General features: G+C 67.9%; 56 protein-coding genes and 1 pseudogene (2 of these 57 running past the window's edge). 16 read left to right on the forward strand and 41 right to left on the reverse strand.

Annotated features, from left to right (window positions below; all coding sequences use genetic code 11):
• The 7 genes in view from IE069_RS05950 to IE069_RS05980 are tightly spaced (at most 38 nt apart) and all read left to right on the forward strand, a layout consistent with a single transcriptional unit that may run on beyond the window.
• A protein-coding gene (locus IE069_RS05950; RefSeq protein WP_189349199.1) for an ABC transporter permease crosses the window boundary here: on the forward strand, positions 1 to 889 show its 3' portion. 65 nt of this gene lie to the left of the window's left edge; only the last 889 of its 954 coding nucleotides appear in the window; the start codon falls outside the window, past its left edge; its stop codon occupies positions 887 to 889.
• Between the two features lie 3 nt (positions 890 to 892).
• On the forward strand, positions 893 to 2983 hold the full coding sequence (locus IE069_RS05955) for a dipeptide/oligopeptide/nickel ABC transporter permease/ATP-binding protein (protein WP_189349200.1): 2091 nt from the start codon (positions 893 to 895) through the stop codon (positions 2981 to 2983).
• Positions 2983 to 3837 (forward strand): ABC transporter ATP-binding protein, encoded by an 855-nt coding sequence (locus IE069_RS05960; RefSeq protein ID WP_189349201.1) that lies wholly within the window; start codon positions 2983 to 2985, stop codon positions 3835 to 3837. The genes IE069_RS05955 and IE069_RS05960 overlap by 1 nt, the downstream gene beginning before the upstream one ends.
• Entirely contained in the window at positions 3834 to 4763 is a 930-nt protein-coding gene (locus IE069_RS05965) for a dihydrodipicolinate synthase family protein (protein WP_189349202.1), read from the forward strand. The genes IE069_RS05960 and IE069_RS05965 overlap by 4 nt, the downstream gene beginning before the upstream one ends.
• The gene (locus IE069_RS05970; RefSeq protein ID WP_189349203.1) at positions 4764 to 5705 is read left to right on the forward strand and encodes an ROK family protein; all 942 of its coding nucleotides are present in this window, start codon (positions 4764 to 4766) and stop codon (positions 5703 to 5705) included.
• Between the two features lie 38 nt (positions 5706 to 5743).
• The gene (locus IE069_RS05975; RefSeq protein WP_189349204.1) at positions 5744 to 6430 is read left to right on the forward strand and encodes an N-acetylmannosamine-6-phosphate 2-epimerase; all 687 of its coding nucleotides are present in this window, start codon (positions 5744 to 5746) and stop codon (positions 6428 to 6430) included.
• Positions 6431 to 8038 carry an exo-alpha-sialidase gene (locus tag IE069_RS05980; RefSeq protein WP_189349205.1) on the forward strand — a complete coding sequence of 536 codons (1608 nt, stop codon included), beginning with the start codon at positions 6431 to 6433 and terminating at the stop codon, positions 8036 to 8038.
• A 95-nt stretch (positions 8039 to 8133) separates the two neighbouring features.
• Here IE069_RS05980 and rpsI read toward each other — a convergent pair whose 3' ends face one another.
• The 3 genes from rpsI to IE069_RS05995 all read right to left on the reverse strand — a co-directional run bounded on the left by rpsI (position 8134) and on the right by IE069_RS05995 (position 12378).
• Entirely contained in the window at positions 8134 to 8634 is a 501-nt protein-coding gene (gene rpsI, locus IE069_RS05985) for a 30S ribosomal protein S9 (protein WP_189349206.1), read from the reverse strand.
• A 41-nt stretch (positions 8635 to 8675) separates the two neighbouring features.
• The gene (gene rplM / locus IE069_RS05990; RefSeq protein ID WP_189349207.1) at positions 8676 to 9119 is read right to left on the reverse strand and encodes a 50S ribosomal protein L13; all 444 of its coding nucleotides are present in this window, start codon (positions 9117 to 9119) and stop codon (positions 8676 to 8678) included.
• Positions 9120 to 9414: 295 nt separating this feature from the next.
• Complete coding sequence (locus IE069_RS05995; protein ID WP_189349208.1) at positions 9415 to 12378, reverse strand: helix-turn-helix transcriptional regulator; 2964 nt, start codon at positions 12376 to 12378, stop codon at positions 9415 to 9417.
• Positions 12379 to 12993: 615 nt separating this feature from the next.
• On the opposite strand from IE069_RS05995, the gene IE069_RS06000 reads away from it, so the two are divergent.
• The 8 genes from IE069_RS06000 (at position 12994) to IE069_RS06035 (ending at position 20104) form a co-directional block, all read left to right on the forward strand.
• Positions 12994 to 13245, forward strand: a complete 252-nt coding sequence (locus tag IE069_RS06000; protein ID WP_229790975.1) for a Flp family type IVb pilin — start codon at positions 12994 to 12996, stop codon at positions 13243 to 13245.
• A 78-nt stretch (positions 13246 to 13323) separates the two neighbouring features.
• On the forward strand, positions 13324 to 13716 hold the full coding sequence (locus tag IE069_RS06005; RefSeq protein WP_189349209.1) for a TadE/TadG family type IV pilus assembly protein: 393 nt from the start codon (positions 13324 to 13326) through the stop codon (positions 13714 to 13716).
• Positions 13713 to 14735 (forward strand): TadE/TadG family type IV pilus assembly protein, encoded by a 1023-nt coding sequence (locus IE069_RS06010; RefSeq protein WP_189349210.1) that lies wholly within the window; start codon positions 13713 to 13715, stop codon positions 14733 to 14735. Before IE069_RS06005 ends, IE069_RS06010 begins: the two co-directional genes overlap by 4 nt.
• A 57-nt stretch (positions 14736 to 14792) precedes the next feature.
• Positions 14793 to 15548 (forward strand): Flp pilus assembly protein CpaB, encoded by a 756-nt coding sequence (gene cpaB, locus IE069_RS06015; RefSeq protein ID WP_189349211.1) that lies wholly within the window; start codon positions 14793 to 14795, stop codon positions 15546 to 15548.
• Positions 15545 to 16741: a CpaE/TadZ family protein gene (locus IE069_RS06020; protein ID WP_189349212.1), complete on the forward strand. Its 1197-nt coding sequence runs from the start codon at positions 15545 to 15547 to the stop codon at positions 16739 to 16741. Before cpaB ends, IE069_RS06020 begins: the two co-directional genes overlap by 4 nt.
• Positions 16738 to 18258, forward strand: coding sequence for a TadA family conjugal transfer-associated ATPase (locus tag IE069_RS06025; RefSeq protein ID WP_189349213.1), 1521 nt, complete (start codon positions 16738 to 16740; stop codon positions 18256 to 18258). Before IE069_RS06020 ends, IE069_RS06025 begins: the two co-directional genes overlap by 4 nt.
• Positions 18255 to 19205: a type II secretion system F family protein gene (locus IE069_RS06030; RefSeq protein ID WP_189349214.1), complete on the forward strand. Its 951-nt coding sequence runs from the start codon at positions 18255 to 18257 to the stop codon at positions 19203 to 19205. The genes IE069_RS06025 and IE069_RS06030 overlap by 4 nt, the downstream gene beginning before the upstream one ends.
• Positions 19206 to 19213: 8 nt before the next feature.
• Positions 19214 to 20104 (forward strand): type II secretion system F family protein, encoded by an 891-nt coding sequence (locus IE069_RS06035; RefSeq protein WP_189349215.1) that lies wholly within the window; start codon positions 19214 to 19216, stop codon positions 20102 to 20104.
• Positions 20105 to 20111: 7 nt separating this feature from the next.
• Here IE069_RS06035 and truA read toward each other — a convergent pair whose 3' ends face one another.
• Positions 20112 to 21086 carry a tRNA pseudouridine(38-40) synthase TruA gene (truA, locus tag IE069_RS06040; protein WP_189349216.1) on the reverse strand — a complete coding sequence of 325 codons (975 nt, stop codon included), beginning with the start codon at positions 21084 to 21086 and terminating at the stop codon, positions 20112 to 20114.
• Between the two features lie 80 nt (positions 21087 to 21166).
• Here truA and IE069_RS06045 point away from each other — a divergent pair, with 80 nt between their 5' ends.
• Entirely contained in the window at positions 21167 to 22813 is a 1647-nt protein-coding gene (locus IE069_RS06045) for an integrase (protein WP_189349217.1), read from the forward strand.
• Positions 22814 to 22902: 89 nt separating this feature from the next.
• On the opposite strand, the gene rplQ is transcribed toward IE069_RS06045, so the two are convergent.
• From rplQ to IE069_RS06230, 37 genes and pseudogenes are all read right to left on the reverse strand, one after another.
• A complete protein-coding gene (rplQ, locus tag IE069_RS06050; protein WP_189349218.1) occupies positions 22903 to 23436 on the reverse strand; it encodes a 50S ribosomal protein L17 in 534 nt (177 codons plus the stop codon).
• 85 nt (positions 23437 to 23521) lie between these two features.
• Entirely contained in the window at positions 23522 to 24532 is a 1011-nt protein-coding gene (locus IE069_RS06055) for a DNA-directed RNA polymerase subunit alpha (RefSeq protein WP_189349219.1), read from the reverse strand.
• A gap of 176 nt (positions 24533 to 24708) precedes the next feature.
• Positions 24709 to 25110, reverse strand: coding sequence for a 30S ribosomal protein S11 (gene rpsK, locus IE069_RS06060; protein WP_189349220.1), 402 nt, complete (start codon positions 25108 to 25110; stop codon positions 24709 to 24711).
• Positions 25111 to 25158: 48 nt separating this feature from the next.
• Positions 25159 to 25527, reverse strand: a complete 369-nt coding sequence (gene rpsM, locus IE069_RS06065) for a 30S ribosomal protein S13 (protein ID WP_189349221.1) — start codon at positions 25525 to 25527, stop codon at positions 25159 to 25161.
• A gap of 152 nt (positions 25528 to 25679) precedes the next feature.
• The gene (gene rpmJ / locus IE069_RS06070) at positions 25680 to 25793 is read right to left on the reverse strand and encodes a 50S ribosomal protein L36 (protein ID WP_102159552.1); all 114 of its coding nucleotides are present in this window, start codon (positions 25791 to 25793) and stop codon (positions 25680 to 25682) included.
• A gap of 106 nt (positions 25794 to 25899) precedes the next feature.
• Positions 25900 to 26121 (reverse strand): translation initiation factor IF-1, encoded by a 222-nt coding sequence (infA, locus tag IE069_RS06075; RefSeq protein WP_102159551.1) that lies wholly within the window; start codon positions 26119 to 26121, stop codon positions 25900 to 25902.
• A gap of 318 nt (positions 26122 to 26439) precedes the next feature.
• The gene (gene map / locus IE069_RS06080; RefSeq protein ID WP_189349222.1) at positions 26440 to 27270 is read right to left on the reverse strand and encodes a type I methionyl aminopeptidase; all 831 of its coding nucleotides are present in this window, start codon (positions 27268 to 27270) and stop codon (positions 26440 to 26442) included.
• A 145-nt stretch (positions 27271 to 27415) separates the two neighbouring features.
• Positions 27416 to 27988, reverse strand: a complete 573-nt coding sequence (locus tag IE069_RS06085; RefSeq protein ID WP_189349223.1) for an adenylate kinase — start codon at positions 27986 to 27988, stop codon at positions 27416 to 27418.
• Positions 27985 to 29289: a preprotein translocase subunit SecY gene (secY, locus tag IE069_RS06090; protein WP_189349224.1), complete on the reverse strand. Its 1305-nt coding sequence runs from the start codon at positions 29287 to 29289 to the stop codon at positions 27985 to 27987. The genes IE069_RS06085 and secY overlap by 4 nt, the downstream gene beginning before the upstream one ends.
• A 200-nt stretch (positions 29290 to 29489) precedes the next feature.
• Positions 29490 to 29945 (reverse strand): 50S ribosomal protein L15, encoded by a 456-nt coding sequence (gene rplO / locus IE069_RS06095; RefSeq protein ID WP_189349225.1) that lies wholly within the window; start codon positions 29943 to 29945, stop codon positions 29490 to 29492.
• A 2-nt stretch (positions 29946 to 29947) separates the two neighbouring features.
• Positions 29948 to 30154 carry a 50S ribosomal protein L30 gene (gene rpmD, locus IE069_RS06100; protein ID WP_189349226.1) on the reverse strand — a complete coding sequence of 69 codons (207 nt, stop codon included), beginning with the start codon at positions 30152 to 30154 and terminating at the stop codon, positions 29948 to 29950.
• A 4-nt stretch (positions 30155 to 30158) separates the two neighbouring features.
• Positions 30159 to 30851 carry a 30S ribosomal protein S5 gene (gene rpsE / locus IE069_RS06105; RefSeq protein WP_373287798.1) on the reverse strand — a complete coding sequence of 231 codons (693 nt, stop codon included), beginning with the start codon at positions 30849 to 30851 and terminating at the stop codon, positions 30159 to 30161.
• A complete protein-coding gene (rplR, locus tag IE069_RS06110; RefSeq protein WP_189349227.1) occupies positions 30848 to 31219 on the reverse strand; it encodes a 50S ribosomal protein L18 in 372 nt (123 codons plus the stop codon). The genes rpsE and rplR overlap by 4 nt, the downstream gene beginning before the upstream one ends.
• A gap of 2 nt (positions 31220 to 31221) precedes the next feature.
• Entirely contained in the window at positions 31222 to 31758 is a 537-nt protein-coding gene (gene rplF / locus IE069_RS06115; RefSeq protein WP_189349228.1) for a 50S ribosomal protein L6, read from the reverse strand.
• Between the two features lie 20 nt (positions 31759 to 31778).
• Positions 31779 to 32177 carry a 30S ribosomal protein S8 gene (gene rpsH, locus IE069_RS06120; RefSeq protein ID WP_189349229.1) on the reverse strand — a complete coding sequence of 133 codons (399 nt, stop codon included), beginning with the start codon at positions 32175 to 32177 and terminating at the stop codon, positions 31779 to 31781.
• 58 nt (positions 32178 to 32235) lie between these two features.
• Positions 32236 to 32805: a 50S ribosomal protein L5 gene (gene rplE, locus IE069_RS06125; protein ID WP_189349230.1), complete on the reverse strand. Its 570-nt coding sequence runs from the start codon at positions 32803 to 32805 to the stop codon at positions 32236 to 32238.
• Positions 32805 to 33167 (reverse strand): 50S ribosomal protein L24, encoded by a 363-nt coding sequence (gene rplX, locus IE069_RS06130; RefSeq protein ID WP_189349231.1) that lies wholly within the window; start codon positions 33165 to 33167, stop codon positions 32805 to 32807. Before rplX ends, rplE begins: the two co-directional genes overlap by 1 nt.
• Before the next feature lie 2 nt (positions 33168 to 33169).
• A complete protein-coding gene (gene rplN / locus IE069_RS06135) occupies positions 33170 to 33538 on the reverse strand; it encodes a 50S ribosomal protein L14 (protein WP_189349232.1) in 369 nt (122 codons plus the stop codon).
• A gap of 361 nt (positions 33539 to 33899) precedes the next feature.
• Entirely contained in the window at positions 33900 to 34190 is a 291-nt protein-coding gene (gene rpsQ / locus IE069_RS06140) for a 30S ribosomal protein S17 (RefSeq protein ID WP_189349233.1), read from the reverse strand.
• 2 nt (positions 34191 to 34192) lie between these two features.
• Positions 34193 to 34441: pseudogene (gene rpmC, locus IE069_RS06145) on the reverse strand (50S ribosomal protein L29); the annotation flags it as partial.
• 2 nt (positions 34442 to 34443) lie between these two features.
• A complete protein-coding gene (gene rplP / locus IE069_RS06150) occupies positions 34444 to 34860 on the reverse strand; it encodes a 50S ribosomal protein L16 (RefSeq protein WP_102159533.1) in 417 nt (138 codons plus the stop codon).
• Positions 34860 to 35663 carry a 30S ribosomal protein S3 gene (gene rpsC, locus IE069_RS06155; protein ID WP_189349235.1) on the reverse strand — a complete coding sequence of 268 codons (804 nt, stop codon included), beginning with the start codon at positions 35661 to 35663 and terminating at the stop codon, positions 34860 to 34862. The genes rplP and rpsC overlap by 1 nt, the downstream gene beginning before the upstream one ends.
• A complete protein-coding gene (rplV, locus tag IE069_RS06160; protein ID WP_189349236.1) occupies positions 35664 to 36029 on the reverse strand; it encodes a 50S ribosomal protein L22 in 366 nt (121 codons plus the stop codon).
• Between the two features lie 56 nt (positions 36030 to 36085).
• The gene (gene rpsS, locus IE069_RS06165; protein ID WP_102159530.1) at positions 36086 to 36367 is read right to left on the reverse strand and encodes a 30S ribosomal protein S19; all 282 of its coding nucleotides are present in this window, start codon (positions 36365 to 36367) and stop codon (positions 36086 to 36088) included.
• Positions 36368 to 36379: 12 nt separating this feature from the next.
• On the reverse strand, positions 36380 to 37219 hold the full coding sequence (gene rplB / locus IE069_RS06170) for a 50S ribosomal protein L2 (protein ID WP_189349237.1): 840 nt from the start codon (positions 37217 to 37219) through the stop codon (positions 36380 to 36382).
• 28 nt (positions 37220 to 37247) lie between these two features.
• Complete coding sequence (rplW, locus tag IE069_RS06175; RefSeq protein WP_189349238.1) at positions 37248 to 37553, reverse strand: 50S ribosomal protein L23; 306 nt, start codon at positions 37551 to 37553, stop codon at positions 37248 to 37250.
• Complete coding sequence (rplD, locus tag IE069_RS06180) at positions 37550 to 38155, reverse strand: 50S ribosomal protein L4 (RefSeq protein WP_189349239.1); 606 nt, start codon at positions 38153 to 38155, stop codon at positions 37550 to 37552. The genes rplW and rplD overlap by 4 nt, the downstream gene beginning before the upstream one ends.
• Before the next feature lie 4 nt (positions 38156 to 38159).
• Positions 38160 to 38810 (reverse strand): 50S ribosomal protein L3, encoded by a 651-nt coding sequence (rplC, locus tag IE069_RS06185; protein ID WP_189349240.1) that lies wholly within the window; start codon positions 38808 to 38810, stop codon positions 38160 to 38162.
• A gap of 19 nt (positions 38811 to 38829) precedes the next feature.
• Entirely contained in the window at positions 38830 to 39138 is a 309-nt protein-coding gene (gene rpsJ / locus IE069_RS06190) for a 30S ribosomal protein S10 (protein ID WP_013349689.1), read from the reverse strand.
• Between the two features lie 414 nt (positions 39139 to 39552).
• On the reverse strand, positions 39553 to 43233 hold the full coding sequence (locus tag IE069_RS06195; protein ID WP_189349241.1) for a hypothetical protein: 3681 nt from the start codon (positions 43231 to 43233) through the stop codon (positions 39553 to 39555).
• Positions 43234 to 43385: 152 nt separating this feature from the next.
• Positions 43386 to 44576: an elongation factor Tu gene (gene tuf, locus IE069_RS06200; protein WP_189349242.1), complete on the reverse strand. Its 1191-nt coding sequence runs from the start codon at positions 44574 to 44576 to the stop codon at positions 43386 to 43388.
• Between the two features lie 233 nt (positions 44577 to 44809).
• Positions 44810 to 46930: an elongation factor G gene (fusA, locus tag IE069_RS06205; RefSeq protein WP_189349243.1), complete on the reverse strand. Its 2121-nt coding sequence runs from the start codon at positions 46928 to 46930 to the stop codon at positions 44810 to 44812.
• Between the two features lie 84 nt (positions 46931 to 47014).
• Entirely contained in the window at positions 47015 to 47485 is a 471-nt protein-coding gene (gene rpsG, locus IE069_RS06210; protein WP_189349244.1) for a 30S ribosomal protein S7, read from the reverse strand.
• Positions 47485 to 47859: a 30S ribosomal protein S12 gene (gene rpsL / locus IE069_RS06215; protein WP_189349245.1), complete on the reverse strand. Its 375-nt coding sequence runs from the start codon at positions 47857 to 47859 to the stop codon at positions 47485 to 47487. The genes rpsG and rpsL overlap by 1 nt, the downstream gene beginning before the upstream one ends.
• A gap of 335 nt (positions 47860 to 48194) precedes the next feature.
• Positions 48195 to 52085 (reverse strand): DNA-directed RNA polymerase subunit beta', encoded by a 3891-nt coding sequence (locus IE069_RS06220; protein WP_189349246.1) that lies wholly within the window; start codon positions 52083 to 52085, stop codon positions 48195 to 48197.
• Positions 52086 to 52204: 119 nt separating this feature from the next.
• The gene (gene rpoB, locus IE069_RS06225; RefSeq protein ID WP_189349247.1) at positions 52205 to 55711 is read right to left on the reverse strand and encodes a DNA-directed RNA polymerase subunit beta; all 3507 of its coding nucleotides are present in this window, start codon (positions 55709 to 55711) and stop codon (positions 52205 to 52207) included.
• 266 nt (positions 55712 to 55977) lie between these two features.
• Positions 55978 to 57279, reverse strand: partial view of an FAD-binding monooxygenase gene (locus IE069_RS06230; RefSeq protein WP_189349248.1) — the 3' portion only. 582 nt of this gene lie beyond the right edge of the window; the window shows 1302 of its 1884 coding nt (coding positions 583-1884); its start codon lies beyond the right edge, outside the window; it ends in the stop codon at positions 55978 to 55980.

The following is a 57279-nucleotide window of genomic DNA, read 5'->3' on the forward strand; positions in this document are numbered from 1 at the left end:
GAGCCTCCTGGTCTTCCTCGTGCTCCAGTTCGCCCCCGGCGACCAGGCCACGACCGCCCTCGGCGAGGGCGCCAGCGAGGACGCCAAGGAGCAGTACCGCGAGGAGCGCGGGCTCAACGACCCGCTGCCCCTGCAGTACCTGTCCTTCCTGGCCCGGCTCATCGTGCTGGACTTCGGGGACACGACGCCGCCCGCCCAGCCCATCTCGGGCATCATCGCCGGCGCCTTCCCGCTCACCCTGCAGCTGACCTTCTGGGGCGTGGTCATCGCCGTCGTCCTCTCGCTGGCCTTCGGCGTCTCCGCGGCCCTGTACCGCGACCGCTGGCCGGACCAGGCCATCCGCGTGTTCTCGATCGCCGCGATCGCGACCCCTAGCTTCTGGCTCGGCATCCTCCTGATCCAGTGGCTCGCGCTCGGCGTGCCGCTCTTCCCGTCGGGCGGATTCACGCCCTTCGCCGAGGACCCCGCCGGCTACTTCCGCTCCCTGGCGCTGCCCGCCCTGGCCCTCGCCATCCCGGTCTCGGCCTCGCTGATCCGCGTGGTGCGCACGTCGATGGTCGAGGAGATGGACAAGGACTACGTCCGCACCGCCATCGGCAACGGCGTCCCCCGGCCGGAGGTCATCCGCAGGAACGTGCTGCGGAACGCCCTCATCACGCCCGTCACCGTCCTCGGCCTGCGCATCGGCTACCTGCTCGGCGGCGCGGTCGTCATCGAGATGATCTTCTCCCTGCCCGGCATGGGCCAGCTGATCCTCAACGGCATCACGAACAACGACATCGGCCTGGTCCAGGGCGTCACGCTGACGATCGCGCTGACGTTCGTCCTCGTCAACATCGTCGTCGACCTCCTCTACGTACTCATCAACCCACGAATCAGGACGGTGTGACCCATGCGGTACGGACTCGCTGACCGCCTCAGCCGCCCCGGGGTCGCCCTCCGCGCGCTGCCCACCGGCTCGAAGCTCGCCCTCGCGTTCCTCGTGCTCATCTCCCTGGCCGCCGTCTTCGCGCCGGTGCTGGCCCCGCACGACCCCCTGGCCACCGGCACGCCCGCCCAGGGGCCGAGCGCCGAGAACCCCTTCGGCACCGACCGGCTGGGGCGTGACATCCTCTCGCGCATCCTGCACGGCGCGCAGACCTCCCTGGTCATCGGGCTCGGCGCCGTCGGCCTGGCCGTGGCCGTGGGCGCCCTGCTCGGCTCGATCGCGGCCACCAGCCGCAAGTGGGTCGACGAGGGCACCATGCGCGTCATGGACGTCATCATGGCCTTCCCCGGGATCGCCCTCGCCGCCGTCCTGCTCGCGACGCTCGGCAACACGGTCCCGGTGATCATCGTCGCCATCGCCGTCATCTACATCCCGCAGATCGCCCGCGTCGTGCGCGCCAACGTGATCGCCCAGTGGGGCGAGGACTACGTCCGCGCCGAACGCGTCCTTGGCGCCGGCCGCTTCCACATCCTGCTCAAGCACATCGTCCGCAACACGGCCGCGCCCATCCTGGTCTTCGCGACCGTGATGGTCGCCGACGCCATCATCTTCGAGGCGTCGCTGTCCTTCCTCGGCGCCGGCGTCCAGGACCCGCAGCCATCGTGGGGCAACGTGATCTCCTACGGCCGGACCCTGGTGCTCAACGGCGCCTGGTGGGCCACGACCTTCGCCGGCGCCTTCATCCTCGCCACCGTGCTCGCCCTGAACATCCTGGCCGAGGGCCTCACCGACGCCATGGTCAACCCCCGTCTGCGCAAGTCCGTCAAGCTGCGTGAGGAGGAGCGCGCGGCCGAGGCGCCGTCGCACTCCGTCGGCACCACCGTGGCGCAGCCCTCGGTCGCCGAACGCGACGAGCTGCACCCGGCAGCAGACGCGCAGGAGCCGGACACCGAGATCGCCGAGACGCCGCCCGCCGCATCCGGGGCGCCGACGTCGCCCGAACTGGCCGAGCACCTCAGCCGGCTGCTGGCCGTCGAGACCTCGCGCAGCGACCGGCTGCACCCTGACGCGGACGCCGCCCCCATCCTCGAGGTCCGGGACCTCACCATCCGCTTCCCCGACCGCTACGGCCGCACGCCGATCGTCGACCGCGTCTCCTTCTCGGTCGGCGAAGGCGAGACGATGGGCCTGGTCGGCGAGTCCGGCTGCGGCAAGTCGATCACCTCACTGGCGATCCTCGGCCTGCTGGCCCCCAACGCCGAGGTCTCCGGGTCCATCAAGTTCAACGGCAAGGAGCTGGTAGCCGGCGCGGGAGACCCCCGCGTCCGCGAGAAGCTCTACGCCGGCCTGCGCGGCCAGCAGATCTCGATGATCTACCAGGACGCGCTGAGCTCGCTGAACCCGTCGATGCTGATCAGGGACCAGCTCCTCCAGCTGACAAAGCGCGGCGGCCGCAGGACCCCGGAGGAGCTCTTGACGCTGGTCAAGCTCGACCCGGGGCGCACGCTGAAGTCCTACCCGCACGAGCTCTCCGGCGGCCAGCGCCAGCGCGTGCTGATCGCCATGGCGCTCTCGCGCTCGCCCAAGCTCGTGATCGCCGACGAGCCGACGACCGCCCTGGACGTCACCGTGCAGAAGCAGGTCGTCGACCTGCTCAACGAACTGCGCGAACAGCTCGGGTTCGCCATGGTGTTCGTCAGCCACGACCTGGCGCTCGTCGCCTCGCTCGCGCACCGGATCACGGTCATGTACGCGGGACAGGTCGTCGAGTCCGGCGCGGCGTCCGTCCTGCTGGAGGATCCGCGGCACGAGTACACGCGCGGCCTGCTGGGCGCGGTCCTCTCGATCGAGTCCGGCGCCGGGCGCCTGCACCAGATCCGCGGGACCGTCCCGAGCCCCGGCGACTTCGCCACCGGGGACCGGTTCGCCCCGCGCTCCCTGGCTCCGGACGCAGACCCCGAGCGCACCGTCTCGCTGGTGCGTGTCGGCGACGACGACCACTACTACGCCCGGCCCGACGGCCAGTTGGCCGGGTCCGAAGGAGGACGGTCCTGATGACCGCGCAGGCAACCGAAAGTGCAGCAACCGCGGAGCAGACCGCCCCCGTGATCGAGCTCCGCGATCTCCACGTCCACCACCGCGCCCGCACCGGCAAGCTGTTCAAGCCCACGACCATCCGGGCCGTCAACGGCGTCGACTTCACCGTCCGGCGCGGCGAGACCGTCGGGATCGTCGGCGAATCCGGCTGCGGCAAGTCGACCCTGGCCTCCGTGCTGGTCGGCCTTCAGGAACCGACCAGCGGGACCCGGCTGTTCCACGGCCGGGAACTGGCCAACCGGGGCGCACCGCGCAAGGAGTTCGGCAAGGCGGTGTCCATCGTCTTCCAGGACCCGGCCACCGCCCTCAACCCCCGCATGACCGTGCACGACATCCTCACCGATCCGCTGCAGGTCCACGGCATCGGGACCAAAGAGTCCCGCACGCGGACGGTGTACGAACTCCTCGAGCTCGTCGGGCTCCCGCGCTCAGCCGCCGAGGTGTCGCCGACGCAGATCTCCGGCGGCCAGCGCCAGCGCGTCGCGATCGCCCGCGCCCTCGCCCTGGACCCGGAGGTCATCGTCGCCGACGAGCCCACCTCGGCCCTCGACGTGTCCGTCCGGGCCCAGGTCCTGAACCTCCTCTCGGACCTGAAGTCCCGGCTGAACCTCGGCATGGTCTTCATCTCCCACGACATCCAGACCGTCCGCTACGTCTCCGACCGCATCTGCGTCATGAACTTCGGCGAGATCGTGGAAGAGGGCGAAGCGGCCCGCGTCTTCGACAACCCCACCAACGGCTACACGCGCACCCTGCTGGGTGCGGCCCCGAGCCTGCTCGCGGCCCCCACCACTTCTTCGGAGGAAGCATGACCAACACCACCCCCCAGTTCTCCGGCGTCATCCCGCCGGTCGTCACCCCGCGCACCGCCGACGGCGGGCTCGACCTCGCCGGGCTCGAGGCCGTCGTCGAACATCTGGTCTCCGGGGGCGTGCACGGCCTGTTCCCGCTCGGCTCCTCGGGCGAGACGCCCTACCTGACCGACCGCGAACGCGGCGAGGTCCTCGGCGCCGTCGTCTCCGCCACGTCGGGCCGGGTCCCGCTCCTGGTCGGAGCCAACGAGCAGACGACGCCGCGCGTCATCGAGGAGGCGCTGCGCGTGCAGCGCGCGGGGGCCGACGCCGTCGTCGTCACCAGCCCCTACTACGCCCTCTCCGACCACCACGAGGTGCTGCGCCACTTCCGCGCCGTCCGCGCCGCCGTCGACGTGCCCGTGTTCGCCTACGACGTCCCGGTGCGCACCCACTACAAGCTCGAGCCGGCGCTGCTCGCCGAGCTCGCCGCCGAGGGGACCATCGCCGGCGTCAAGGACTCCTCCGGCAACGACATCGCCTTCCGGCAGCTGCGCCTGCTGACCCGGGACCTGGAGGGCTTCGCCCTGTTCACCGGCCACGAGGTCGTCTGCGACCAGGCCATGCTCGGCGGGGCCGACGGCCTCGTCCCCGGCCTCGCCAACGTCGACCCGGCCGGCTACCGCCGCCTCTACGACGCCGGGCTCGCCGGCGACTGGGCCGCGGCCCGCGCCGAGCAGGACCGCCTGATCGATCTCTTCACGATCGTGACGACGCCGGACGCCGGGCGCGTCTCCGGCGGCGCCGGCGGGCTGGGCGCCTTCAAGACGGCCCTCGTCGAACTCGGCGTCATCGGCTCGAACCGGATGAGCGCTCCGATGGAGTCGCTGAACGCGTCCGAGTCCGGGCGCATCCGCTCGATCCTCGCCGGCGCGGGCCTGGTGTAGATGTCGCACCGGGACAACGCCGCCGCGCGGCGCCCCGCCGTCGGCGTCGACCTGGGCGGGACCAAGATCGCGGCGGCCCTGGTGGCCGCGGACGGTTCCGTCCTCGCGCGCGCCTCCGCGCCCACCCCGGCCGCCGCCGGTCCTGCGGCGATCCTCGACGCGATCGCGGCGCTGGCCGCGCGCGTGGCCGGCGGCGCGGACGTCCGCGGCCTGGGGCTCGGAGCGGCCGGCGTGATCGACCCCGGCTCCTGCCGCGTCGTCGACGCGACCGATGTGCTGCCCGGCTGGCCGGGAACCGACCTGCGCTCCGGGCTGCTGCGCCGCCTGTCCGGCCTCGTCCCCCGGGTCGAGGCGGTCAACGACGTCCACGCGCACGCCCTCGGCGAAGCGTGGCTCGGCGCGGGCCGCCACGCCCGCACCGCCCTGCTCGTCGCCTTCGGCACGGGCATCGGCGGCTCCTACATCGTCGGCGGCCGCCCCGCCGTCGGCGCCCACGCCGTGGCCGGGCACGTCGGCCACGTCCCCTCCGCCGAGGCCGCGGGCCTGGAGTGCACGTGCGGCGGGAGCGGGCACCTGGAGGCCGTCGCCTCCGGGCCGGCCGTGCACCGGCGGTACCTGGCCGCCGGCGGCGACCCGGCGGCGGAGGACACCCGCGCGGTCTTCGACCGGGCCGCCGGCGGCGACGCTCTCGCCGCCTCCGCCATCGCGACCGCCGCCCGGGCCGCCGGCGGCGCCCTCGGCGGATTCGCCAACGCGCTCGACCCGCACGCGATCGTCGTCTCGGGCGGCCTCGCGGCCGCCGGGCGCCTCTGGTGGGACCCGCTGCTGGCCGCCTACGCGGCGAACGTCGTCGGCGCCCTGTCCGCCACGGTCCCGACGCGGGCGTTGCTCGGCGCGGACGCCGCCGTCGTCGGAGGGGCCTCCCTCATCCTGCGCGACTGACCCCGGACGCACCCCGCTTCCCCGAACGAAGGATTCCGATGCTGCTCTCCCCCACCGCCCTCGAATCGATGCGCGGCCGCCTGATCGTCTCCGCCCAGGCCTATCCCGGCGAACCCATGCGCGATCCGCGGACGATGGGCCAGGTCGCCGCCTCGGCCGTCATCGGCGGCGCCGCCGCGGTCCGCGTCCAGGGCCTGGCCGACGTCCAGGCGGCGCGCTCGGCCGTGGAGGTCCCCGTGATCGGCCTCTTCAAGGACGGGCACGACAGCGTCTTCATCACCCCCACGATCCGGCACGCCCTGGCCGTCGCCTCGGCGGGCGCGCACATCGTCGCGCTCGACGGCACCCGCCGGAAGCGCCCGGACGGGGCGAGCCTGGCCGAGACCGTCGCCGCTGTGCAGTCCGATTCGCTCGCGAGCGTCATGGCCGACTGCGGTTCGCTCGCCGACGCCGACGCCGCCGCAGAGGCGGGCGCCGATCTGATCGGCACCACCCTGGCCGGCTACACCGGCGAACGCGGCAGGACCGAGGGGCCGGACCTGGAGCTGATCGAGCAGCTCGCGGCCGCCGATCTGGGCCGGCCCGTCATCGCCGAGGGGCGCATCCACACGCCGGCGCAGGCCCGCGCGGCCCTCGACGCCGGCGCCTACGCCGTCGTGGTCGGCACGGCCATCACGCACCCGGCCTCCATCACGGGCTGGTTCGTCGACGCGCTGGGGGCGTAGGTGCCCGCGGATCCCGGGCCGGGCCCGGCTGCCGTCGAGGAGGTCGTCCTGGCCTCGCGCGGACTCGGCGGCTACCGGCAGTACCGGATCCCCGCGCTGGCCCGCACGGGCACCGGCGCGCTGCTCGCCGTCTACGACGGCCGGCCCACGCTCGACGACCTCCCGAGCCCCTGCGACCTCCTGATGCGCCGCAGCGACGACGGCGGCCGCACCTGGGGCGCGCAGCAGGTTCTGCGCACGGGCACCGGCCTCGAGGGGTTCGGCGATGCGTCGCTGATCGCCGACCCCGGCTCCGGCTCCGGCTCCGGCTCCGGCTCCGGGCGGATCCTCTGCTTCCACGCGGCCACCACAAGATGGGGGTTCTTCGAGTCGGAGGAGGGCCTCGACGCCACCCAGCACGTCGACGTGTCGGTCTCCGACGACGACGGCCGCACCTGGTCCCACCGGCGGCTGACCTCCCAGCTGAAGTCCCCCGGCATCCGGTCGATCTTCGCCGCGTCAGGCACCGGAACCCGGATCGACGCCGGACCGCACCGGGGCCGGCTGCTCCAGGCCTGCGTCGTGCTCCTGTCCACGGGACGCATCGCGGCGGCCGTCGCCCGCAGCGACGACCACGGCGACACGTGGGCGCTCGGCGAGCCCCTGCGGCCCTCGGCCGCCGGCGCGCACACCAACGAGTCCTCGGTCGCCGCCCTCGCGGACGGCACCGTGCTCCTGCAATCGCGCTGCACCCCGCACCGGCTCGCGGCCGTCTCCCACGACGGCGGGGCCTCGTTCTCCGTCCCGGAACCGGAGGCCGGCCTGCCCGACCCCAGCGACAACGGCTCGGTCCTGGCGCTCGACGGCGGCGGGCTCGCAGCCACGCACAACGCCCACTCGCACCTGCGCCGGAGGACGGCGATCAGCCACCGGGCGACCGGCGGCCCGTGGGAGGAGGCCGTGGTGCTCTGCCCCGGGGCGTCCGGATATTCGACGGCGGTGGCTCTGGACGGCGGTCGGCTCGGCGTCTTCTACGAGCGCGGTGCCTACGAGGAACTGGTGTTCGCGGCCGTGCCCCTCGGCGTGGTGACCGCCCCGGCCGCCCCGTCCGAGGAGCCGGCCGCCCGCCCGGTCCCGGGCTGGCCCCGGCTGTTCGCGGAGGTCGTGCCGCGGTCGATCACCAGCGCCCCGCCGGCGCGCTGGTCCTTAGTCCAAGAGCACGCCGTGCTGGGCCGTGCTGACGGCGGGTACGGGCCGGCGGGCAAAGAGGTGGGCCAGGTCGGGGCCCAGGTGCTGGCCTCCCGGGCGGACCTGCTCGCGAACTACGGTCCCCCGGAACCGGGCGTCCAGCCCGGCGACACCGTGACCTACTCGGCGGCCGTGCGCAACCGCGGGCCCGCGACCGTCGCGGTGCGCCCCGCCGGGGATCTGGCCGGAGAGTCCCGGATCGTGCCGCCGGGCGGCTCCGCCGTCTGGATGCACTTGAACCACGTCTTCCCCGTGCCCGGCCCGACCTCGCCGGCACCGGGCGCCGACGGCTGGCCCGTTCCGGCGCCGGAGACACTCGACATCGAGTGGCTGGTCGAGCCCGTTCCCGCGTGCCGCGCACCCGCGCAGGATGCGCCCTGAGACGCCGAAAGCCCGGCACGTGGAATTCCACGTGCCGGGCTTTCGAGTTCGGGGGAAGCTTCCGACGAGGTCGGAGGCTCCGCGTCCGACGGGTTTTAGCGCTTCGAGAACTGCGAGGCCTTGCGTGCCTTCTTGAGGCCGGCCTTCTTGCGCTCGATGACGCGGGCGTCGCGAGTCAGGTAGCCGGCCTTCTTGAGGGCCGGGCGGTTGTTCTCGCGGTCGATCTCGTTCAGCGAGCGGGCGATGCCCAGGCGCAGCGCGCCGGCCTGGCCGGAATCGCCGCCGCCGGAGATGTTGGCCGCCACGTCGTAGGCACCCTCGAGGCCGAGGAGCTTGAACGGCTCGTTGACGTCCTGCTGGTGCAGCTTGTTCGGGAAGTACTCCTCGAGCGAGCGGCCGTTGATGGTCCACTTGCCGGTGCCGGGAACCAGGCGCACGCGGGCGATGGCCTCCTTGCGGCGGCCGACGGCGGAGCCGCCGATGGTCAGGGCCGGACGCTCTGCAGCGGCGGTCTCCTCGACAGCGGTGGACTCGGTGGTGTAGGTCGACGGCGTCTCAGCCTCGACCTCGTTCAGCTCTTCAGTGTTCTGAGCCACGATTCTCCTTGAAAACTAGTTCTCTTGTTCGGGGCCCAGCGCTACTGCGCGACCTGGGTGATTTCGAATGCCTTGGGCTCCTGCGCGGCGTGCGGGTGCTCCGCGCCACGGTAGACCTTCAGCTTGGCCATCTGCTGGGCGGCCAGCTTGTTCTTGGGAAGCATGCCGGCGATTGCCTTCTCCACGGCGCGAACCGGGTTCGTCTCGAGAAGTTCCGCATAGGTCTGGGACTTCAGGCCGCCCGGGTAACCGGAGTGGCGGTAGGCACGCTTCTGCTCGAGCTTGGCGCCGGTGAGGGCGACCTTCTCGGCGTTGATGATGATCACGAAGTCGCCCATGTCCTGATGCGGAGCAAAGGTCGGCTTGTGCTTGCCGCGCAGCAGAGTTGCGGTCTGGCTGGCGAGGCGGCCCAGAACGACGTCAGTGGCGTCGATGACGTGCCACTTGCGATCTGCGTCGCCGGGCTTCGGGGTGTACGTACGCACGGTAATTGCCTTCGTTTCCTTGGATGCTGGTCAAGTGCGCCTGCCGCGACGGCTGTGAGATCCATCAGCAGCATGCGCACTGTGTTACGAGTAGCGCTCTACCAGTTCATCAGGTGAGGACTGATTCCAACCGGTTCCCTTGTAACGCCTGCACAATCCACCGACCAGGGCCCTGCAACGAAGCCGTCACGTGGATTGCGGGATGTCAGGCACGGGTATGCACAACAGCTACAAATTCTAGCAGAGTTGCACTGCCGCCCCAACTTGGGACGCGCCTCACAGCCGGCGGCCCCGCCTACTCCCCCGCGAAGACCTCGCGGACCTCCGCACGCGATCCGAGCCGCAGGTTCCGCGCGATGTTCGCCGCGTGGTACTCCGCCGTGCGCACGGAGATCACGAGCCGGTCGGCGACCTCCTTGTTGGTCAGCCCCCGGCCGATCAGCACGGCGATCTCCCGCTCCCGCGCCGTCAGCTTCTCCAGCGCCTGCGTCGCGGCCCGCTCCGACTGCCGGGGGCGCGGCGGGGCGGGGCGGCGCGGGACATCCGGGTCCGGCGGGCGCTTGCTCCGGCCGTCGAGTACGGCCCGCAGGTCCCGCACGACGACGTCCGTCGCCCGCCGCAGCCCGCCCGCCTGGGAGGTGATCCACAGCTGCTGGGCGGACAGGGCCGCACGGTAGGCCTCCGGCATGTACTCGCGCAGTTCGTCGGGGCACCGGGCGACGAGCCGCCCGAAGTCGTGCGCGGCCAGTGCCCGGTAGAGACGGAAGCCGCCGCCGCGTCCGTCGGGGGCGCCGGTGCCCAGGCCGGGGATCTTGTCCGCGACCTCCAGAGCCGCGGCGAACTCGCCGGCCGCCCGGCGCGGTTCCGCCTCGGCGGAGGCCAGCGCGCGGAGGTAGCCGGTGACGAATTCCGCGACCGGCTCCATGGCCCCGATCCCGTGCTCGTCGACCAGCGCCAGCCCCTCGCCGGCGAGCACGGCGCTGCCGGAGTAGTACTGGGCGCGCGCGAGCAGCGCGACGGACACCATGCCGAGGGGCTGCCACCCGAGGACGTTGTCGGAGACCGGCGACAACGCGGAGACGACGTCGTCGTAGTCCTCGTCGGCCATCGCCGCCCACGCGCGGACGTAGGCGGCGGCGAGGCGCACGAACGGGAGCCAGACGACGTCGGAGGACTCCGCCAGCTCGTCCAGCAGCGGCGCCACGGCCTCGCGGCCGCCGCGGGCGCCGTCGACGAGCACGCCCACGGCCTCCGCGGTGAGCAGCAGCTCGGCGTTGTGGCTGCCGAAGGCCTGAGCCCGGGCCAGACCGCCGAACTCCGCGGCGCGCGCGAACTGCCCGGCGTCGAAGTACGTCAGGGCGAGGTGGCAGTAGGCGTCGGCCGCGAGGTCGTCGCTGCCGGCCTCGACGACGGTCCGATGCCCGAGGATCCGGATCACGGAGGCCCGGTCGCCGAAGTCGCGCGCTCGGGCGGCGGCGTGGACGCGGACGGCGAGCGCGTCCTCCTCGGAATCCGGCAGGCCCTCCAGCACGCCCGCCTGGCGCCGGGACAGCTCGGCGAACATGCCCGGGCGCACGTCCTGGAGCGCGGGTGCGAGATCTGCGAGCTCCTCCCACAACGCGAAGCTGGCGCGCAGGGTCGCGAGCCGCTCGCGCAGCGCGAACCCCTCGAGGGGGATGTCCTCCGGGGCAGGGTCCTCGAGCTCCGCTGCAAGCCGCTCCAGGTGGCGAGCCGCGACCCGGCGCAGGTCGCGGCTCTGGTGGAGCGTCCCGCGCACGGCGTCGGTGCGTCCGACACGGTCCACGGCCTGGAGGAAGACGTACGCCGCGGCGGGACTCTCCACCTCGACGGAGCCGGCCCGGGTGAGCTCGGCGACGGCCGCCTCGTAGTGCGCCTCGGTGAAGTGCTGCACGGCCCGCGCCACGGCGAGCAGGAGCGGGCACCGGGCGCCTCGCATCGCGAGGCGGATCGGCCCCCAGAGGTTCTCGCGGGGTTCGCGCCACCGGGCCAGGAGCGCCAGCGCGAGCGTGTCGTCCCCCGGGCTCACCCGTGCCAGCGCGTTCAGGTACGCGACGACCCGGGCGTGCTCGCGCCGGTCCAGCAGCCGCAGGATGTCCTCGGCGATCTCCGCGGGGACCCGGATGTCTCCGGCGCCGGGTGCCACCCGCCCGCCGAGGGCCTCCGGGTGCTGCCCCAGGAAGCGGTGCAGCGGTGCCGCGGCGAGGTCCCCGGCCTCCCCCAGAGCACGATGGCACTCCGCGATCTCGTCGGGCATCATCATGTGCCGGACCGCCTGCCCGATCGGCACCAGGGACACGTGGTAGCCGTAGTCGACCGGGTCCCACCGGATGAAGTCGGAGTCCTGCAGCGGCAGGAGGTCGGCGGCCCGCAGGTCGGTCAGGGCGCAGGCCTGCTGCAGTTGCGCGGCGGTCAGCGAATCGGGGCTGAGCGAGAGCAGGCGCAGCACCTGCCGGGCGGTCGGCGTCAGGTAGGACAGGCTGTCGGCGACGGACGCGTCGAAGTCGCGGACCCGGCGCGCCGTGCGCGATTCGAAGACGTCGAGCGCCTCCGCGACGGCGTGGGCGTCGTGGCGGCCGGGGTGCAGCGCGCGGGCCGCCTCCTCGAGCAGCAGCGGCAGCCCGCCGGTCGCCTCGTGGAAGCGCCGGGCGATATCCCGCCCGACGGGCACTCCCAGCATCGACTCGAGCGACTCCCGCGTCTGGTCCGCTTCCAGCGGGGGCAGCGCGATGTACGACGACGTCGCCGGCGCCAGCGCGGCCCGGACCAGCTGCTGCGCCGACTCGTCCATGCAGGGGCGCACCGTGCCGATGAAGAGGACCGGGTAGTTGCCCAGGTACGGGAGGATGCCGGACATGACGGCCGTAGAAACGGGATCGGTCCACTGGGCGTTCTCGAGGATGATGATCGTCGGCTCCTCGAAGGTGTCCAGAACGGACAGCGAGTAGGCGACGGCGCCGGCAACGTCTTCGGTCATCTCCGGAGTCAGCCCCGGGACCAGTTGGCAGACGGCCGAACCGGGGACGGACCTGTCCGTCGACTCGAGCGACGCGAACTTGCGCGGCCAGTCCAAGTAGTCGCGGAGCGCCGACCACATGACCGCCGACTTGCCGGTTCCTGCATGCCCCTCGACTATCACGAATCGGTGGTGTCCCGCAGCGACGTCCTCGGCTGCTGCGCGGAGACGCGTCAGTTCATCCCCGCGGCCGATGATTTCTCCTTCGGACCGCCTTCTCCCCATGCACACCAGTGTAAGGGTTGACACCCGCAGAAAGCCCGATCGCAGGCACGCCCCGGAGCCATCGGGGGGGGTGAAATAAACTCCGGGGTGTGCAAGCGATCTGCCGCCGTCGAGACGACGACAAGTCCAATAGTTGGCCTGTCCCCAGGCGCCAACAAGGGGTAATTGAAGGTTCACGTACCCGTATCCGGAAGACTCGTACCACCCCGTATCCACCCCTGTGATCCACGTATGGTCCATACAGTCACCCCGGATCGCGGCACGCACTACGGGGAAAACTACGAGGTTTTCAACGACCATTTCTCCAGCGCAGACCAGGAATTGAATCGCGGCCGGTATTTACGATCTCTGCACGTCAGAACCCTCTTTTCGGCATCCGGCACGAATTCGCCATTTCTTCACCCTTGGAAATGGGCGCGATTCGCCTCGGGGAAATGTCGCGGATATCGGGTCCCGGCCGGGCCCCGTACCCGTGGACACCCCGCTCTGACCAGTCCTAAGCTCCAGAAACGACGCTGCGGTTGGGGGACCGTTTCGAGGAGCCGGCAACGGCGCGCGTCGACCCGGACAGAGGGCACGCTCGAGAATCCCCTGGGACTACGCACAGACAAGAAGGTGGCGACCGACGCCGCCCTGGAAACGATGGGGATTCTCGACATGAACACGTTCTTCGCCAACATCTACCTCGCCCTCGAGACGCTCGGCGGACGCCTGCGCCGCGAAGAGAAGGGCGCCACCGCCGTCGAATACGGCCTGACCATCGGCATCATCTCGCTCGTCGTCCTGATCGGCGCCGGCCTGATGACCGGAGCCCTCAACAACCTCTGGGGCAGGATCGGGACCTACCTCGACGGCCTTGTGATCTAAAGAGGGATCCACCAGTCCGTGGTGGGGCGGCTCCGGCCGCCCCACCACGGATCCGCCGTCGAACCAGCGAGGAGTGCCATGGCCCGGACCCGAATGCCCGCCCCGTTCCGCCAGGAACACGGGGGCTCCGCGGTCGAGTTCGCCCTGATCGTCCCGATCCTGCTCGGCCTGATCTTCGGCATCCTCGAATACGCCTGGTTCTTCAACCAGCAGATCTCCGCGACGCAGGGGGCCCGCGCAGCCGCGCGCGCCTACGTCCTGCACCACGAGGACCCCGCGTTCGATCTGCTCGCCGTCGCCGACGCCGGGTCGCCGACCGTCGACATCACCAGCGCCGCGGCGTCGCAGGCCGGCTGCCCCGAGGGGGCCACGATCTCCGTCGTGATCGCCGGGCCCAACGACCCGCTCCTCGGACTCTTCCCGCTGCCCGCCGAAATCAAAGCCAAAGGGGCCATGCAATGCGAAGCGTGACACGGCACCGGATGGCCGACGAACGCGGCGGCTCCTCCGTCATGGTGGCCGGCCTCATGGTCGTGCTGCTGTTGTTCACCGCGATCGCCGTCGACTTCGGCAAGCTCTTCTGGGAGCGGGCCGAGCTCCAGAACAGCGCGGACGCAGCCGCCCTCGGCGTCGCCAACGAGTGCGCCAAGGATGCCGCCTCCGCCGCCTGCGCCAATGACTCCGCGCTCGGCGAATCGCTGGCGGACGCCAACGCCGCCGACGCCGCGTCCGCGGCGAACACCGGCGTCGACCTCTCCGCGAGGAAGGTCACCGTCATCACCGAGGCCCGCGAACCCGGCGGGCCAGATGTCAACGGCTCCGCCGTCTGGTTCGGCCAGCTCTTCGGCACCGACACGGTCGGCGTCCGCGCCCGCGCCGTCGCCGCCTGGGGAGGCCCGACGATCGGCGACTTCACGTTCCCCCTCGCGTTCTCCGAGTGCGCGCTCGAAGAATTCCTCGCCGGCGGTGGCGGAGTCGCGGAGTGGCTGACCTATGCCGCCAGCCCCTGCAACCCCCACGGCAGCGACATCCCCGGCAACTGGGGGTGGCTGGACCCCGACGGCAGCTGCGAGGTCCACATCGACGTCGACGAGGGAACCCTCTACCCGGGCGACACGGGCAACTCGATGCCGGCCTCGGGCGGCGTCAAAGCCATCTGCCAGGAGACCCTCGAAGACTGGATCGCCACCATCACCGCCGACGGGGCGGCCACCGTCTACTTCCCGGTCATCTCCGATTCCAACGGTCTGAGCGGGTCCAACGTGGAATGGGAGATCACCGGCGTCGCCGCCTTCGAGATCGAGGCCTGGAAATTCTCCGGCGGCGGCTCCCCCGACCAGCACCCCGACAACGCGTCGCTGCCGCCCGGCTGCGAAGGCAACTGCCGCGGCGTCTACGGGAAGTTCGTCGAGATGTACGAACCGGACGAACTGGGAGGCGGCGGCGGGATCGACTACGGCGTCACCGTCCCTCCCTCTCTCGTCGAATAGCACCAACCACCACCGCACCTGAACGGCGCCCCAGGCGCCGACAACCCAAGGAGAGCAATGAACAGCAGGCTCATCGGCGGCATCGTCGCACTCGTGCTGGCCGTGGTAGGCGCCATCCTGCTCCTGAACTACGTCCGCGGCGCGGACGAGCGCGCGCAGGCCGGGCTGGATCCGCAGGAGGTCCTCGTCGCGTCCTCGGATATCGAGGCCGGCACCAGTGTCGCCGAGCTGGGCGACCACCTCGAGCCGGCCACCCTGCCGGCCAACGCCGTCGCCGACGGCGCGGTGTCCGAGCTCGACACCGCTGACGGTCGGGTCCTCGCGCAGCCGCTGCTGGCCGGCGAGCAGCTGCTGGACGACAAGCTGGTCGACCCCGCCGACCAGCTCGAAGCCGGGACGGTCCCCGTCCCCGAGGGGCTCCAGGAGGTGACCGTCGCCCTCGACCCCGCGCGCGTCGTCGGCGGCAAGATCCGGGCCGGGGACCGGGTTGCGGTGTTCGGCAACTACGAACTCCTCATCGAGGGCGGCGAGACCACCAGTTCCAGGGACCAGCGGACCAAGCTGCTGATGGAGCAGGTCCTCGTCACCGCCATCCAGATCGCCCCGGCGGAACAGCAGGAGCAGACCGTCGACGGCGTCTCCGCGCTGCCCACGGGATCGGCCTTCGTGACCTTCGCCGTCTCCACGGACCAGGCCGGGCAGATCATCTTCACCCAGGACTTCGGGTTGACGTGGCTCGCCAAACAGCACGAGGACGCCCCGCCGAGCGACTCGGAGACCGACGTCTGGGGCATCGAGGAGATCCTGCAATGAGCCGCTTCCTGCTGATCACCGACTCCCACCCGTTGGAGTCCCGCCTCCAGGCCTGCATCGACAGTGCCGTCCCGGGGTCCCTGTACCGCGTCGGGGCCGGCGCGGCCTCCCAGCCGCCCGGCGACGTGCTGCGGCGCAGCCTCGGCGAGCCGACCGACGTCGTCGTCATCGGGCCCGACGTCGCCACCGACACGGCGCTGCGCCTGGCCTCCGGCCTCGCCGCGTCGGCGCCGGACGTCGCCGTGGTCCTCATCGCCGAGTCGGACGAGGACCCGGAGCTCATGCGCTCCGCGATGCGGGCCGGGATCCGCGACGTCGCGCCCGCCGACGCCGATCCCGCCGCGCTGCGGCTCGCCATCGAGCGCGCATGCGCCGCCGTCGACCGCCGCAGGCACCCGGCCGACGCCGACTCCGCGCGTCCACGCGCCGAGGTCATCACCGTCCTCTCGCCCAAGGGCGGGGTCGGGAAGACGACGATCGCGACGAATCTGGCCGTCGGGCTCGCCCGCGTCGCCCCGCAGCGGGTCGTCGTCGTGGATCTCGACCTCCAGTTCGGCGACGTCGCCAGCGCGCTGAACCTGGAGCCCGAGCACGTCATCACGGACGCCGCCCACAACGCGGCCGCCCAGGACTCCGTGGTGCTCAAGGCCTACCTGGCCCGGACCGAGCACGGGGTCTACGCCCTGTGCGGGCCCCGGACGCCGGCCGAGGCCGACCACCTCTCCCCCGAGCAGATCGGATTCGTGATCGACCAGCTCGCCGTCGAGTTCGACTACGTCGTCATCGACTCGGCCCCCGGCCTCGGTGAACACCTGCTCGCGGCACTCGAGCGCACCACCGCCGCGGTCTGGATCTGCGGCATGGACGTGCCCAGCGTCCGAGGCACCAACAACGCGCTCGCGGTGCTCAGCGAACTGCAGCTCGTCCCGCGCGGCCGCCACACGGTCGTGAACCTCGCCGACAAGCGCAGCGGCCTGACGATCGGCGACATCGAGTCGACGCTCGGCGCGCCCGTCGACGTCGTCATCCCCCGTTCGCGGACGGTCCCCCTCAGCACCAACCGGGGCATCCCGCACCTCGCCGACGGCCGGCACGACAGCGCCTTCCGCGGCCTGTCGAAACTCGTCGACAGGTTCGGCGCCGAGGAACAGCAGCGACTGCGGCAGCTGCACCGGCGGGAGGTCGTGGCATGAGACTCTCCGACCGCCTGAAGGCCAACCGCGGCAACGGGGGCGGCGGCGCCCCGGCCGCAGCCCCCGCGCACCCGGCTCCCCCGGAGCCGACCGGCGATCCGGCCGTAGCCGGCGCCGACACGGCGCCGCGGGAGGCGGACGCGCCCACCGCCGGCTCCGCGCACACGCCGGAACCAGCCGTCGGGGTGCCGGAGCCGGCGCGGAACCGCGAGCCGGCCGAACGGACGACCGGCTCCCGGAACCGGGACGCCCTCGCCGGCCTCAAGGCCCGCGCCGCCGATACGCTGTTCCAACGGCTGGGCTCGCGGATCAGCGACCCGAACATGACCGAGGACGCCCTCCGCCGGCTGGCCCGCGACGAGCTGAGCCGTGCAATCGACGCCGAGCAGGTCCCCCTGACCCCGGAGGAGCGCCTGCGCCTCATCCGCGACATCGGCGACGAGGTCCTCGGGCTCGGGCCGCTGCAAAGGCTCCTCGACGACGATTCCGTCACCGAGATCATGGTCAACGACCACCGGCAGATCTTCGTCGAGCGCCACGGGCGGCTCGCGGAGGTCGACGCCGGCTTCAGCACCGACGAGCACCTGCGCCGCGTCATCGAACGGATCGTCTCCCGGGTGGGGCGGCGGATCGACGAGTCCTCGCCGCTCGTGGACGCGCGCCTCGAGGACGGCTCCCGCGTGAACGCCATCATCCCGCCGCTGGCGGTGAACGGGCCCAGCCTGACGATCCGCAAGTTCGGCGCCGTCCCGCTGACCGTACGGAACCTGACCGACTACGGCACCCTCACCCCGGAGATGGCCCACCTGCTGCGCGCGTGCGTCGAGGCCCGGCTCAACATCGTCATCTCCGGGGGCACGGGCACCGGCAAGACCACCCTGCTCAACGTCCTGTCCTCCTTCATCCCCAACGACGAGCGGATCATCACCATCGAGGACGCCGTCGAGCTGCAACTCCAGCAGGACCACGTGGTGCGCCTCGAATCCCGTCCGGCCAACATCGAGGGCAGCGGCGCCGTCACCATCCGGGACCTCGTGCGGAACTCGCTGCGCATGCGGCCGGACCGCATCATCGTCGGCGAGGTCCGCGGCGGGGAGACCCTCGACATGCTCCAGGCCATGAACACCGGCCACGACGGCTCCATCTCCACAGTCCACGCCAACGCTCCCCGCGACGCGATCGCCCGTCTGGAGACCCTCGTCCTCATGGCGGGCATGGACCTGCCCCTGCGCGCCATCCGCGAGCAGATCTCCTCCGCCGTCGACCTGATCGTGCACCTGACCCGCCTGCGCGACGGCACCCGGCGCGTCACCCACGTCACCGAGGTCCAGGGCATGGAAGGCGACATCATCACGCTCCAGGACGCGTTCGCGTTCGACTACGCCGCCGGCGTCGACGCGCACGGCCGGTTCCTCGGCCGCCCCGTCCCCACCGGCGTCCGCCCCCGGTTCGTGGACCACTTCCACGACGTGGGCGTCAGCCTCCCGGCGGGCCTCTTCGACGGCGGCCCGCGATGACCCCGGAAGGCTGGCTCCTCGCCGGCGGCCTCGTCGCGTCCCTGGCGGCGCTCGGCCTCGTCGTCCTGGTTCTCTTCCGCCCCGCGACATCCCGCGTCTCCCGGCTGCGACGGCGGCCGGTCGGCGCCGTCGAGGACTCGTCGGCTCTCGCACGCGTCGGCGGAGCCGCCGTCACGGCGGTCGAGGCCCGCCTCGGCGCCGGCGGCCGGGGCTGGCTCAGCGCCGACGCCCTCGAGCAGTCCGGCGTGCGCCAGTCGCCGGCCGAGGTCGTCGTCCTCACCGCCATCGGGACCTTCGTCGCGGGCGCCTTCGGCGGGGCCCTGTCCGGGCCGGGCCTGGCCGTTCTGTTCGCGCTGGCCGTGCCGGTCGCCGTCGTCGTCGCGCTGCGCGTGCGCGCCGACCGGCGGCGGGCGGCCTTCGAGGAGCAGCTGCCGGACCTGCTGATGACACTCGCCGGCAGCCTGCGTGCCGGGCACTCGGTGCTGCGGGCGTTCGACGCGGCGGCCACCGAGTTCGAGGCGCCGATGAGCGAGGTCCTCAGCCGGGTCGTCAACGAGGCCCGGGTCGGCCGCAAGCTGGAGAGCACCATGCTCCAGGCGTCCGATCGCATGCGCTCCGACGACTTCGCCTGGGTCGCCGAGGCCATCCGAATCAACCAGGAGGTCGGCGGCGACCTCGCCCGCGTGCTGGACCAGGTGGGCGCCACGATCCGCGAACGGGCACAGATCAAGGGCCAGGTGCGGGCGCTGTCCGCCGAGGGCCGGATCTCCGCCTACATCCTGATCGCGCTGCCGTTCGCCCTCGCCGCCTTCATGTCCGTCGCGAATCCGGGCTACGTGGGACAGCTCGTCACGCACCCCCTCGGCATCGTCATGCTGGTCGTGGGCGTCCTGATGCTGGGCATCGGGTCGCTGGTGCTCTTCCGCATGACCCGGATCGAATTCTAGGAGCCCGGATGACCATCACCTGGTTCGGCTGGACGGCCATCGCGCTGACGGTGTTCCCCGTGGCCGTGCTCGCCTACGGCCTGTTCTCCGTCGACCGGCGGCAGTTCGCCCTCGTGAAGCAGAACCTGGCCCGCGCGGCGGTCGACGACGCCGGACCGGTCCACGGCCCCCGGAGCTTCGCCGAGCTGGCCCGGCGCATCACCCCGGGGACCTACGAGGCCCGGCTCGACCGCCTGCTCGCCTATGCCGGCCGGCCGACGTCGTGGCCCCTGGACCGGCTGATCACCGCGAAGCCGCTGGCGGCGTTCAGCGGATTCCTCCTCGGCGGTCTGGTGGTGCTGGTCTCCCCCGGGCCGTCGACGGTCGCGGCCTGGATCCTGCTCACGGCATTCGGCTACTTCCTGCCCGACCTGCTGGTGTGGAACGCATCGATCAAGCGCCAGGAGGCCATCCTGATGGAGCTTCCGAACGTCCTCGACCAGCTGCTCATCGCCGTCGAAGCGGGCCTGGGGCTCGAGCAAGCCATGTCCCGGGTCGCAGCGCGCGGCAGCAGCCCCATGGCGCAGGAGATGGGCAGGACCCTGCAGGAGATGCAGGTGGGCCGGTCCCGGCGCGAGGCGTACGAGGCGATGGCCGAGCGGTCGACCGTCTCCGACCTGCGGTCCTTCGTCCGCGCCGTCACGCAGGCGGACCGCTACGGGATCGGCATCTCCCGCGTGCTCGCGACCCAGGCGGCCCAGATGCGCGTGAAGCGCCGGCAGCGGGCCGAGGAGAAGGCCATGAAACTGCCGGTGAAGATCCTCTTCCCGCTGCTGTTCTTCATCTTCCCCACGATCTTCATCGTGGTCATGGGTCCGGCCGTGATCAACATCCTCGAGAGTCCGCTCTTTGACCGCTGACCCGACCTCAGGCTCCGGGGGAACCCCGCGGACCGTCCGCAGGACCACCCGCATCCGCCGGCACCCTGCGGGCTCTGGTCAGCTCGGCGCGGGCGGCCAGCTCCGCGGCCTCGTCCGGGTAGGCGACCTCCTCGAGCACGAGCGGGTGGGGCGCCGCCAGGATCGACTTCGCGTCGCGCACGCGGGCGGCCAGGCGCTCGCCCATCCACCCCGCGTGCTCGCGGCCGTCGCCGATGCGCAGCGCCGCGCCGATGACGGCCCGCACCATGTTGTGGCAGAACGCGTCCGCCCGCAGGTGGGCCGTGATCACCCCGTCCGCCCCGCGCTCGAAGCGGCAGTCGGTGAGGGTGCGGATCGTCGTCGCCCTCTCGCGGGGCTTGCAGAAGCTCAGGAAGTCGTGCTGGCCCAGCAGGGCGCCGACGTCTGCGTTCATCGCGGCGACGTCGACGGGGTCGGCGTGCCAGAGGGTCGTGCGGCGTTCGAGCGGATCCCAGCGGTCGGGGCCGTCGGCGATGCGGTACGAGTACCGGCGCCAGAGCGCGGAGAAGCGGGCGTCGAAGCCTTCGGATGCGACCTCGACGGAACGGATCAGGATCGCCTGCCCGTGCCGGGTGAGGACACCGCGCAGGCGGCGCAGCAGAGAGCGCAACGGGTCGATGTCGCGGCCGCGGGAGAGCCCCGCCACCTCGTCCCCTGTCAGGTCGAAGTGTGCGACCTGGCCGCGGGCGTGCACGCCGGCGTCGGTGCGGCCGGCCACCGTGGTGCGCACGCGGCGGCGGACCAGCAGCTCGAGCCCCTCCTCGAGCCGGCCCTGCACCGTGGTCCGGCCGGGCTGGACGGCCCAGCCGGAGAACTCGGCGCCGTCGTAGGCGAGCAGCACCTTGATGCGGACGAGTGCCGGAGCGGACGCGCCGCCGTCGTGCCCGTCCGCGGTGGACGGGACGACGAGACCGGCTGCGGCAAGAGGATCGTTCGGACACATGACGACCATTCTATGGGGACGTACCCCGGCCGCGCCGCGGACCGGGACACCCCGACCACTGGATACGGAGTCAGGAAGCCATGGCAGATACCGGCAAATCCAGCAAGCCGCGGACCTCGCGGATCATCGGCCAGGACATCTACGCGACCCACATCGCCACCCGGCTGCAGGACTTCTTCCTCGCGTCGGCGCCCTGGCAGCGCCGGCTCTGGGAGGCCGGCACGCTCTCGACGCTCACCGAGCTCCTCGACGCCTCGCGCTGGCAGAGCGAAGGTGTCCTGCACCCGGCTGCGATCAAGAATCTGGCCGCAGACCTCGGCACCCTGATGGCCACGGACCCCGGCATCGGCGGACCGAAGAAGACAGAACTCATCAACGCCGAGCTGTCGACGAATGTCCCGTACGGCTCCGAGCACTGGCAATCGCTCGAACAGCTCACGAAGCAGACGAAGCGCCAATATCTGAAGTTCTGGCGGGACGCGATTGACTCGAATTCTCCACCTGGAGCCGAACGGGCCGCTCGGGCCGTCGCGGCCACCCTCCTCGACACCGGCTACAGCATGACGATGCTCCACGGCTGGATCACCGATCACATACAGAATTGCGTGCCGCTGGGGGAAATGCTCGAATCCGCCGACGCCCTGCGACGGCAGAAGCCGACGAATTTCACCGTCGCAATCCCGTTCACCTCGATGCCGCGGGCAAACGTCGCTCGTTCGAATCCGGCCTGGCAGGACGCCCCGGCGATCAAACTCTGGCTCGGCGACTCCCGGAAGGCCCTGACGAAGGGCGTCTACTTCATGGGCGGCTTCCGGTACGTGCTGAGCGCCATGGACGAGCACTCCGCCCTCCAGGAAGCTTCCGCGATTCGCGGGCGGATTCTCGCACGCAGCAGCTTCGTTCCCGGGTACCGGAACATCGCGTCAGCTGGGATCGTCTGGATCCTCAACCATGCCACCGGTGCGACTCGACAGTTCCCGTTGGAGGAAGTCCATCGGGGCATCTTCCTGCACTCTCTGGGAGCGGGCGACCGAGTGCACGCCGTCGGATCCACCGTCAGCCGTCTGGACGACGCCCTCGAGCTGGCCTCGTCCCTCAACAACAGCAGCTCGCCCGGGCAGCCCATTGTCAATGGATGGTCCGCCCTCGAAGGGCTGCTGTTCACTTCCGAGAATCCCCTAGACGTCAAGAAAGGACGCGGATTCGTCGCAACTTCACGGGCCGCCCTGCTCGCGACCTGTTCGTGGCCGCGAGCCGAGTTGACGAGCCTCTCGTACTCCAAACGGCAGGACGTCACCGCTCTGGACTTGCGTCTCGAAGGTGCAGCGAGCAACCACGAACGGTGTGGGCACCTGCTCCAACAGCTCCGGGCGACGGGGAATCTGAGTCTGTCGGATCCGCGCGATCGGGCGGCGCAGGAGCGGATGCTCCAGCTGATCAAGGACAAGTCCGGGACTCTCACGGCAGTGAAGCTCCAGATGGAGCTGGCGTTCCGCCGCCTCTACCGGAACAGGAACATCGTGGTCCACGGCGGAGCGGCCTCGGCCCAGACCCTCGCGGTCGCCGTACGCACCACCGCTCCCCTGGTGGGCGCAGTGCTCGACCGCCTCGTGCACGCCCAGTTGACGGACGGCGTCGAACCGCTGAGCCTCGCCGCGCGAGCGGAACTGAGCCTGAAGAAGGTCGGCCTCGGCGCGGGGCCGCCCGTGCACAGCCTCCTGGAGTAGAGCCCGTCCTTAAAAGGCGCAGGGCCCGCACCCCCGGAAGGGTGCGGGCCCTGCAGCGCGGAAGACGCGCGGAGGTCAGCTCAGCGAGCTCAGGCCTCCTTGGTCTCCTCGGCCTTGGCCTCGTCGGCCTGAACCTCGGCGGTCTCCTCGACCTGTGCCTCGGCGGTTTCCTCGGCCGGAGCCTCGGTTGCCGGAGCAGCCTTCTCAGCGGCCTTCTCGGCCTCGGCCACGACGGCCTGCTTCGGCGAGACGGGCTCCATCACCAGGGAGATGACGGCCATGGGGGCGTTGTCGCCCTTGCGGTTGCCGATCTTGGTGATGCGGGTGTAGCCGCCGTCGCGGTTGGCCATCACCGGAGCGATGTTCTCGAACAGCTCGAAAACAATGCTCTTGTTGGTGCGGCTGCGCGAAGCGATCGCGGCCTGGACGCGGCGACGCGAAGCCAGGTCGCCACGCTTGGCGAAGGTCACGAGGCGCTCGGCGTACGGGCGCAGGCGCTTGGCCTTGTGAACCGTGGTGGTGATCTGCTTGTGCTCGAACAGCTGGGCAGCCAGGTTTGCGAGCATCAGGCGCTCGTGGGCGGCACCGCCTCCGAGACGCGGGCCCTTAGCGGGGGTAGGCATGGTATTTCTCCTCAAGTGGAGTCCGGGCTTCCGCGCCTCGCGGCGGGAAAGTCGGACTGAAAACTACTGATGTGGGGGAAGGGCCTCAGGCCTCTTCGTCACCGAACTCGGCGTCGTCATCTTCGATCGAGGCAGCGTGCGCGGCCAGATCGTAGCCTGGAGGGGAATCCTTCAGGTTCAGACCCAGGTCGATCAGCTTGGCCTTGACCTCGTCGATGGACTTCGCACCGAAGTTGCGGATGTCCATCAGGTCTGCCTCTGAACGGGCCACGAGCTCACCCACGGAGTGGATGCCCTCGCGCTTGAGGCAGTTGTACGAGCGGACCGTCAGGTCCAGGTCCTCGATCGGCAGCGCCATGTCGGCGGCCAGGGCCTGGTCCGTCGGCGACGGGCCGATCTCGATGCCCTCGGCAGCCGAGTTCAGCTCGCGCGCGAGGCCGAAGAGCTCGACCAGCGTGGTGCCGGCGGAAGCCACAGCATCACGCGGGACGATCGATTCCTTGGTCTCGACGTCGACGATCAGCTTGTCGAAGTCGGTGCGCTGCTCGACACGGGTTGCCTCGACGCGGAAGGTGACCTTCAGAACAGGCGAGTAGATGGAGTCGACCGGGATACGGCCGATTTCCTGATCTGCACTCTTGTTCTGCGATGCGGAGACGTAGCCGCGACCGCGTTCGATGGTCAGCTCCATGTCGAACTTGCCATCGGCGTTCAGCGTCGCGATGTGCAGGTCCGGGTTGTGGAACTCCACACCGGCGGGCGGGGTGATGTCAGCCGCGGTCACGACGCCCGGGCCCTGCTTGCGCAGGTAGGCCACAACCGGCTCGTCGTGCTCGGAGGACACAGCAAGGTTCTTGATGTTCAGGACGAGCTCGGTGACGTCTTCCTTCACACCCTGAACGGTGGTGAACTCGTGCAGGACACCGTCGATGCGAACGCTGGTGACAGCAGCACCAGGGATCGAGGAGAGCAGCGTGCGGCGGATCGAGTTACCGAGGGTGTAGCCGAAGCCCGGCTCCAGCGGTTCGATGGTGAACCGGGAGCGGTTGTCCGAGACCACTTCTTCAGTGAGGGTGGGGCGCTGTGCAATAAGCACTTACATTTCCTTTCAGCGAGCGTCCGCTATATGACGCAACACATGTGGGTGGAAACGACGTTGGCCGTGAGTGGCGTCCGTCTTTGAAGTGAGTTGACACACCGGCGGGCACCGGCCGCCGTCGTCCTGCCTGGGCAGTGACGACGGCGGCGCGGTGCCTGCCGCTGAGAGGCAACTTAGACGCGGCGACGCTTCGGCGGGCGGCAGCCGTTGTGAGCGCTCGGGGACACGTCCGCGATGGAACCGACCTCGAGGCCTGCGGCCTGCAGCGAGCGAATCGCCGTCTCGCGGCCCGAGCCCGGGCCCTTCACGAAGACGTCGACCTTCTTCATGCCGTGCTCCTGAGCGCGCTTTGCAGCGGACTCGGCAGCCATCTGAGCGGCGTACGGGGTCGACTTGCGCGAACCCTTGAAGCCGACCTCTCCGGCCGAAGCCCACGAGATAACAGCACCGGTCGGGTCCGTGATGGACACGATGGTGTTGTTGAACGTGGACTTGATGTGGGCCTGGCCCAGCGTGATGTTCTTCTTGTCCTTGCGACGCGGCTTACGTACCGCTCCACGAGTCTTTGGGGGCATTGATGTACTCCTACGAAATTTTTGGCTTGAGGGCCGCTAAAAGCGGTCTTACTTCTTCTTACCGGCGACGGTGCGCTTCGGACCCTTGCGGGTGCGCGCGTTGGTCTTGGTGCGCTGACCGCGAACCGGCAGGCCCTTGCGGTGGCGGATGCCCTCGTAGGAGCCGATCTCGACCTTGCGGCGGATGTCGGCTGCCACTTCGCGGCGGAGGTCGCCTTCGACCGAGAAGTTGCCTTCGATGTAGTCGCGCAGCTGCAGCAGCTGATCGTCGTTGAGGTCCTTGACGCGCGTGTTCGGGTCGATGCCCGTGTCAGCGATCGTCTGTTCTGCACGGGTCTTGCCCACGCCGTAGATGTAAGTGAGCGCGATGATCACGCGCTTCTCGCGCGGGATGTCTACGCCAGCGAGACGAGCCATAGTGGTTGTCTTCCTGTTCTTCATTCGGAGGTCTGGAGCAGTACGACCCGGTTGCCCGGTCCCCGGCCTCCGTGCCGGGGGTGTGCGTCCCGCGTAGTGGACGCTGTACTGCCGAAATTACTAACTACGCGCAGGGGTTCCCGTGCGGGGAATTAGCCCTGGCGCTGCTTGTGGCGTGGGTTGTCGCAGATCACCATGACCACGCCACGACGGCGGATCACTTTGCACTTTTCGCAGATCGGCTTCACGCTAGGGTTGACCTTCAAGGCATCTTCCTTTGCGATGTGTTTTTGAGTGGAGCAGTAAACACCTCAGCGCCTGCGGAACGCGCGCCCCCGTGTGGGGCCGTGCACTTCGCAAGCGCAGTTGTCTCTACTTGTAGCGGTATGTGATTCGGCCGCGGTTCAGGTCGTAGGGGCTGAGCTCCACCACGACCCGGTCCTCGGGAAGGATTCGAATGTAGTGCTGACGCATCTTGCCCGAAATAGTGGCAAGCACGACGTGACCGTTCGGCAGCTCAACGCGGAACATCGCGTTGGGCAGAGCTTCCGATACGGTGCCCTCTACCTCGATGACACCCTCTTTCTTGGCCATATCCTCCGCTAACTTTTGTGCCGGTTGCTTGCGCTCCCGGCGTTGATAGTTTCTGATTGCCTCCGCGTTCCCGCCCTGCCAGCTCGCAAGGAGCTGTTTTTTGGGCACGCGCGTAGAGACAACCAACAATCAAGGTTACCGGCTCCGCTGCTGAAACTGAAATCGACTTCATGCGACGTCGGACACATGGTCTCCGTCGGGCGGTCGCGAGCCGGCGGCTCCGAGCACCCCGCGTAGACGCAAAGACCCCGCGGCCGAACGGCTGCTCCCCCGCCGAAGCGGGCAGCCGATCGGCCCCGGGGCCTTCCGGGGGTCCTGCTACGGCACCACCGGCGACGGAGTGACGCCGTACTTGGCGAGTCGCTCCGCCCCGCCGTCGTGCGCGGTGAGGACCCAGATGCCGCCCATCGTGACGGCGACCGAGTGCTCCCATTGCGAGGCGCGGGACCGGTCGGTGGTGGAGATCGTCCAGTCGTCCTCGAGGACCGCCGTCTCGATGTTGCCGCGCACGAGCATCGGTTCGATCGCCAGGCACATGCCCGGCTTCACGCGCGGACCGCGGTGGCCGGAGCGGTAGTTCAGCACGTCCGGCGGCATGTGCATCTCGGAGCCGATGCCGTGGCCGACGTAGTCCTCAAGGATGCCGAGCCGCTTACCCTCGCGGCCGGAGACGAAGTCGTCGATGGCCTCGCCGATCTGGCCGACGAACCGGGCCTCCGCGAGCGCGGCGATGCCGGCCCACATGGCCTCCTCGGTGACGTCGGAGAGCCGCTGGTCCTCCGGGTCGGCCGTGCCGACGATGACCGTGCGGGCCGAGTCCGCGTGCCAGCCGTCGACGATGCAGCCGCCGTCGATCTTGAGGACGTCGCCGTCCTCGAGGACGCGGTCGCCCGGAATCCCGTGGACGACCTCCTCGTTGACCGAGGCGCAGATCGTCGCGGGGAAGCCGTGGTAGCCCTTGAAGTTGCTGGTCGTGCCGTGCTTGGTGATGACGGACTCGAAGACCTCGTCGAGCTCCTTCGTCGTCATGCCGACCTTCGCAGCGGCGACCGTCGTGTCGAGCGCTTCGGCCAGCACCAGGCCGGCCTCGCGCATCTTCAGGATCTGCGAGTTCGTCTTGTATTCGATCTTCGACGAGCGGAAGCTCATTGCGTCAAGTCCTTCTTCTCTGTTCCCCGGCCCTGCCGGAGTGTGGTCCCGTCGCCTGCGACGGTCTGCGGGTGCCGTCGCGAACGACGGCGGCAGCCCCCGCACGCGGGTGCGGGGGCTGCCGTGGTCTTCATGCGGGAGAACGCTATGCGTTGCCGCCCAGGCCGTCGAGAAGGCGGGCGGTGACGTCCTCGACGTCGCCCAGTCCATCGACCTCGCGGACGATGCCGCGCTCGCGGTAGCGGTCCACGACGATCGCCGTCTGCTCGTGGTAGAGCGCCAGGCGGTGGCGGATCACGTCCTCGGTGTCATCGGCGCGGCCCTCGATCTCGGCGCGCTTGAGGAGTCGGGTGACGAGCTCCTCGTCGTCGACCGTCAGCATCAGCACGGCGTCGAGCTCCTGCTCGTTGTCTCCGAGGATCGAATCGAGCTCGTCGACCTGCGCGGACGTGCGCGGGTAGCCGTCCAGGAGGAAGCCCTCTTCGACGTCGGCCTGGGCCAGACGGTCGCGCACCATGTTGTTGGTCACCGAGTCCGGGACGAAGTCGCCGGCGTCGATGTACTTCTTGGCTTCGAGGCCCAGCGGGGTCCCGCCCTTGACGTTCGCACGGAAGATGTCGCCGGTGGAGATGGCGACCACGCCCAGCTTCTCGCAGATTCGTTCAGCCTGGGTGCCCTTGCCCGAGCCCGGAGGGCCGACAATGAGGAGTCGAGTCATCGCAGAAGTCCTTCGTAGTGTCGCTGCTGCATCTGAGCATTGATTTGCTTGACGGTCTCAAGACCAACACCGACCATGATGAGGATCGCGATGCCGCCAAAGGGGAAGTTCTGGTCTGCATTGATCAGCACGATCGCGAGCAACGGGGTGAGCGCGATCAGCCCCAGGTAGATGGAACCCGGGAACGTGATGCGGCTGAGCACGTACTGCAGATAATCCGCCGTCGGCTTGCCGGCGCGGATACCAGGGATGAATCCACCGTACTTCTTCATGTTCTCCGCGACCTCGGTCGGGTTGAACGTGATCGAAACATAGAAGTAGGTGAACCCGATGACCATGAGCACATAGACCGCCATGTACAGCGGGCTGGTCGTGCTCAGGTACGTCGAAACCCACATGGCCCAGCCCGGCAGGGTGCCGTCGTCGTTCGTGTTGAACTGGACGAGCATGCTCGGCAGAGCGAGCATCGACGACGCGAAGATCACGGGGATCACGCCGGCCATGTTGACCTTGATGGGGATGTAGGTGGAGGAGCCTCCGACGGAGCGGCGGCCGACCATGCGCTTGGCGTACTGGACCGGCACCCGGCGCTGCGACTGCTCGACGAAGACGACCAGGCCGATGGTGACCAGACCGATCAGGATGACGGCCAGGAAGATGGTCCAGCCCTGGGCGCGGAAGATGCTGCCCATGGAGGCCGGGAAGCCGGCGGCGATCGACACGAAGATCATCATGGACATGCCGTTGCCGATGCCCTTCTCCGTGACCATCTCGCCCATCCACATGATGCAGACGGTGCCGGCGGTCAGCGTGAGGATCATCAGCAGGATGACCAGGATGCTGTCGTTCGGGATGACCGGGACCTGGCAGCCGGGGAACAGAACCCCGCTGCGGGCCAGAGAGACCAGCGTGGTCGCCTGCAGGACGCCGAGGGCGATCGTCAGGTACCGCGTGTACTGCGTCATCTTGGCCTGGCCGCTGGAGCCCTCCTTGTGGAGTTCCTCGAAGCGGGGGATGACGACGCGCAGCAGCTGCACGATGATCGCCGCGGTGATGTAGGGCATGATGCCCATCGCGAAGATCGAGACCTGGAGGAGGGCGCCACCACTGAACAGGTTGACGAACTCGTAGACGCCCCCCGTGGTGTTCCCCAACGCGAGGCACTGCTGAACGTTTCCATAATCCACGCCGGGTGTCGGAATGAAGACACCGATGCGGTAGATCACGATGATCCCTAGTGTGAACAACAACTTGCGTCGCAAGTCAGGCGTCCGGAATACCCGGGCAATGGCGCTAAACAAGCGTCCTCCTGAAGACAGTGAATCGGCGGTGGCCGAAGTGACTCGATGAGTCTACCGGTAACAGTGACATGGCACTCACCCGGTCGGCGTCATGCATGAAAATTCTTCTTGACAATATCCGGGGACGAGAAAAGGGCCCCCGGCGGCACGGACCATGTCCGCGCCGCCGAGGACCCTCCCCTAGCTGAGATACAAGACCTTTAGAGCTCGGTCACTGATCCGCCGGCAGCGGCGATCTTCTCAGCGGCGGACTTCGAGAAGGCGTTGACCTTCACGTCCACCTTGACGGTGATGTCGCCCGTGCCCAGGACCTTGACGGGCTGGTTCTTGCGAACGGCGCCCTTCTCGACCAGAGCGTCGACGGTGACGTCGCCACCTTCCGGGAACAGCTCCGAGATCTTCTCCAGGTTCACAACCTGGAACTCGACACGGAACGGGTTCTTGAAGCCGCGCAGCTTCGGCAGGCGCATGTGCAGCGGCAGCTGGCCGCCTGCGAATCCTGCCTTCACCTGGTAACGGGCCTTGGTGCCCTTGGTACCACGGCCTGCGGTCTTGCCCTTGGATGCCTCACCACGACCCACACGGGTCTTGGCGGTCTTGGCACCCTCAGCGGGACGCAGGTGGTGAATCTTGAGTGCGTTTTCCTTGTTTGCCATGATTACTTCGCCTCCTCAACCTTCACGAGGTGCGGAACCGTGTTGATCATACCCACGGTCACGGAATCAGCTTCACGGACCACGGTGTGGCCGATCCGCTTGAGACCGAGCGAACGCAGGGTATCGCGCTGGTTCTGCTTGCCACCAATGGTGGACTTGGTCTGGGTGATAGCCAGCTTTGCGTCGCTGGGGACCAGGTTCTTCGCCATGAGCTTAAGCACCTGCCTTCTCGTTGAGGATGCGCAGCATCGGGGCCGGCACGACCTCGTCCATGGCCAGACCACGGCGAGCGGCCACAGCGGCCGGCTCTTCAAGGCCCTTCAGAGCAGCGATGGCGCCGTGCACCATGTTGATCTGGTTGGCCGAGCCCATGGACTTGGACAGGACGTCGTGGATACCCGCGCACTCGAGCACGGCGCGGATCGGGCCACCGGCGATAACGCCGGTACCCGGAGCGGCCGGGCGGAGCAGCACGACGCCGGCAGCGGCCTCGCCCTGCACCAGGTGCGGGATGGTGGTGCCGACGCGGGGGACGCGGAAGAAGTTCTTCTTCGCTTCCTCGACGCCCTTGGCGATGGCGGCCGGAACTTCCTTGGCCTTGCCGTAGCCAACGCCGACGAGACCGTTGCCGTCGCCAACCACCACGAGGGCGGTGAAGCTGAAGCGACGGCCGCCCTTGACGACCTTGGAAACGCGGTTGATGGTCACAACGCGCTCAAGGAACTTGTCCTTGTCCTCGTTGCGGCTGTCCTTGGAGTCGCGGCCACGGCCACGACCCTCGCCACGGCCACGGCCTTCGCCACGACCGCGGCCCTCGCCGCGACGGCCACCGGTGTTCTCCGCCTGGGCGGTCTGCTCAGTAGCTTCAGACACCTTGGTTTCCTTCTCGTTAGTAGCTTCGCTCACAGTGCCAGCCCACCTTCCCGTGCGCCGTCGGCAACCGCGGCCACGCGGCCGTGGTACTTGTTGCCGCCACGGTCGAAGACGACGGTCTCGACGCCGGCAGCCTTGGCACGCTCGGCGACGAGCTCGCCGACGCGCTTGGCCTTGGCCGACTTGTCGCCGTCGAAGGCGCGCAGATCGGCTTCCATGGTGGAGGCCGATGCCACGGTGATGCCCTTGCTGTCATCGACAACCTGGACGAACATGTGGCGGGCCGAACGGTTCACGACGAGGCGCGGACGAACGGCGGTACCCGTAACCTTCTTGCGGAGGCGCAGGTGGCGGCGGCCGCGAGCGGCCGACTTGCTCTTGCCCTTAATTCCGAGAGCCATGATTACTTACCAGCCTTTCCGACCTTGCGGCGGATCTGTTCGCCTTCGTAGCGGATGCCCTTGCCCTTGTAGGGGTCCGGGCGGCGCAGCTTACGAATGTTGGCAGCAACCTCGCCAACCCGCTGCTTGCTGATACCCGAGACAACCACCTTGTTGGCGCCCTCGGCGGCAAGCGTGATGCCCTCCGGAGCCTTGATGGTGATCGGGTGCGAGTAGCCGAGGGCGAACTCGAGGTCCGTGCCCTTGGCGACAACGCGGTAACCGGTGCCGTGGATTTCCAGCTTCTTGCTGTAGCCCTCGGTCACACCCAGGATCATGTTGTTGACCAGGGTGCGGGTCAGGCCGTGCAGCGAGCGGGCCTCACGGGTCTCGTCGGGACGCTTCACCGTCAGGGTGGTGTCCTCGATCTCGACCGACATGATGGCCGAGATGGTCGTGACCATCTCGCCCTTCGGGCCCTTCACGGCGACGTCATTGCCGTCAACCTTGACCTCGACGCCGGACGGGATGGTGATTGGACGTACTCCAATACGCGACATTTGTCTGTTCTCCCTTCCCGTTACCAGACGTAGGCGAGGACTTCCCCACCTACACCCTTCTTGGCTGCCTGACGGTCCGTGAGCAGACCGGAGGACGTGGACAGGATGGCAATGCCGAGGCCGCCCAGCACGTGCGGGAGGTTCGTGGACTTCGCGTAGACGCGGAGGCCCGGCTTCGAAATACGGCGGAGGCCGGCGATGGAACGCTCGCGGCTCGGGCCGAACTTCAGGGTGATGGTCAGCTTCTTGCCGACCTCTGCTGCCTCTTCGACGTAGTCGGCGATGTAGCCTTCACGCTTCAGGATGTCTGCAACGCGCAGCTTCAGCTTCGACGACGGCATGGAAACCGCGTCATGGAAAGCCGAGTTGGCGTTGCGCAGACGAGTCAGCATATCTGCGACAGGATCTGTCATAGTCATGTGGGCTTCTGCCCTTCCTCGTTGCGGTTTCCGCTATGAAAGCGGACCTGCAACGTAGTTAGTTTTCGGTGGTGAACGGGAAACCCAGCGCCTTGAGCAGCGCGCGGCCTTCGTCGTCAGTCTTGGCATTGGTCACCACGGTGATGTCCATACCGCGGACCCGGTCGACCTTGTCCTGGTCGATCTCGTGGAACATGACCTGCTCCGTCAGACCGAAGGTGTAGTTGCCGTTGCCGTCGAACTGCTTCGGGGACAGGCCGCGGAAGTCGCGGATACGCGGGAGCGCCAGGGTGACCAGGCGGTCCACGAATTCCCACATGCGGTCGCCGCGCAGCGTGGCGTGGGTACCGATCGGCATGCCTTCGCGCAGCTTGAACTGGGCGATCGACTTGCGCGCACGGGTCACGACCGGCTTCTGACCGGTGATGGCGGTCAGGTCGCGGACAGCACCTTCGATGAGCTTCGAGTCCTTGGCGGCCTCGCCGACACCCATGTTCACGACGACCTTGGTCAGACCGGGAACCTGCATGGTGTTGGCGTAGTTGAACTCGCCCTGCAGTGCCTCGCGGACCTCGGAGAGGTACTTGGCCTTCAGGCGCGGCTGAGTCTTCACAGCTGCATCAGTCATTAGAGAGCCTTTCCGGAAGCCTTGGCGTAGCGAACACGCACGGCCTTCTTCTCGCCGTCCTTCTCGACGGTTTCCTCTCGGAAACCAACGCGAGTCGGCTTCTTGGTCTCCGGGTCCACCACGGCGACGTTCGAAACGTGCAGCGGGGCCTCGACGACCTCGATACCGCCGGTGGCAGCACCGGAGGAGTTCTGACCGGCCTTGACGTGCTTGGTGACGCGGTTGATGCCCTCGACGAGAACGCGGTTCGCGTCCGGGAACACCTTCAGGACCTTGCCCTGCTTGCCGCGGTCGCCGCCACGTTCCTGCTTGGCGCCGGTGATGACCTGAACCAGGTCACCCTTCTTGATCTTTGCAGCCATGCTTACAGCACCTCCGGAGCAAGGGAAACGATCTTCATGAACTTCTTGTCGCGAAGTTCACGTCCGACCGGCCCGAAGATACGGGTACCGCGCGGCTCGCCCTCGTTCTTGAGGATGACGGCTGCGTTCTCGTCGAACTTGATGTAGGAACCATCCGCACGGCGGCGTTCCTTCTTGGTACGGACGATGACGGCCTTGACCACATCGCCCTTCTTGACGTTGCCGCCAGGGATTGCATCCTTGACGGTGGCGACAATCGTGTCGCCGATGCCTGCGTAGCGACGGCCGGATCCACCGAGAACACGGATGGCAAGGATTTCCTTGGCACCGGTGTTGTCGGCGATCTTGAGTCGCGACTCCTGCTGAATCACTATCTGCTCCTGTCGTCTCGCCGGTTCTCTTCTAGAGCCTTGCGGAACGGATATGTACAACCTGAAACTAGCGCTTACCCCTGCTTCAAAACTGCGCGGCCGACCGAGGTCAGCTGCCATGAGTGAAGCAGGGCCGAGGCGAATGTCGCAGGGCCATGCCGTGGATGCCGGAAAGGCCGGCTCTCGCACGAATGCCTGGCGCCGAGGTGGATAGTCCCGACGCGCAGAACGCACAGACCACCCAGTCTAGAGCATTCTGGCATCAAGCGCCAAACCCGTGATATAGAACGACGCCGGCCCCCTCACCTGAGAGGTGAGGGGGCCGGCGTCGTACCAGATCAGTCCAGATCTTCGAGAGGGCCTACTTGGCCTTCTCGACGACCTCGACGAGCCGCCAGCGCTTGTCCGCGGACAGCGGGCGGGTCTCGGCGATGACGACCAGGTCGCCGATGCCGGCGCTCTGGTTCTCGTCGTGGGCCTTGACCTTCTTGTTGCGGCGCAGAACCTTGCCGTACAGGGAGTGCTTTACGCGATCCTCCACGTCGACGACGATCGTCTTCTGCATCTTGTCGGAAACCACGTACCCGCGAAGGGTCTTGCGGTAACCGCGGGCTTCTGCCTGCTCAGCCACTGCGTTCTCCTTCTCGCTCATTACTTGGCGTCCTCTGCCGGGGACACGACGTCCTCACGAATGCCCAGCTCGCGCTCGCGCAGCACCGTGTAGATGCGGGCGATATCGCGCTTGACGGACTTCAGACGACCGTGGTTCTCCAACTGGCCGGTGGCCGACTGGAATCGGAGGTTGAACAGCTCCTCCTTGGCCTTCTTCAGCTCCTCAACGAGAGCCTCGTTGGTCTGGCCTTCCAGCTTCTCAACAGCAAGATCCTTGGATCCAATTGCCATTCTCATTCACCACCCTCACGGCGCACGATGCGTGCCTTCAACGGCAGCTTGTGGATCGCCAGGCGCAGAGCCTCGCGAGCCACCTCTTCACTGACACCGGAGAGCTCGAACAGAACCCGTCCCGGCTTGACGTTGGCGACCCACCACTCGGGCGAACCCTTGCCGGAACCCATGCGGGTTTCGGCCGGCTTCTTGGTCAGCGGACGGTCCGGGTAGATGTTGATCCAGACCTTTCCGCCGCGCTTGATGTGGCGCGTCATGGCGATACGAGCAGCCTCGATCTGGCGGTTCGTCACGTATGCCGGCGTCTCAGCCTGGATACCGTACTCACCGAACGAGACCGTGGTGCCGCCCTTCGCCGCACCCGAACGCTTCGGGTGGTGCTGCTTGCGGTACTTGACTCGGCGTGGGATAAGCATTACGCCTGTCCTCCTTCTGCGGCAGCCGGAGCCTCGACCTTGGCGCCGGTGTTGCGGTCGTTACGACGACGGCGCTCGCCGCCACCGCCGCCGGGGCCGCGTCCGCCGCGGTCACCGCCGCGACCACGGGCCGGAGCAGCGGCAGCCTGAGCAGCCAGCTCCTTGGCGGTCACGTCGCCCTTGTAGATCCAGACCTTCACGCCGATGCGGCCGAAGGTGGTCTTGGCTTCGAACTTGCCGTAGTCGATGTTCGCACGCAGGGTGTGCAGCGGCACGCGTCCCTCGCGGTAGAACTCCTTGCGCGACATTTCGGCGCCGCCGAGACGGCCGGCACACTGGACACGGATGCCCTTGGCCCCGGCGCGCATGGCGGACTGCATGGCCTTCTTCATCGCGCGGCGGAACGCCACACGCGAAGCAAGCTGCTCGGCGATGCCCTGGGCAACCAGCTGAGCTTCGATCTCGGGGTTCTTGACCTCGAGGATGTTCAGCTGAACCTGCTTGCTCGTGAGCTTCTCCAGCTCGCCACGGATGCGCTCGGCCTCGGCGCCGCGGCGGCCGATGACGATGCCCGGGCGGGCGGTGTGGATGTCGACGCGGACGCGGTCACGCGTACGCTCGATCTCCACCTTGGCGATGCCGGCACGTTCCATGCCCGTGGTCATCAGCTCGCGGATCTTGACGTCCTCGCGGACGAAGTCCTTGTAGCGCTGACCCGGCTTGCTGGAATCGGCGAACCAGTGCGACACGTGGTCGGTGGTGATGCCGAGTCGGAATCCATTCGGGTTGATCTTCTGACCCATTTAGTTCTCCCCACCCTTCTCCGTGGTCGAAACAACCACGGTGATGTGGCTGGTGCGCTTGTTGATGCGGAACGCGCGGCCCTGGGCACGCGGCTGGAACCGCTTCATGGTGGCGCCCTCGTTCACGAAGGCTTCGCTGATGACCAGCTCGTCCTCGTTGAACGCAACACCTGCACGGTCGGCGGCAACGCGAGCGTTGGCGACGGCCGAAGCGACTACCTTGTAGACCGGCTCAGAAGCGCCCTGTTGGGCAAACTTCAGAATCGCCAGCGCCTCATTCGCCTGCTTGCCACGAACAAGGTCGACGACGCGCCGGGCCTTCATAGGCGTCACGCGGATATGGCGCGCAATAGCCTTGGCTTCCATTGCTTTCCTTCTCTCGTCTATCGAAGAAGTGCAAAGCACCTGGTCCCTTGCGGGACCTAGCGGCGCTTGCCCTTCTTGTCGTCCTTCACGTGGCTGCGGAACGTCCGCGTCAGAGCGAATTCGCCGAGCTTGTGCCCGACCATCGACTCGGTGATGAACACCGGCACGTGCTTGCGTCCGTCGTGTACGGCGATGGTGTGACCGAGCATGTCGGGCACGATCATCGAACGGCGGGACCACGTCTTGATGACGTTTTTGGTGCCCTTTTCGTTCTCAGCAACGACCTTCAGGTAGAGGTGCTGATCTACGAAGGGGCCTTTCTTCAGGCTGCGTGGCATGTCTCCAGGCTCCTATCGCTTGTTCTTGCCGGTACGACGACGACGCACAATGAGCTTGTCGCTGTCCTTGTTCGGGCGGCGGGTACGGCCTTCCTTCTTGCCGTTCGGGTTGACCGGGTTACGGCCACCGGAGGTCTTACCCTCACCACCACCGTGCGGGTGGTCGACCGGGTTCATGACCACACCGCGGACGGTCGGGCGGATGCCCTTCCAGCGGTTGCGGCCGGCCTTGCCCCAGTTGATGTTCGCCTGCTCGGCGTTGCCCACCTCGCCGATCGTCGCGCGGCAGCGGACGTCGACGTTGCGGATCTCGCCCGACGGCAGACGCAGCTGGGCGAACTTGCCCTCACGGGCGACCAGCTGGATCGATGCACCGGCAGAACGGGCCATCTTGGCACCGCCGCCCGGCCGCAGCTCCACAGCGTGGATCACGGTACCGACCGGGATGTTGCGAAGGGGCAGGTTGTTGCCCGGCTTGATGTCAGCGTTGGGACCGGCCTCGATCGCCGCGCCCTGGACGAGCTTGTTCGGGGCGATGATGTAACGCTTGGTGCCATCGACATAGTGCAGCAGCGCGATGCGGGCGGTGCGGTTCGGGTCGTACTCGATGTGAGCGACCTTGGCCGGAACGCCGTCCTTGTCGTGACGACGGAAGTCGATCAGACGGTAGGCGCGCTTGTGACCTCCACCCTTGTGACGGGTGGTGATCTTGCCGCTGTTGTTGCGACCACCGGACTTAGTCAGCGGGCGAACCAGCGACTTTTCCGGAGTGGTCCGGGTGATTTCTGCAAAGTCGGCGACGGAGGAGCCACGCAGGCCCGGCGTCGTCGGCTTGTACTTACGGATAGCCATTTTTATTCCTCGTTAAAGTGGTCTCCGCTTAAGAAAGCGGACCGCCGAAGATGTCGATAGTGCCTTCCTTCAGTGAGACGATCGCACGCTTGGTAGCTTTGCGTTCGCCCCAACCGAAGCGGGTGCGCTTGCGCTTACCGGCACGGTTCAGGGTGTTGACCGAATCAACCTTGACGCCGAAGATCTTCTCCACGGCGAACTTGATTTCGGACTTGTTCGAGTTCGGGTCGACCAGGAAGGTGTACTTGCCTTCGTCGATCAGGCCGTAGCTCTTTTCCGAGACGACGGGAGCAATGATCACGTCGTGCGGAGACTTGGTGAAGGCGGCGCTCACTTGGCTTCCTCCTTGTTTACCAGGGCATCGAAGGCGACCTTGGTGAAGACCACGTCGTCGGCAACCAGCACGTCGTACGTGTTGAGCTGGTCGACGTAGATGACGTGGATCTTCTCGAGGTTGCGCACGGAGAGTGCGGCAACATCGTCGGCACGGTCGATGACAATGAGCAGGTTCTTGCGCTCAGTGAGAGCACGCAGGGTAGCCAGCGCTCCCCTGGCCGACGGCTTGTCGCCGGAGACCACGGACTCGATGACGTGGATGCGATCGTGGCGGGCGCGGTCCGAGAGGGCGCCGCGCAGTGCAGCAGCCTTCATCTTCTTCGGGGTGCGCTGCGAGTAATCGCGGGGGGTCGGGCCATGGACGATGGCGCCGCCGGCCATGTGCGGTCCAACCATCGAGCCCTGGCGCGCGCGGCCGGTGCCCTTCTGCTTGAACGGCTTCTTGCCGGTGCCCGAAACCTCAGAGCGGGTCTTGACCTTGTGCGTGCCCTGACGGGCAGCGGCCAGCTGGGCCACGACTACCTGGTGAAGCAGCGGAACGTTGGTCTGGACGTCGAAGATCTCAGCGGGGAGATCGACCTTCAGTGCAGAGTTAGCCATTTGCTTATGCTCCCTTCACGGCAGAGCGCACGAGGACGACCTGGCCGCGGGCGCCCGGAACGGCACCCTTGATCAAGAGGAGGTTCTTTTCGGCATCCACGCCGTGAACGGTGAGGTTCAGCGTGGTGTGACGGACGTTGCCCATGCGGCCAGCCATGCGGAGGCCCTTGAAAACGCGGCCCGGGGTGGACGCGCCACCGATGGAACCCGGCTTGCGGTGGTTCTTGTGGGAACCGTGCGAGGCGCCGACACCGGCGAAGCCGTGGCGCTTCATGACGCCGGCGAAGCCCTTGCCCTTGCTCTTGCCGACGACGTCGACTTTCTGGCCGGACTCGAAGACCTCGACAGAGAGTGCCTGTCCGAGCTCGTAGGACTCGGCGTCAGCGGTGCGCAGCTCGACCACGTGACGGCGCGGCGTGACGCCGGCCGACTCGAAGTGGCCGGCCATCGGCTTGGTCACCTTGCGCGGATCGATCTGGCCGTAGCCGATCTGGACGGCGGTGTAGCCGTCGCGGTCTGCATTGCGCAGCTGGGTCACGACATTGGAGTCAGCCTGGACGACAGTTACCGGGATGAGAACGTTGTTCTCGTCCCAGACCTGGGTCATGCCGAGCTTCGTGCCCAGCAGACCCTTGACATTACGGGTTGCGGTCATAGTCTCTCAGCACCTCCCCTTAAAGCTTGATTTCGATGTTGACGTCAGCCGGCAGGTCGAGACGCATCAGCGAATCGACGGCCTTCGGAGTCGGATCGACGATGTCGATCAGGCGCTTGTGGGTGCGCATCTCGAAGTGCTCGCGGCTGTCTTTGTACTTGTGGGGCGAACGGATAACGCAGTACACGTTCTTCTCCGTTGGCAGCGGCACTGGGCCGACTACGGTTGCGCCTGCGCGCGTGACCGTCTCTACGATCTTCCGGGCTGAAACGTCAATGACCTCGTGGTCATACGACTTCAGCCGGATGCGGATTTTCTGTCCCGCCATGGCGTCATGCCTCTTTCTGATAGCACTCTCTGTACAATTTCTGTGCCCTAGACGTGATCCTCATCGGATCGGCACGCCCCGCACGGACTGAATCCGGATGAATCCGGGTTCCTCACCCCGCCAGGGTCCGACCCCCGTAGTCGGGCGTGTCGCGCATTCTCTGCGAACGAAATTCGCTGAATGCGGTCTACCCGCGGAGGTCTGCTTGTTTTGGTCCGCTCCGTTCCGGTCGGATCCGACCCTGCCCCGGGCATTATCCCGGGCGGGACGCAATCTCTGCTGGAACCGGTCCTGTGCTGCTGGCCGCCAGAAAGGCGTCCGAGAGCAGGCCAAGACATGGAGAGGCACTTGAACAACTTGTCTAGTGTTTCACGGATGCCGCCCAAAAACCAATCGGGATGCCTGTGGTTCCGGCTACAACCCCGGGTCCGCGGGTCCCGTCCCCTCGCTCCGCCGGCCGCGGTTCAGCCTGCGCAACGACAGCAGGGCGAAGGCGATCAGCACGGCGGCCAGCAGCGCCAGCAGGATGAAACTGTAGTCCCGAAGGAACCAGGCCAGCGCCGCCGCCACCCCGGCCGCGCCCCACCACGCCAGCACACGATCGCCGAGCACGAGCCCCGCGATGACGAAGCCCACGAATCCCACCAGGACCCACCACTGCGACCATCCGCCATCGGCGAAGACCGCCACCGGGGCCGAACAGGTCAGCACGGCCGCGGCGCCGAGCAGATAGCGCCGCCCGAGTCCGTCCACCCCGCCGGCTGCCGGCGGTCGAACGTACTCGCTCACGGCCAACCCGATCGAGACGGCGGTCAACGCCTGGAGGGTCCAGAAGAGGGACGGGTCGCCGAACTCGTGCCAGAGCCGGACGGCGTAGGCGGCCACGATCAGCACCGCGCCGTGCTCGGCGAGACGCCTGAAGTGCGCCGGCCACTCCCCCACGGCCAACACGGCGGCCGCGGCGCCGATCACGCAGGCGGTGACGACGAGCGCCGTTCCACCTCCCTGCCCCACCAGGGCTCCGAGGGTTGCCGCGAGCAGTCCGCCGCGCCGGGCCCACGGGGCCGCCGCACCGAAGACCCCCGCCTTCCGCCGGCCCAGCGCGCCGAGCACCCACCAGAGGCAGGCCGCGGCCATGAAGGACAGGGCCCAGAGCCCGGGCCCGACCGCACCCGAACCGAAGACCGCCGCGGACACGGGGCCCGGCCCGGTCAGCGGATCCTGAAGCAACCCGTGCACGGCCGCGGCGCCGATCAGGACTGCGGCGCCCACGAGACCGGGCCGCTCCCAGAGGAACGCGAGCCGAACCGCCGCGTAGGCGGCCGCTGCGAGGACGAGCCCCGAGAAGGCCGAGTGCTCTCCCGCGGCCGCGAACAGCCCGAACCCCGCGAAGACTGCCGCGACGGCGGACGGGCAGGACAGCTCCGCGCCGCCCCGGCCGACCGCCGCACCCCTCCGCGCAACAGCATCCGCGACCACGACGCACGCCACGGTCCCGGCGGCGAGGGCGACGGCCGCCGCCGGCTGCGTCCAGAGCGGCGTCGGGAGCCACCCGCCGCGGCGCAGGTCGATGGCCCCGGACCCGGCGAGGAGACCGGCAGCGAGGGCGACCGGCGGGACCGCCAGCGACCACCGTGCGGCGTCGCCGCTCAAGCCGCGGCGGGCGAGCACCAACGCATAGGCGGCCAGGCATCCGAGCTGGATCAACAGCGAGGCCTGGTCGGCCCCTCGAGCCCCCTCCAACGTGCCTGATCCACTAGTCGAATAGTCCACCGTCAAGAGCATGTAGGCGAAAGGGACGAGAAGGAGCAGGCCCAGCGCGGCCCAGCTCATCGACCGGCGCCCGGCCACCGCGGCTCCCCCGCCGCGCAGCAGGAGGCGTCCCGCCTGCCCCGCAGCAAGCGTCGCGGCTCCGAGTGCGATACGGGCGTGCCAGTCTGCGTCGAGCCGGCCGGCGAGGTCCAGCGCGAGCCACGTCAGGAGCGCTTGCGCCGCCACGACGTACACGGCGCGGAATCCCGGGCGCCGCGCGATGAACACGAGGAGCGCGCTGTAGAGGAACCCCAGCGTCAGGAGGACCTCGAACGCCCAGCCGCGCTCGGGCCAGGCCGGACGCCCGGCGGCCACGAGGAGTGCGACCAGCCACACCGATCCGGTGGCCGCCTGGCATGCCACTGTGCGCGCACCATCGCGGGCACGCACGATCCAGGCCGTGCTGGGCATGGTCACGAGCAGGAGCACCCACCAGAGCAGACGCTCGACGGGGATCCCCATCCACAGGGCATCCGCGGCGACGGCGTGCAGCGCGAGGGCGCCGGTGCCGGCCGCGAGAACGCCGGCGACATGGAGCACCCGGGACCCCGCGCCGTCGTCGTGCCGAACCGTAGAGCCGGACGTCCGCCGCAGGGTCGCCAGCGACAGCCCCAGCCAGCCCGCCACCGCCACGGCCAGCAGCAGGACCAGCTGCGGGCGGAGCCCTGCGGTGTCGGGCGACGCTCCGAGGGCCGACAGGCCGGGTACGGCGACGATGACCAGGCCCAGCACGAAGGGCAGCAGCAGCAGCAGGTGCACCCGCCCCCAGGTACCGGCTGGGCCCGCGAGGGGGCTTCCGGGCATGCCCTCCGCCCGTCGCCTGACCGCCTCGGCCGCGCCGAGTGCGAGCGCGCTGGTCGCGGCGACGCGCCACGCCTCGTCGCCGAGCGACCCGTCGGCCAGCCCAATCGGAATCGCCACGGCGCCGACGGCCAGCAGGACGGGGACGACCCCGAGACGCGCGACGTATCCGGCGATGCCGATGCCGAGCGCCGCGATCGCCAGCCCGGCGCCGAGCCTCGGATCGCCTCCCTCGAACGGAGAGGCGTGGAGGGCCGGATGGGTGAAGACCGCGACCGCGGCAGAGGCGCAGGAGAATCCCCACACCTCGGCGCGCCAGGTGCGCGGCCGGTAGATCCGACGATGAACGCGGCGCAGGCACGCGACCAGCAGCAGCTGCGCGAGTCCGATCAGCAGCGCCGCCCAGACCACCCGCTCGGCGGTCCCGGACAGCTCGTAGACACCCACCAGCAGAGTCGCGCTGGCGACGAGCCGGAGCATCGAGAGGTCCACGGCCCGCGCCGTGCGACCGTCCGTCACGGCCATGGCCCCGTAGTACGTCGAGGCCGCCGCGCCCACCACCAGCAGGTCTTCCGCCGACAGCGTCCAGGACATCAGGACCGCGGCGACGAGCAACCCGGGGACCAGGAACCGGTGGGAGGCCACGAACGTGCGCAGGTAGATGCTCCCGAGGAAGGCCGGGCGGACGACTGCCGCCGCGGAGACGAGCGCAGCCAAGACCATCGTGAAGACGAAATACCAGATCAGTCCGCGATTCAGGACTGCTCCCCCGGACCATGCGAGCGAAACGAAGAAGGTCAGGGAGACGACCGCGACGATCTGGCTGCGCAGTCGCACGCTCGCGAAGACGAAGGCGGCCGAGCCCGCTGCCGAGGCGACCAGCCACGCGGTCGCTGCGGGGACGGGAAGCAGGATGTACCAGGCGACACCGAGCACGGGGATGAGCGCGAGGCCGATGGCGGTGAGCGCAGCGGCCGCCGCGCGCAGGTCGCGGCTCCGTGCGTGGATCGCCAGGCCGCCGCCGTAGAAGACGGCGCCGACGGAGCCGAGAACCGACAGTTTGGCCGCCGGGTGGATGGGGAAGCTGATGAAGAGCAGCCCTGCCCCGATCAGCAGGCCCGCCGCCACGTAGAGTGCGATGTTGACGTTGCGGAGCTGACGCGCCGCCGGATCAGGGACGGGCCGGACCGGGGGCGGTCCCGCGGACGGCGTGCTCGGCGCGGGACTCGCAGGAGACGGTGGCGGGGCCACCGGGGCCTGCGGGGCTCCCGTCGGTTCGGGTGCGCGGGTCGCGCCGGGCAGACCGCGCTGGCCGGGCGGGACGAGGTAGGCGACGGCGGCGTCGTGGCCCTCCTGCCAGGCAGACGCCAGGTTCTCCCGTTGGTCCCGCTCCGAAGCGCGGCGATTCGCGTGGCGTCCGAGCAGCCAACCGCCCGTGAAGACCACGGCCAGCAACAGAACCAGCACCAGCACCGTCCCCATGACTCCCCTTCCATCGGCACGCCCCACTTTATTCTATTGGGACGACGAAAAAGGGTGCCTGTGGACGACGGATATTAAACGAAAAGCACCCCGCTGCCGAAGCAGCGGGGTGCCGATCGTAGACCGTCAGGTCAGATCATCAGGTAAGAAGCTTACTTGAGGATCTTGGTGACGCGGCCCGAGCCAACGGTGCGGCCACCCTCGCGGATGGCGAAGCCGAGGCCGTCCTCCATGGCGATCGGCTGGATCAGCTCGACGACCATTTCGGTGTTGTCGCCCGGCATGACCATCTCGGTGCCTTCCGGCAGCGTGATGACGCCGGTGACGTCGGTGGTGCGGAAGTAGAACTGCGGGCGGTAGTTCGAGTAGAACGGGTTGTGACGCCCGCCCTCATCCTTCGAGAGGATGTACACGTTGGCCTCGAAGTCCGTGTGCGGGGTGATGGAGCCCGGCTTCACGATAACCTGGCCGCGCTCGACGTCCTCGCGCTTGATGCCGCGAAGCAGCAGGCCGCAGTTCTCGCCGGCCCATGCCTCGTCGAGCTGCTTGTGGAACATCTCGATGCCCGTGACCGTGGTCTTCTGGACGTCGCGGATGCCGACGATCTCGACCTCGGAGTTGATCTTCAGCGTGCCGCGCTCGGCGCGACCCGTCACGACGGTGCCGCGACCGGTGATGGTGAAGACGTCCTCGATCGGCATCAGGAACGGCTTGTCCGTGTCGCGAACCGGGGTCGGGATGTACTCGTCGACGGCCTCCATGAGGTCCTCAACAGCCTTGACCCACTGGGCGTCGCCCTCGAGAGCCTTCAGGCCCGAAACGCGAACGACCGGTGCGTCGTCGCCGTCGAAGTCCTGGTCCGACAGCAGCTCGCGGACCTCCATCTCGACCAGGTCGAGCAGCTCTTCGTCCTCGACCATGTCGGACTTGTTCAGGGCCACCAGCAGCTTCGGCACGCCAACCTGGCGGGCCAGCAGCACGTGCTCGCGGGTCTGAGCCATCGGGCCGTCAGTGGCGGCCACAACGAGGATGGCACCGTCCATCTGAGCAGCACCGGTGATCATGTTCTTGACGTAGTCGGCGTGGCCCGGGGCGTCCACGTGAGCGTAGTGACGCGCTTCCGTCTCGTACTCGATGTGCGCGATGTTGATGGTGATGCCGCGCTGGCGCTCCTCCGGGGCGGAGTCGATGGCGCCGAAATCGCGCTGCTCGTTGAGATCCGGGTACTTGTCAGCCAGTACCTTGGAAATTGCAGCAGTCAACGTGGTCTTACCGTGGTCAACGTGACCAATGGTGCCGATGTTGACGTGCGGCTTAGTCCGCTCGAACTTTGCCTTCGCCACAGGTTCCTCCTAGAACGTATTCAGAAGACTTACCCCGTCCACGCGGTTCGTGGACGAAACTCATGCAAGTCTACTGTGGGCTTGTTTATTTCGTTAAATTTTGGTTTCCGTCAGCGCCCGTTGTAGTCCGGGCCCATCAGTCCGCCCCGTGTCGGGGTGGCCGGCCGGCCACCCCGACACGATGCCCTCCGCCCCGGTACGGGGTTTCGGACTCGTCGTCGATCCGTGGGCGATTACTCGCCGCGGGACTTCTGGATGATCTCCTCGGCAACAGCCTTGGGGACCTCGGCGTAGCTGTCGAACTCCATGCTGTAGACAGCACGGCCCTGGGTGCGCGAGCGCAGGTCGCCGATGTAGCCGAACATCTCGGACAGCGGAACCTGGGCCTTGACGACCTTGACGCCCTGCGCATCCTCCATGGACTGGATCTGTCCACGACGGGAGTTCAGGTCACCGATGACGTCGCCCATGTACTCCTCCGGAGTACGGACCTCGACGGCCATGACCGGCTCCAGGATCACCGGGTTGGCGCGGCGTGCGCCTTCCTTGAAGACCTGGGAACCGGCGAGCTTGAACGCCATCTCCGAGGAGTCGACGTCGTGGTACGCACCGTCGAGGAGCGTGGCCTTGACACCGACGACCGGGTAGCCGGCGAGGATGCCGAACTGCATGGCGTCCTGGATGCCGGCGTCGACGGACGGGATGTACTCGCGCGGGATGCGACCACCAGTGACGGCGTTCTTGAACTCGTAGAGCTCGCCGTCGTTCTCCTGGGTGTCGAGCGGCTCGAAGGCAACCTGCACCTTGGCGAACTGACCCGAACCACCGGTCTGCTTCTTGTGCGTGTAGTCGACCTTGTCGACGGCCTTCTTGATCGTCTCACGGTAGGCGACCTGCGGCTTGCCGACGTTGGCCTCGACCTTGAACTCGCGCTTCATGCGGTCCACCAGGATGTCCAGGTGGAGCTCGCCCATGCCGCCGATCTCCGTCTGGCCCGTGTCCTCGTTGAGGGAGACCGTGAAGGTCGGGTCCTCGGCGGCGAGCTTCTGGATGGCGGTCGACAGCTTCTGCTGGTCGCCCTTGGTCTTCGGCTCGATGGCCACGGAGATCACGGGCTCCGGGAAGCTCATCGACTCGAGGACGATCGGGGCGTCCGTCGCGGAGAGGGTGTCGCCGGTGGTGACATCCTTCAGGCCGATGACGGCGTAGATGTGTCCAGCCACGATCTCCTCGACCGGGTTCTCCTTGTTGGAGTGCATCTGGAACATCTTGCCGATGCGTTCCTTCTTGCCCTTCGTGGTGTTGAGCATCTGCGTGCCCGGGACAGCCTTGCCCGAGTAGACGCGGATGAAGGTCAACTGGCCGAAGAACGGGTGGGACGCGATCTTGAAGGCCAGAGCCGAGAACGGCTCGTCCTGGCTCGGCTTGCGAGTCAGTTCCTTCTCATCGTCCGACGGGTCGTGACCGATCATCGGCGGCACGTCGAACGGCGCCGGGAGGAAGTCGATCACGGCGTCGAGCATCGGCTGCACGCCGCGGTTCTTGAAGGCGGAACCGCAGAAGACCGGGTAGGCCTGCGAGGTGACCGTCATCTTGCGGATGCCGGCCTTGAGCTCGTCCAGCGTGAGCTCTTCGCCCTCGAGGAACTTCTCCATGAGCTCGTCGGAGGACTCGGCAACCTGCTCGACGAGCTTGTTGCGGTACTCCGCTGCGCGCTCCTTGAGGTCCTCGGGGATCTCGCGGGTCTCGTAGGCGGCGCCCATGGTGACGTCGCCCTTGGAGTCGCCCGGCCACACGAGGGCCTTCATCGACAGCAGGTCGACGACGCCGACGAAGTCGGACTCCGAGCCGATCGGCAGCTGCATGACCAGCGGGGTGGCACCCAGGCGGTTCACGATGGTGTCGACGGTGAAGTAGAAGTCGGCGCCCATCTTGTCCATCTTGTTGACGAAGCAGATGCGCGGGACGTCGTACTTGTCGGCCTGACGCCAGACGGTCTCCGACTGCGGCTCGACACCTTCCTTGCCGTCGAAGACGGCAACGGCGCCATCGAGGACGCGGAGCGCGCGCTCCACCTCCACGGTGAAGTCAACGTGGCCCGGGGTGTCGATGATGTTGATCTGGTTGTTGTCCCAGAAGCAGGTCACGGCGGCCGACGTGATCGTGATGCCGCGCTCCTTCTCCTGTTCCATCCAGTCGGTCGTCGACGCGCCGTCGTGCGTCTCGCCGATCTTGTGGTTCACACCCGTGTAGAAGAGGATGCGTTCCGTCGTGGTGGTCTTACCGGCATCGATGTGCGCCATGATGCCGATGTTGCGGACCTTCTTGAGGTCGGTGAGCACATCCTGTGCCACGTTGTCTCCCTTAGTCTGTCGATCTGGGACGACGGCGGCCCAGGCACCCAGGTGCCTGCAGCCGCCGTCGTTCTCACATCATTTTTACCAGCGGTAGTGAGCGAAGGCCTTGTTGGACTCGGCCATCTTGTGGGTGTCCTCGCGGCGCTTCACAGCGGCACCGAGACCGTTCGACGCGTCGAGGATCTCGTTCATGAGACGCTCGATCATCGTCTTCTCGCGGCGGTCCTTGGAGTAGCCGACCAGCCAGCGGAGAGCCAGAGCGGTGGAGCGGCCCGGCTTGACGTCGACCGGAACCTGGTACGTGGCGCCGCCAACGCGGCGGGAGCGGACCTCGAGGGCCGGGCGGACGTTGTCCATGGCCTTCTTGAGGGTGGCCACCGGATCGGAACCGGACTTGGCCTCTGCACCGGCGAGTGCACCGTAGACGATGCGCTCGGCGGTGGACTTCTTGCCGTCGACCAGAACCTTGTTGATCAGCTGCGTGACCAACGGGGATCCGTAGACCGGATCGGCGACGAGCGGGCGCTTCGGAGCGGGACCCTTACGAGGCATTACTTCTTCTCCTTCTTCGCGCCGTAGCGGGAGCGAGCCTGCTTACGGTTCTTCACGCCCTGCGTATCAAGTGCGCCGCGGACGATCTTGTAGCGGACACCCGGGAGGTCCTTCACGCGACCGCCGCGGACGAGCACGATCGAGTGCTCCTGCAGGTTGTGGCCGACGCCCGGGATGTAGGCGGTCACCTCGACGCCGCCGGAAAGGCGCACGCGGGCGACCTTACGGAGCGCGGAGTTCGGCTTCTTCGGGGTGGTGGTGTACACACGGGTGCACACGCCACGGCGCATCGGGTCGCCCTTAAGGGCGGGGGCCTTGGTCTTGTTGACCTTCGGCGAGCGGCCCTTGCGGACCAGCTGCTGAATAGTAGGCACTTTCGTGTCCTCCGGTTTCTTTGACATGCCGCACCGACAACCTACGTTGTACGCCGGCGCTGCTTTTTGGTCGTTTCATCGCAACGCTTCGGAGCGGAACCGACCGTAGGCGTGCAAAAGTGTGGCATTCGTTGCGCACCGTACCCGCAACCCGGACAGAGTCCCTTTGCCACACATAAAACAATTAGCTTCACCTTAGCACGGGCGGCGCGGCTTAAACGAATCGGGGCCGCCGTCGTGTTAAAGCCGCCCTCACGCCGAAAGGGGCGGCACCACGCGTGGTGGTGCCGCCCCTTTCGGACGACCCGGCCGCACAGGCGACCGGTCCGCAGGGTCTAGCGGAAGTCCGAGCCCATGTCGTAGTCATCCATCGGGATGGCTGTGAACTCCGGGCTCAGGCCGGCGTCGACACCCTCGTAGTCGAAGCCGGTGAACGCGCTCGGACCGGTGAAGAGGTTGGCCTTCGCCTCTTCGGTCGGTTCGACGTTGACCTTGGTGTAGCGGTCCAGGCCGGTACCGGCCGGGATCAGCTTGCCGATGATCACGTTCTCCTTCAGGCCCAGCAGCGGATCGCTCTTGGCTTCCATCGCAGCCTGGGTCAGGACACGCGTGGTCTCCTGGAAGGATGCGGCGGAGAGCCACGAGTCGGTCGCCAGGGAGGCCTTGGTGATGCCCATGAGCTCGTCACGGCCGGAAGCCGGCGTCTGCCCCTCGGAGATGGCCTTGCGGTTCTCCGCGGTGAAGCGGACGCGGTCTGCCAGCTCGCCCGGAAGCAGCTCGGTGCCGCCCTGCTCGATCACCGTGATGCGGCGGAGCATCTGACGGACGATGACCTCCACGTGCTTGTCGTGGATGCCCACACCCTGGGACTGGTAGACCTCCTGGACTTCGCGGACGAGGAACTTCTGCGCCTCGCGCGGGCCCAGGACTCGCAGGACCTGCTTCGGATCGATCGCGCCGGCCACGAGCTGCTGGCCGACCTGCACGTGGTCGCCGTCGACGACCAGCATGCGTGCACGACGCAGGATCGGGTAGGCGATGTCCTCGGTACCGTCGTCCGGGGTCACCACGATGCGCAGCTGCTTCTCGCCGTCCTCGATGGTGATGCGGCCGGCGACCTCGGAGATCGGGGCGACACCCTTCGGGGTACGGGCTTCGAAGAGCTCTTGAATACGCGGCAGACCCTGGGTGATGTCGTCTGCCGACGCAACACCACCGGTGTGGAACGTACGCATGGTCAGCTGCGTGCCCGGCTCGCCGATGGACTGCGCGGCGATGATGCCGACGGCCTCGCCGATGTCCACGGTCTTGCCGGTCGCCAGCGAACGGCCGTAGCAGAGCGCGCAGGTTCCGACGACGGACTCGCAGGTGAGCACGGAGCGCACCTTGATGTCCGCGACGCCGGCCTGGTACAGCTCCTCGATGAGCACGTCGCCCACGTCGGCGCCGGCCTGCGCCAGCACGTTGCCCTCGTCGTCCGTGACGTCGACGGCCAGCGTGCGGGTGTAGGCCGAGTTCTCGACGGTCTCGTGCTTGCGCACGGTGCCGAGGTCGTCGACGGTGGAGACCTGGACCATCAGGCCGCGCTCCGTGCCGCAGTCGTGCTCGCGGACGATGACGTCCTGCGAGACGTCGACCAGACGACGCGTGAGGTAGCCCGAGTTGGCGGTCTTCAGCGCTGTATCGGCCAGGCCCTTACGCGCACCGTGCGTCGCGATGAAGTACTCGAGGACCGTGAGGCCCTCACGGTACGAGGACTTGATCGGACGCGGGATGATGTCGCCGCGCGGGTTGGACACCAGACCACGGATACCGGCGATCTGACGCAGCTGCAGCCAGTTGCCACGGGCCTTCGAGGTGACCATGCGGTTGATGGTGTTGAGCTTCTCCATGCCGTTCTTCATGGCATCGGCGACCTCGTCGGTCGCCTTGGTCCAGATGTCGACCAGCTCGGTACGACGCTCGTCATCCGCGATCAGGCCCTTGTCGAACTGCGCCTGAACCTTCATGGCCTGCGCCTCGTACGGGGCGAGGATCTCCGCCTTGTTCATGTTCGAGGACACGTCCGAGATGGCGACCGTGACACCCGAGCGGGTGGCCCAGTAGAAGCCGGCGTCCTTCAGGTTGTCGAGGGCCTGAGCCACCTCGACCTTCGGGTAGCGCTCTGCAAGATCGTTGACGATCTCCGAGAGTGCGTCCTTGCCCGCGACGTGCTCCACCCACGGGTAGTCCGACGGCAGGGTGTCGTTGAAGATGACCTGTCCGAGGGACGTCTCGATGAGGGCCTGCTTGCCCGGCTCCCAGCCCTCGGGAGCGGGCTGCTCCTCAGACGGCGTGAAGTCGTCGACACGGATCTTGACCACGGCGTTCAGGTGCAGCGAACCGGCGTCGTGAGCCATGATGGCCTCGGCGACGGACGTGAAGACACGGCCTTCGCCCGCCTCCCCCTCACGCTTGGTGGTGAGGTGGTGCAGACCGATGATCATATCCTGCGACGGCAGGGCCACGGGGCGGCCATCGGACGGCTTCAGGATGTTGTGCGAGGACAGCATCAGGATGCGGGCCTCAGCCTGGGCCTCCGGCGACAGCGGCAGGTGGACTGCCATCTGGTCGCCGTCGAAGTCGGCGTTGAACGCCGCACACACGAGCGGGTGCAGCTGCAGGGCCTTGCCCTCGACCAGCTGCGGCTCGAACGCCTGGATGCCCAGACGGTGCAGGGTGGGTGCACGGTTGAGCAGCACCGGGTGCTCGGTGATGATCTCCTCGAGCACGTCCCAGACCTGCGGACGGTAGCGCTCGACCATGCGCTTGGCGCTCTTGATGTTCTGCGCGTGGTTGAGATCCACCAGGCGCTTCATCACGAACGGCTTGAAGAGCTCCAGCGCCATCTGCTTGGGCAGACCGCACTGGTGCAGCTTCAGCTGCGGGCCGACGACGATGACCGAACGGCCCGAGTAGTCGACGCGCTTGCCGAGCAGGTTCTGACGGAAGCGTCCCTGCTTGCCCTTGAGCATGTCGGAGAGCGACTTCAGCGGACGGTTTCCCGGCCCGGTGACCGGGCGGCCGCGGCGGCCGTTGTCGAACAGCGAGTCGACAGCTTCCTGGAGCATGCGCTTCTCGTTGTTCACGATGATCTCGGGGGCACCGAGATCCAGCAGGCGCTTCAGGCGGTTGTTGCGGTTGATCACGCGGCGGTACAGGTCGTTCAAGTCGGAAGTCGCGAAGCGTCCACCGTCCAGCTGGACCATCGGGCGCAGCTCCGGCGGGATGACCGGGACGGCGTCCAGGACCATGCCCAGCGGGCTGTTGTCGGTGGTCAGGAAGGCGTTGACGACCTTCAGGCGCTTCAGGGCACGCGTCTTGCGCTGGCCCTTGCCGTTCTTGATGATGTCCTGGAGCATGTCGGCTTCCGCCTCCATGTCGAACGTCTCAAGACGCTTCTTGATGGCGTCGGCACCCATGTGGCCCTCGAAGAACAGGCCGTACTTCTCGCGCATGGAGCGGAACAGGCCCTCGTCGCCCTCGAGGTCGGCGACCTTGAGGTTCTTGAAGCGGTCCCACACCTGCTCGAGGCGCTCGATGGTCGCGTCCGCACGCTTGCGGACCTGGGCCATCGTCTTGTCGGCGGCGTCGCGGGTCTTCTTCTTCTCAGCGGCCTTGGCGCCCTCGGCCTCGAGACGCGCGAGGTCGTCCTCGAGGTCCTTGGCGATCGCGGCGATGTCCGAGTCGCGGGTCTCCACGAGACGCTTGCGCTCGATGTCGTGCTGGGCCTGCAGGTTCGGCAGCTCGGCGTGACGACGATCCTCGTCGACCGAGGTGATCATGTAGGCGGCGAAGTAGATGATCTTCTCGAGATCCTTCGGTGCCAGGTCGAGCAGGTAGCCGAGGCGCGAGGGAACACCCTTGAAGTACCAGATGTGGGTCACCGGGGCGGCGAGCTCGATGTGGCCCATGCGCTCACGGCGCACCTTGGCGCGGGTCACCTCGACGCCGCAGCGCTCGCAGATGATGCCCTTGAAGCGCACACGCTTGTACTTGCCGCAGTAGCACTCCCAGTCCCGGGACGGGCCGAAGATCTTCTCGCAGAAGAGGCCGTCCTTCTCGGGCTTCAGGGTGCGGTAGTTGATGGTTTCCGGCTTCTTGACCTCGCCGAAGCTCCACTCACGGATATTTTCAACGGTGGCGAGGCCAATGCGCATGAGGCCGAAGGAGGATTCGCTGGACATATGGTCCCTGTCTCTCTTTTTCTCTGAAGTCTTCTCTGGGGCGGACGTGCCGCCCCGGGGTAAAAAGATCGGGTGCGACGGCGGGGTCCCGGCTTGGCAGCCGGGACCCGCCGTTCGACCTAGACCTCTTCTACGGAGTTCGGCTCGGCCCTGGAGAGGTCGATGCCGAGTTCTTCCGCGGCCCGGAAGACTTCTTCGTCCGAGTCACGCATTTCAATCGTCGTGCCGTCCGAGGAGAGGACCTCGACGTTCAGGCACAGCGACTGCATTTCCTTGATGAGCACCTTGAACGATTCCGGAACGCCCGGCTCCGGGATGTTCTCGCCCTTGACGATCGCCTCGTAGACCTTCACGCGGCCGTGGATGTCATCGGACTTGATCGTCAACAGTTCCTGCAGCGTGTAGGCGGCGCCGTAGGCCTCGAGGGCCCAGACTTCCATCTCGCCGAAGCGCTGACCGCCGAACTGCGCCTTACCGCCCAGCGGCTGCTGGGTGATCATGGAGTACGGCCCGGTCGAACGCGCGTGGATCTTGTCGTCGACCAGGTGGTGCAGCTTCAGGATGTACATGTAGCCGACCGAGACCGGGTCCGGGAGCGGCTCGCCGGAGCGGCCGTCGAACAGACGGGCCTTGCCGCTGTTGTCGATCAGGCGCTGACCGTCGCGGGTCGGCGTCGTGTGATCGAGCAGGCTGCGGACCTCGTTCTCCTCGGCACCGTCGAAGACCGGGGTCGCGACCGTGGTCGGACCGGATTCGCGCGGCAGGTTCGGCAGGTTCTTGACCCAGTCCGGCTCGCCCTCGATCTTCCAGCCCTGCTTGGCGGCCCACGCGAGGTGGATCTCCAGGACCTGGCCGATGTTCATACGGCCCGGAACACCCAGCGGGTTCAGGATGACGTCGACCGGCGTGCCGTCCTCGAGGAACGGCATGTCCTCGATGGGCAGGATGCGCGAGATGACGCCCTTGTTGCCGTGGCGGCCGGCGAGCTTGTCGCCGTCGGTGATCTTGCGCTTCTGGGCCACGTAGACGCGGACCAGCTGGTTCACGCCCGGGGGCAGCTCGTCGTCGTTGTCGCGATCGAAGATGCGGATGCCGATGACCGTGCCCGACTCGCCGTGCGGCACCTTCAGGGAGGTGTCGCGGACTTCGCGGGACTTCTCGCCGAAGATGGCGCGCAGCAGGCGCTCCTCCGGGGTCAGCTCGGTCTCGCCCTTCGGCGTGACACGGCCGACGAGGATGTCGCCGGCCTCGACCTCGGCACCGATGTGGATGATGCCGCGCTCGTCGAGCTGGCCCAGCACCTCCTCGGAGACGTTCGGGATGTCACGGGTGACTTCCTCTGCACCGAGCTTGGTGTCGCGGGCGTCGACCTCGTGCTCCTCGATGTGGATCGAGGTGAGGACGTCCTCCGAGACCATGCGCTGCGAGAGGATGATCGCATCCTCGAAGTTGTGGCCCTCCCAGGACATGAAAGCGACCAGGAGGTTCTTGCCCAGCGCCAGCTCGCCCTGGTCCGTGGACGGGCCGTCGGCGATCAGCGTCTGGTACTCGACCCGCTCGCCCTCGGAGACCATGACGCGCTGGTTGTACGCGTTGCCCTGGTTCGAGCGGGCGAACTTCATGATCGGGTACGCCGACTCGGTGCCGTCGTCGTTCATCACGATGACCAGGTCGGCCGAGACGTTGGTGACGACGCCCGGCTTGTCGGCGGTGATGGAATCACCGGCGTCGACCGCGACGTACTTCTCCATGCCCGTGCCGACGACCGGCGACTCCGACTGGAGCAGCGGGACAGCCTGACGCTGCATGTTGGCGCCCATGAGCGCGCGGTTGGCATCGTCGTGCTCGAGGAACGGGATCAGCGCCGTCGCGCCGGAGACCATCTGGCGCGGGGAGACGTCCATGTAGTCGATCTCCGCGGGAGCAACGAGCACGGGCTCGCCGCCGCCGCCGCGCTCGCGGCAGAGGACGAGGTCCTCGGCGAAGACCTGGTCCTCGGTCAGCGGGGCGTTGGCCTGCGCGATCAGTGCTGCGAGCTCGTCGTCAGCCGTCAGGTAGCGGACCTCTTCGGTGACCTTGCCGTCGACGACCTTGCGGTACGGCGACTCGATGAAGCCGAAGGCGTTGATGCGCGCGTAGGTTGCGAGCGAGCCGATGAGGCCGATGTTCGGGCCTTCCGGGGTCTCGATCGGGCACATGCGGCCGTAGTGCGACGGGTGGACGTCACGGACCTCCATGCCGGCGCGGTCGCGGGACAGACCACCCGGGCCCAGCGCGGACAGACGGCGCTTGTGCGTCAGACCGGCGAGCGGGTTGTTCTGGTCCATGAACTGCGACAGCTGGGAGGTTCCGAAGAACTCCTTGATCGCGGCGACGACCGGGCGGATGTTGATCAGCGTCTGCGGCGTGATGGCCTCGACGTCCTGCGTGGTCATGCGCTCGCGGACGACGCGCTCCATGCGGGACAGGCCGGTGCGGACCTGGTTCTCGATGAGCTCACCGACGGCGCGGATGCGGCGGTTGCCGAAGTGGTCGATGTCGTCGACCTCGACGCGGACGTCGACTTCCTCGCCACCGCGGGCGCCCTTGATGGTCTCCTCGCCGGCGTGCAGCGAGACGAGGAACTTGATCATGGCGACGATGTCGTCGTTGCCGAGCACGGAGGCGCCGGGGCCGGAGAGCGGCTTGTCGACGCCGAGCTTGCGGTTGATCTTGTAGCGGCCGACCTTGGCCAGATCGTAGCGCTTCGGGTTGAAGTACAGGTTGTCCAGCAGGTTCTGGGCGGCGTCGACTGTCGGCGGCTCGCCCGGACGCAGCTTGCGGTAGATGTCGAGGAGGGCTTCCTCCTGCGTCTCCGTGGTGTCCTTCTCCAGGGTGGCGCGGATCGACTCGTAGTGGCCGAACTCCTCGAGGATCTGGCCCTCGGTCCAGCCCAGTGCCTTCAGCAGGACGGTGACGGACTGCTTGCGCTTGCGGTCGAGGCGGACGCCGACCTGGTCGCGCTTGTCGATCTCGAGCTCGAGCCATGCACCGCGGGACGGGATGACCTTGGCGGTGAAGATGTCCTTGTCACTGGTCTTGTCCGGCGTGCGCTCGAAGTAGGCGCCCGGGGAACGGACCAGCTGGGACACGACGACACGCTCGGTGCCGTTGATGATGAAGGTGCCCTTCTGGGTCATCAGCGGGAAATCGCCCATGAACACGGTCTGCTGCTTGATCTCGCCCGTGTTGTTGTTCATGAACTCGGCCTTGACGTACAGCGGGGCGGAGTAGGTCGCGTCGCGATCCTTGCACTCGGCCTCGGTGTACTTCGGGTCGGCGAATTCCGGCTCCGAGAAGCTCAGGGACATGGTCTCCTGGAAATCCTCGATCGGGGAGATCTCCTCGAAGATCTCTGCCAGACCCGGGATGTCGGCGACGCCTTCATCGCCGATGGCCTGGGCCTGTGCGACCCGGTCCTTCCAGCGCTGGTTTCCAATGAGCCAGTCGAAGCTCTCCGTCTGGAGGGCCAGGAGATCCGGCACGTCCAGGGGTTCATGGATCTTTGCGAATGAAATTCGACCGGCCGCTTCCGCGGACCGCGCCGAACTAGCGGTTACGTTTTGAGAGGTGCTCGAGGCGACCAAGATGGATCCTTCCACAGACCGTCAGGTTTCCGAGCGCCTCCCTCATCCATGACTTGCAGCCCAGCGCACTCGCTGTCGGCGATTGCCCCGGGCTTGTCCGTGGATTTCGGGCCCACCGCTATATGAAGGCCAGAAGGTAAAGAGGGAAGACGCAAAGCTCTAGCCTACACCCGGTCGCCTAGCATGTCCAACTGCAGGTTGACAAACCACGGGCGGCCGAGATGCGGGGGCTCCCCCCGTTCCCGGCCGCCCGGCGCCGCCCGCCGCTACACGGCGAGGATCGGCGCGAAGAAGGCCCCCAGCTCGTCGGTGGCCGTCAGCGGCAGCACGTTCGCCACGTAGTGGTCCGGGCGGACGACGACGACGACGCCGTCGCGGCTGAGCCCGCGCTTCTCGAAGATGTCGTCCCCCTCCTGCGCCCCGAAGATCTTCTCGAGGTGGGTCAGCTTGAACGGTCCGACCTTCGGACGGAACGCGTCCGGCACAGCATTGATGTCGATGTTCGTATGGTCCTGCTGGTAGACCACCTTGACGTCGAACCACGCGTCGTCGTCCGCGCCCTCCGGCGTTGCTGCGAGCGGCGACTCGGCCGCCGTCGTGAGCCACTCGGCGAACTCCTTGGTTGCGGAGTCGGCGCCGGCCTCCGCCCGGTCGGCGAAGACGTAGATGCGCCACCTGCCGTCGGCCTGTGCCAGGTGGCCGAGCTGCTTCGGGTTCCCGTCGGCCAGACGCACGACGGGCGAGGACTTGAAGCGCTTGCCGATCGTGAAGCCCGTCGCCAGGTCCTGGTGGTCCGGCCCGGCGACGAGGAGGGACTTCTCGTACTCGGTCATGAAGCCCGCCGGGAATTCGGCGGTGCGGACGTAGAATTCCTCGAGCTCCGAGGGGTTCTCGAAGTCCTCCGGCTTCTTCGCCATCAGCGAGGACCACTGCTTGTCGAAGTCGATCAGATTCTGCGCGATCACCTGGCGCTCTTCGGAGTACGAGGACAGCAGAGCCGCCGGGCTGCGCCCCTCGAGCACGTGGCCCAGTTTCCAGCCCAGGTTGAAACCGTCCTGCATGGAGACGTTCATCCCCTGACCGGCCTTCGCGCTGTGCGTGTGGCAGGCGTCGCCGGTGATGAAGACGCGCGGGTCGCGGATCCCGCGCTCCTCGGCGACGACGTCGTCGAACCGGTCCGTCAGCCGGTGCCCGACCTCGTAGACGCTGTGCCAGGCGACATCGCGCACCTCCACCGTGTAGGGGTGCACGATCTCGTTGGCCTTGGCGATGATCTGCTCGATCGTCGTCTTGCGCACGGAGCCGTGGCTGCCCTCCGGCACCTCGCCGAGGTCGACGTACATGCGGAAGAGGTGCCCGCCCTCGCGCGGGATGAGCAGGATGCTGCCGCCGCTTCCGGACTGGATGGCGCACTTGGTGCGGATGTCCGGGAAGTCGCTCTCGGCGAGGACGTCCATGACGCCCCACGCGTGGTTGGCCTGGTCCCCCGCGAGCGAGCAGCCGATCGCGGAACGGACCTTGCTGCGCGCACCGTCCGAACCGACGACGTACTTGGTGCGCACGACGCG

This window comes from Zhihengliuella salsuginis (assembly GCF_014651715.1).
Lineage (GTDB): Bacteria > Actinomycetota > Actinomycetes > Actinomycetales > Micrococcaceae > Zhihengliuella > Zhihengliuella salsuginis.

Bases quoted from the DNA above. Each gene is read 5' to 3' on its own strand.
- IE069_RS05955 (WP_189349200.1), top strand. From the start codon at position 893: ATGCGGTACGGACTCGCTGACCGCCTCAGCCGCCCCGGGGTCGCCCTC.
- IE069_RS05960 (WP_189349201.1), top strand. From the start codon at position 2,983: ATGACCGCGCAGGCAACCGAAAGTGCAGCAACCGCGGAGCAGACCGCC.
- IE069_RS05965 (WP_189349202.1), top strand. From the start codon at position 3,834: ATGACCAACACCACCCCCCAGTTCTCCGGCGTCATCCCGCCGGTCGTC.
- IE069_RS05970 (WP_189349203.1), top strand. From the start codon at position 4,764: ATGTCGCACCGGGACAACGCCGCCGCGCGGCGCCCCGCCGTCGGCGTC.
- IE069_RS05975 (WP_189349204.1), top strand. From the start codon at position 5,744: ATGCTGCTCTCCCCCACCGCCCTCGAATCGATGCGCGGCCGCCTGATC.
- IE069_RS05995 (WP_189349208.1), bottom strand. From the start codon at position 12,378: ATGGGGAGAAGGCGGTCCGAAGGAGAAATCATCGGCCGCGGGGATGAA.
- IE069_RS06005 (WP_189349209.1), top strand. From the start codon at position 13,324: ATGGCCCGGACCCGAATGCCCGCCCCGTTCCGCCAGGAACACGGGGGC.
- cpaB (WP_189349211.1), top strand. From the start codon at position 14,793: ATGAACAGCAGGCTCATCGGCGGCATCGTCGCACTCGTGCTGGCCGTG.
- IE069_RS06020 (WP_189349212.1), top strand. From the start codon at position 15,545: ATGAGCCGCTTCCTGCTGATCACCGACTCCCACCCGTTGGAGTCCCGC.
- IE069_RS06025 (WP_189349213.1), top strand. From the start codon at position 16,738: ATGAGACTCTCCGACCGCCTGAAGGCCAACCGCGGCAACGGGGGCGGC.
- IE069_RS06030 (WP_189349214.1), top strand. From the start codon at position 18,255: ATGACCCCGGAAGGCTGGCTCCTCGCCGGCGGCCTCGTCGCGTCCCTG.
- IE069_RS06035 (WP_189349215.1), top strand. From the start codon at position 19,214: ATGACCATCACCTGGTTCGGCTGGACGGCCATCGCGCTGACGGTGTTC.
- truA (WP_189349216.1), bottom strand. From the start codon at position 21,086: ATGTGTCCGAACGATCCTCTTGCCGCAGCCGGTCTCGTCGTCCCGTCC.
- IE069_RS06045 (WP_189349217.1), top strand. From the start codon at position 21,167: ATGGCAGATACCGGCAAATCCAGCAAGCCGCGGACCTCGCGGATCATC.
- rplQ (WP_189349218.1), bottom strand. From the start codon at position 23,436: ATGCCTACCCCCGCTAAGGGCCCGCGTCTCGGAGGCGGTGCCGCCCAC.
- rpsK (WP_189349220.1), bottom strand. From the start codon at position 25,110: ATGCCCCCAAAGACTCGTGGAGCGGTACGTAAGCCGCGTCGCAAGGAC.
- rpsM (WP_189349221.1), bottom strand. From the start codon at position 25,527: ATGGCTCGTCTCGCTGGCGTAGACATCCCGCGCGAGAAGCGCGTGATC.
- infA (WP_102159551.1), bottom strand. From the start codon at position 26,121: ATGGCCAAGAAAGAGGGTGTCATCGAGGTAGAGGGCACCGTATCGGAA.
- map (WP_189349222.1), bottom strand. From the start codon at position 27,270: ATGAGCTTCCGCTCGTCGAAGATCGAATACAAGACGAACTCGCAGATC.
- IE069_RS06085 (WP_189349223.1), bottom strand. From the start codon at position 27,988: ATGACTCGACTCCTCATTGTCGGCCCTCCGGGCTCGGGCAAGGGCACC.
- rplO (WP_189349225.1), bottom strand. From the start codon at position 29,945: ATGGCAAACAAGGAAAACGCACTCAAGATTCACCACCTGCGTCCCGCT.
- rpmD (WP_189349226.1), bottom strand. From the start codon at position 30,154: ATGGCGAAGAACCTGGTCCCCAGCGACGCAAAGCTGGCTATCACCCAG.
- rplR (WP_189349227.1), bottom strand. From the start codon at position 31,219: ATGGCTCTCGGAATTAAGGGCAAGAGCAAGTCGGCCGCTCGCGGCCGC.
- rplF (WP_189349228.1), bottom strand. From the start codon at position 31,758: ATGTCGCGTATTGGAGTACGTCCAATCACCATCCCGTCCGGCGTCGAG.
- rpsH (WP_189349229.1), bottom strand. From the start codon at position 32,177: ATGACTATGACAGATCCTGTCGCAGATATGCTGACTCGTCTGCGCAAC.
- rplE (WP_189349230.1), bottom strand. From the start codon at position 32,805: ATGACTGATGCAGCTGTGAAGACTCAGCCGCGCCTGAAGGCCAAGTAC.
- rplX (WP_189349231.1), bottom strand. From the start codon at position 33,167: ATGGCTGCAAAGATCAAGAAGGGTGACCTGGTTCAGGTCATCACCGGC.
- rpsQ (WP_189349233.1), bottom strand. From the start codon at position 34,190: ATGAGCGAGAAGGAGAACGCAGTGGCTGAGCAGGCAGAAGCCCGCGGT.
- rplP (WP_102159533.1), bottom strand. From the start codon at position 34,860: ATGCTTATCCCACGCCGAGTCAAGTACCGCAAGCAGCACCACCCGAAG.
- rpsC (WP_189349235.1), bottom strand. From the start codon at position 35,663: ATGGGTCAGAAGATCAACCCGAATGGATTCCGACTCGGCATCACCACC.
- rplV (WP_189349236.1), bottom strand. From the start codon at position 36,029: ATGGAAGCCAAGGCTATTGCGCGCCATATCCGCGTGACGCCTATGAAG.
- rpsS (WP_102159530.1), bottom strand. From the start codon at position 36,367: ATGCCACGCAGCCTGAAGAAAGGCCCCTTCGTAGATCAGCACCTCTAC.
- rplB (WP_189349237.1), bottom strand. From the start codon at position 37,219: ATGGCTATCCGTAAGTACAAGCCGACGACGCCGGGCCTGCGTGGCTCC.
- rplD (WP_189349239.1), bottom strand. From the start codon at position 38,155: ATGGCTAACTCTGCACTGAAGGTCGATCTCCCCGCTGAGATCTTCGAC.
- rplC (WP_189349240.1), bottom strand. From the start codon at position 38,810: ATGACCGCAACCCGTAATGTCAAGGGTCTGCTGGGCACGAAGCTCGGC.
- rpsJ (WP_013349689.1), bottom strand. From the start codon at position 39,138: ATGGCGGGACAGAAAATCCGCATCCGGCTGAAGTCGTATGACCACGAG.
- IE069_RS06195 (WP_189349241.1), bottom strand. From the start codon at position 43,233: ATGGGGACGGTGCTGGTGCTGGTTCTGTTGCTGGCCGTGGTCTTCACG.
- rpsG (WP_189349244.1), bottom strand. From the start codon at position 47,485: ATGCCTCGTAAGGGTCCCGCTCCGAAGCGCCCGCTCGTCGCCGATCCG.
- IE069_RS06220 (WP_189349246.1), bottom strand. From the start codon at position 52,085: ATGTCCAGCGAATCCTCCTTCGGCCTCATGCGCATTGGCCTCGCCACC.